Raw genomic sequence first — 55,516 nt, forward strand, 5'->3', positions numbered from 1 at the left:
TGGGCGACATCCCGGTCAAAACCGTTCTTTTCGACTGGTCGCTCAAGGCGCCGCCGGTGGCGATCAGCTTCGCAGCCATTCCGCCTGGCGCGCGGCAGTTGCCGGGTGCTATCGACGGCCTCGCCCGACCGAGCAACTGAAGCAGATCCGCCGGTCCGCTGGACGAAGCAGGTGACAATGCCCATCTATGTCCAGACAAACTTGCCTTTGAGGAGACGTGATATGGCGACTTCGACCGAACGCGCAGTCCTTGCCGGTGGCTGCTTCTGGGGTATGCAGGATTTGATACGGCGCTATCCCGGCGTCATTTCCACCCGTGTTGGCTACAGCGGCGGCGACGTGCCCAACGCCACCTACCGCAACCACGGCAGCCATGCCGAAGCCATCGAGATCAATTTCGATCCGGCCATCATAAGCTATCGCACGCTGCTGGAACGCTTTTTCCAGATCCACGATCCGACGACCCGCAACCGCCAGGGCAACGATGTCGGGACGAGTTATCGCTCGGCGATCTATTACACCAGCGACGAACAGAAGCGCATCGCCGAGGACACGATCGCCGATGTCGATGCCTCGGGCCTGTGGCCGGGCAAGGTCGTCACCGAAGTCGCACCCGTTGGCCCCTTCTGGGAAGCCGAGCCCGAGCATCAGGACTATCTGGAGAAATATCCCAACGGATACACCTGCCACTTCGTCAGGCCGGGGTGGAAGCTGCCGGTTCGGGAAAAAGCGGTGCCGTAGATACACTGATACGACAGGATTTGAGAAGCCGCGGAGCGCTCGCTCCGCGGCTTCTTTTCATTGCAATTCCTACTTGCCGCAATGGTTGTCATTAACTGTCGGCGCGGTGGTGCCCGGCGACGTTCCACTGGCATCGGGCTGTGCGCCCTGCGGATGGGCAGGGCAATTTTCATCCGCGTTTGAATTCGTGGTGCCCGGTGCTACCGTCGTACTGTTGGTCGTGCCGGGGTCTACCGTGTTCGGCGAAGCCGGCGTATTTGGGTCGACGGTGACCGACTTGCCGCTGCCGCCGGATCCGTCGGTGCCGCTTGTGCCATTGCTCTGCGCCATGGCCGATGTCGCCAGGCCAATGGTGAGCGCCGAAGCTGCGAGGATTTTCATGAACATGGTTTGTCTCCATTGTCTGTGAACTCGTCGCGTAGCGACTGGTGGGACAACCTCGCGGCCTGGTGAAGGTTCCCGATAAATTCTCGCGCCGGCAGAGCCAACTGCTCCCGCCCTGGCGCAATGCTTTTGGCGCAGTGCGATAAAAAAACGGCTTTTCCTTCAACTCGAATGATGCTTTAAGGCGCACATCCACAGGGGTGCTCCGTACGGTCGGGGCTGAGACGGGGGCGGCAAGCCCACAGACCCTAGAAGCTGATCTGGGTAATACCAGCGGAGCGAGGCGGGCGATGTTTTCAGGCGCACAGATTTCCCTATATCCCATGACCGACGATTTCGTCGGTGTCATCCTTGGCGCGCTCGGTGCGCTCGATCCCTGGCGCGACAAACTCAGGATCGAGACCGACGACATCTCGACCTTGCTGGTCGGGCCGCCCGAAGTGCTGTTTCCTGCCATGCGCGACCTCTTCGTGGCGGCGGCACGCAGCGGCAAACATTGCGTGTTGTCGGCCACCATCTCGCGCGGCTGCCCTGGCGAGCCGGACGATCCGATCTGCCGCTCCGATGCGTTTGGCGGGCCCGTCGGTCCACTCGGCCCGCGCAAGGACGCGGCCATCGCGGCGGTGCGCAATGCTGCTGCCACCGGCCAGCCTGCGGCGGCGCAGTTCTCGCTCTATGTGATGGGCACAGACGACCACATGGACGAGATCTACGGCTGCATAGACTTTCTCAAGCAGTCCGGCGTCTATGAGCGCTCCAAACATTTCTGCACGAAACTGCGCGGTGATGCCGGTGCGATCTTTTCGGCGCTGGACGAGGCTTTCTGCCGTTTCGGACCAGGCGCTGGCCACGTAACCCTCGACGTCACGGTCTCGGCCAACAGCCCGTCGGCCGTCTGAAGCCGCGCCGCTCTCGCGGCCGTCAAAGGTTATCTCCCGTGGTCTCATCATCAGTCGCTTCGCGCCCGATCGCGAGCTTTCTCGTCAAGGCAATGCCGGCCATGATCTCGGCCGGTTTGCTCCTGCTGGCGTGGGAGCTTTATGCCACCTATTCCGGCATCAGGGCCACGATACTGCCGGCGCCGTCACGCGTCTTCGAGCAAGCGATGCTCAATCGCGAGGCGCTGGTCGACAATGCCGTTCCGACCATCCGTGCCACGCTGCTTGGCTTTGCCTGTTCGCTCAGCGCCGCCTTCGTGCTGTCGATGCTGGTCGACTTCTTCCAGCCGCTGCGGCGTGCGTTGTTTCCCGTCTTCATCGTCAGCCAGACCTTGCCGCTGGTGGCGGTCGCGCCGCTGGTGGTGCTGTGGTTCGGCTTCGGGCTGGCGCCCAAGATCATGCTGGTGGCGCTGGTCACCTTCTTTCCGATGCTGGTCGCATTGGTCGAAGGCTATGAGGCGACCGAGGCCGAGATCGGGCAAATGCTGCGCGCCATGGGGGCAGGGCGCTGGCGCATCTTCCTGCTGGCGCGGCTGCCTTCGGCGCTGCCTTACTTCTTTGCCGGGTTGAGGATCTCCATCACCTATGCGGTGGTCGGCGCCATCTTCGCCGAGTATGCCGGTGCCGCGAAGGGTCTGGGCATCTACATGCTCAACGCCAAAAACAATTTCCGTCCTGATCTGGTTCTTGCCGCCGTCGGTGTCAGCGCGGCGCTGACCCTTGTCCTGTTCGGGTTGACCGTGTTGCTGCAGCGCCTTGCCATGCCCTGGGAGCGAGCCGACAGGGAAACTGCCGGGAAGGGGGCCTGGCGATGAGCCGGCTCGAACTGCGGCATGTGCACAAGGCGTTCGGTGGGCTCGACGTGCTGGCCGATATTTCGCTCAGCGTCGGCGCTGGTGAATTCGTCTCGATCCTTGGACCCTCGGGTGCCGGCAAGTCGACGCTGTTCCAGCTTCTGACCGGCGCCGAGCATGGCGAGGGCGAGATGTTGTTCGACGGCGCGCGGCTCGACGACCACGGCAGGCACTTCGCCTTCATGCCGCAGCGCGACGCGCTGATGCCATGGCGGCGCATCCTCGACAACACGACGCTCGGGCTCGAAGTGCAAGGTATGAGGAGACAGGCGGCGCGGGCGCGCGTTGCGCCGTTGTTTGCCGAATTCGGGCTTGCCGGCTTCGAGCGGCATTTTCCCGCGCAGCTGTCCGGCGGCATGCGCCAGCGCGCGGCCTTGCTGCGCACCGTGGTGCAGGAGCGCGACATGCTCCTGCTCGACGAGCCGTTCGGCGCGCTCGATGCGCTGACCCGCACCGCCATGCAGCGCTGGCTCGAACAGATGTGGCGGCATCATCGCTGGACGGCGCTCTTGATCACCCATGACGTGCGCGAAGCCGTGTTCCTGTCCGACCGCATCTATGTGCTGTCGGCGCGCCCGGCCCGCATCGTGCGTGAAATCAGGGTGCCGTTGCCGCGCCCGCGCAGCCTTGGCGGCGATGCCGCGCGCCAGGCAAGCGCGCTCGAGGCCGAAATCCTCGACATCATCCTCAACCCCAATCCATCCAAAGGACACGATCATGACTGACTTGACGCGCCGGCAGGCCTTGTTGCTGACCCTTGCCACCGGCCTTCCCTTGATTGCCGGAACGCGTCGGGCTCGAGCACAATCGGCGGCACAAAAGGTCACCGTCGCCCTCGACTGGACGGTCAACACCAACCACATCGGACTGTTCGTCGCCCGCGACAAAGGGTTTTATCGCGAGGCCGGACTCGAGGTCGACATCCTGCCCTACAGCGATACCGGTGCTGGCACGCTGGTCGCAAACCGCGTCGCCGATTTCGGCATCAACGGCACCATCAGCCTGTTCACCCAGAGAACCGCCGGGGCGGATCTGAAGGGCGTCTATGCGGTGGTGCAGTCCGAAACAGGCCGCGTGGTCTTCAATGCGGCGCGCAACGAGATCAAAAGCCCAAGAAGCCTCGACGGCTTGATCTATGGCGGCTTCGGCAGTGCCTGGGAAAACGCGCTGATATCGACCATCATCCGCCACGACGGCGGCAAGGGCAATTTCGAGACGGTGACGCTCGGCACCTCAGCCTATGAGGCGCTGGCCAATGGGTCGGTCGATTTCACGCTCGAAGTCTCGACCTGGGAGGGTGTCGAAGCCGAACTCAGGGGCGTCAAGCAGCGCAGCTTCGTCTATGCCGATTATGGCGTGCCTGACGAGCACACGACGCTGATCTCTTCGAGCGAAGCCTATCTCCAGGCCAATCCTAAGCCTGCGGCCGACTTCGTTCAGGCGACGCGACGCGGCTACCAGTTCGCTGTCGACCACCCCGACGATGCGGCAACCCTGCTGATCGCTGCAAACAAGGATGCCTTGACCAATCCGGCGCTGATCCACGCCTCGCTGAAGGCATTGATCGACGGCCATTATCTACGCAGCCAAAGCGGGGCCATCGGGACGATGGATCCGGCCAAGATGGAAGCGATTGGCGACTATCTCTTCGCCTCCGGCATTTTGCGCGATTCCGACGGCAAGCTGGTTGCTCGACGCCCGGATTTCGGGAGCTATTTCCGCAACGACTATCTGAGCTAGTCTGGCAAAACCAAATGACATGGGTCGCCAGTCTTTCTGGGCGACCGCGTGGAGCAGGTCGTCTGGAAGTGGCGCCCTGGCTCCCCGACAGCCAGTTTAAGACCGATCTGATCTTGTTGATTAACTGCCCGGCAATGGTTGCGTGCAAAGGTCGCCCTGAGGGATCATTGGGGTGTTTGCATTGCTGATATCAAAAAGCGAGGCGCTTTCGCACGTCAGTGACGGCACGATTCTGTCCGCAGCCCGAAAGCGTGAGATCCTGGTGGATTTGCGCGAAGGTTTCTTTCGGATCTGCGCGCTGGCCTTCGCGGGCATGTTCGTCTACCGCGGCGTGTATCACCTGATGCTCGACCCGACGCGCATCAATGTGGCGCTGGTGGCGATTTCCGAGATCCTGACCTTTACCTGGCTGCTTCTGTCGCGTCGGCCGAAGGTTCGCGACTGGAACCCGCTCACGGTGGTTGTCTCCGTGATCGCCAGCTTCGGTGTCGGTTTCATCGACCTGGAGCCGGGCGTGGCGATCATCCCGGTCCATGTTGCGGCGCCGCTGCAGGCCCTGGCGTTGGGGTTCGTGATCTGGGGAAAGATATCGCTGGGGCGTTCTTTCGCCATTCTGCCGGGCAATCGCGGCGTGATGACAGGCGGTGCCTACCGTCTGGTGCGGCATCCGATCTATGCCGGCTATCTTGCCGGCCATCTCCTGTTCCTGCTATCGGCCTTTTCCTTCTACAATCTAGCCGTCTACGCGGTGATCACCTTCTTCCAGGTGCACCGCATCCTGCGCGAAGAGGCGCTGCTGGCCGCCACGCCGGAGTACCGGGACTATATGAAGCGCGTCCACTACAGGCTGTTCTACGGCGTCGTTTGACAGCGCCCCGGCGCGCAGAATCGTTCGGTCTGCAATCACGCTGGCAACGTTGATCGTCAATAGACCTGCGCATTGTTTGTGCAAACTAATATTACAACTTTATTATTTCAGAAATTTTGAGATATATATACCACACTTTAATTTCAGTATTCTCTCTGTGAAGCTGAAACTCACTACCTCGCGTAATTGCTTCTGCAATCGGCTTCTCGCCATCTCCGGCCGATCGGAAAGCCCGCCACACTGGTGGGCTTTCTGCGGTCCACAGGCGTGCCGGAATTAAATTCTGGTTGCCATCACCTGGATGGCCGTTTCTGTGCTGGCGTGACTTCTTCCGCGCGATGCCCGCCACAATCGCGGAACGGTAGGCCTTTGGAGCGCTCGTCTTTTGAACATCGCAGCTGCGACGTGCAATCCTACGGCGCCGGCTCCTATCGCGGCGGCGGCCTTGGGCTCGTGCTGCTCATCGTCATCGTGCTTGTCGTACTCGGGTGCATCTAGCCGGGTTATCGCCAACTGATCGCAATCTCGTGAGCGCCCCAATGTCGGCGTGCACCGGATTGTGATGCAGGCAAGCCGGCTTGTGATCCTGCACTCTGCAAAACTTTCGTATGGTCATTGCGGTCCACACCCCCCCGTGGAAACAAGAGGAGAGGGTCCCACCCCTTGTCCTCCTCCAAGGCCCGCTCCGGTTCACCGTAGCGGGCTTTTGCTTGCTGGCGAGGCAAAACCGGCTCGCATCAAACCCTATGGGCGAGGCGTTCAGATGCTGGCGCCAGTCGACTACTCCATGTCAGGCACGTCACCGCTGACGAAGAGCGTGTTCGGCGGACCATATTCGCCCAGCGTCGGATCGGCCTCACGGCTCCAGGCGATGACGCCGGAATGCTTTGCCGTCAGAGCCCTGGCGGTGCGTATGGCGCGATCCTCGCTCTGCTGGTCGGCGGGTCCAAAGGCTGGGAACAACTCGCCATCCTCACCGCGATCGAACGCGACCACGACGATCAGCCTGGGATTTTTCTGGCCACTGGAATCGGACATCTTGCACCTTTGGCGCAGAACCTATCACATTGCTCGGGGTTGAAGGCCGCGAATCGATGAATGCCGACTTTGGGGAGTGGCATCGTGCAAGATCAGCGTTTCGATGAGCCGGTCAGGATTGCGCTCGGCCGATCGCGAAACTCGATCTTCAACGTGGAGCGGGTCGCTCAGGCTGCCGACATCCTGCTGAACCGCTGGCCGGTTGCGACCGGGCAAAAGCATATGGTTGCCCGCAAGGCCTGTCTGGCCGTGCTCGAGGGAAAGAAAGAAGTCTCGGCGGCAAGAGCGGCGTTCATCAACGCCGCTATCGAGGCGGACATCCTCGTCGAACCGCGTGAGGTGTCGATCCCGTAGCCTGCCCCTGCTGAAATTGAATCAGGATCTGGCTCCATCCCCTTGATGTATGCCTCTTTTTGGCGATCGCCGACCGGCTTTTCAGGGCTATTGACCTGCCTCTCGGCACGCCCTGCACGGTTATCCCGCACATTTCGCTGCCTGTTGGTCAGTCTTCGGCATCTGTTGACATAGCATCCGGGCCTCGGTATTGAACAGGATTATACAGGTTCATTGAACAGGTACCCTTATGAAGCGGCGCGCGGTTCAACTGTCTCCCGGTACGGGCAAGCCCGAGCAGATCGCCACCGTCCTCGAACATGAGATCCGTTCCGGGGTCCTCGGTTTCGGCGACCGCCTTCAAAGCGAGAACGAACTCGTCCAGCGCTTCTCCGTGAGCCGCAATACGGTCCGCAAAGGCCTCGAGGAACTGTCCAGCCGCGGGCTGATCACGACCAAGGTTGGTATCGGCTCGTTCGTCACCTTCGACGGCAAGCCGGTCGACGACTCGATCGGCTGGTCGCGCGCGCTGGCCGATGCCGGCGCCAATGCCGAGACGCGGACGCTGCGGCTGGAGGTCATCGAAGACCCCGATCTGGCTGCGCTGCTTGGCATCGAAAGCCCGTTCTTCATCGCCGTCGACCGGGTGCGCACCAACGCCAGCGACGGCCATGCGATCTCCATCGAGCGCAGCCGGTTGCCATTGTCCTCCGAGCTCGAGGACGTACCGTTGCGCGGATTGCGCGAGGGCTCGCTGCACCAGACGCTGCGCGTCGCCGGCCTCATTCCCGACCATGGCGAGGAATGGGTCGAGATCGAGATGCTCAATGCCGAGGATGCGGCCATCCTCGGCTGCCCGCAAGGCACGCCTTTCCTGCGTGGCCGCCGGCTGACGCGCGCCGCCGACGACCGGCCGATCGAGTACGTCACCAGCCTGCTCAATCCGGCGCATTTTGCGCTGCATATGAGGTTCTGAGCGATGTCGGATGCAACCAGCAAGGCTATTGACCGCGCCATGGGGGCGCTTGTCGGCGGAGCGCTGGGCGATGCGCTCGGCATGCCGACGCAGCTTCTGTCGCCGGTTCGCATTGCCGAACTCTACGGCCATGTCGAGGATTTCATCGAGCCTTTCCCGGATCATCCGGTGTCGAAGGGACTGGCCGCCGGCACCATCACCGACGATACCGAGCAGGCGTTGCTGCTCGGCCGCATCCTGGTCGAATCCGGCGACCGTTTCGACCACGCGCGCTGGGTCAATGCGCTGCTCGACTGGGAACGCGAGGTTAAGGCGCGTGGCAGCTATGACCTTTTGGGGCCATCGACCAAACGCGCAATCGATGCCATCAACAATGGTGTGCCGGCTGAGGAAGCGGGGCGCAGCGGCGACACCAATGGTGCGGCGATGCGTATCGCGCCGGTCGGCATCATGATGCCGCTCGAACCGTTGGAAGGGTTCGTCGGCAAGGTGGCTGAGACCTGCCGGGCCACGCACAACACCTCGATTGCCATCGCCTCCGCCGCTGCCGTTGCGGCAGCCGTCAGCCGCGGCGTCGCCGGCGGTGGCTGGCGCGACGCTTCCGCCAGCGCGGTCGCGGCGGCGAGGCGAGGGGCGACACTCGGACATTGGGTGACCGGCGGCGACATCGCCGCGCGCATCGTCTGGGCGCAAGACATCGTGCACGGCAAGGCGATCAGGGATGCGATCCGGCTGATCACCGATCTGGTTGGCACCGGCGTCGCCAGCCAGGAATCCGTTCCGGCGGCCTTCGCCGTGCTGGAAGTCGCGCGTGGCGACCCATGGCAAGCAGCCGTCATCAGCGCCAATCTCGGCGGCGACACCGATACGATCGGCGCCATCGCCGCCGGCATGGCCGGCGCCTGCAGCGGTTTTTCCCGATTGCCGCAACAGCATATCGCCCGGCTTGTCGGCCTCGACATGTCGGAGGTTCGCGCGCTCGCCGCCGATCTCGTGGCAGCAAGGATGGCGAAAATCGGTTCCGGCAAGGACGCGGCGGAATGAGCGGCCGTCTCGTCCATGTCGGCAGTGCCGTGGTCGACTATGTCTACCGCATCGACGCCCTGCCGGCGCCCGGCATGGAAAAGACGGCATCGAGCTTTGCCCAGGTCGCCGGCGGCGGCTTCAACATGATGGTCGCGGCCAGCCGCACCGGCATGCAGGTGGTGTTCGGCGGCCAACTCGGCAGCGGGCCCAATGGCGATTTCCTGCGCGCTGCTTTCATAGCCGAGGGTATCGAGACACTGACGCCGCGATCGCCCGTGATGGACAGCGGCAACTGCGTCGCCATGATTTCGAGCGACGCCGAACGCACCTTCGTGTCGTGGCCTGGTGCGGAGAGCGTTCTCAGCCTCGACATGATGGCGCCGGTCGCGGTGGCACCGGGTGACTGGGTGTTCACCTCCGGCTACACGCTGAGCTACCCCAAGAGTCGCGATGCGCTCACTGATTGGATCGAGGCGCTGCCGACAGGTATTCCCTTCGTCTTCGACCCGACGCCGGTCATCACGGACATTCCGCGTCCCATCCTGTCGCGGGTGCTTGCCCGCACCACATGGCTGAGCTGCAACACGACGGAAGCCGCCGAGATTGCCGGCCCAGGCGATGTCGAGGGCCTCGCGGCACGGCTGCTGGGCGACCACTGCCCGAAAGCAGCGGGCGTGGTCATCCGCTCCGGGGCAAAGGGTTGCCATATCAGGTTGGCCGACGGCACGGCGCAGACCGTTGCCGGCTTCAAGGTCACCGCCATCGACACCAATGGCGCCGGCGACACCCATATCGGTGCTTTCGTCAGCGCGCTGGCGCGCGGCATCCCGCCCTTCGAGGCAGCGCGCTATGCCAATGCGGCAGCGGCCATATCGGTCACCCGCCATGGCGGCTCGTCGGCGCCGACCGACCACCAAATCCAGACATTCCTGAGCCATGCCGCCGATCCGTCGGGAGCAGGCCGGACACAGAAGGCCAATGCATAACAGCTGTAAAGCCTGACAAGCCCGGGAACCGGGCAAACCCACAGAGAGGAACCAACCATGCGCATGCCTGACTTGACTGCTCTGCTGACGGCGACCGCCGTCTTTACCTCCGCACTCGCGTTCGCTGCCAAGGCTGACGAAGTGCATGTGCTCAACTGGAAGGGATACGGCGCCGACGAACCATGGGCGGTGGAGGCTTTCGAAAAAGCGACCGGCAACAAGGTCGTCAACGACTTCTTCAATTCCGAACAGGAAATGCTGACCAAGATCCGGACCAATCCCGGTCTCTACGACGTGGTCATGATCAATGCCGCCTTCAACGACCAGGCGATGGACGGCAAACTGATCCAGCCGATCGACGTCTCCAAATTGCCGAACTACGCCGACATCAGCAAGGACAAGGCGGGATCGCCGATGCTCGTCCATGACGGCAAGGTCTATGGCGTGCCGTGGGTGTGGGGCCTCACCGCGCTCGCCATCAACGACAAATCCTTCGACAAGCCGCCGACGAGCATCGCCGAGATGTGGGATGCCGCCCACAAGGGCCGCGTCGTCATTCGCGACGATGCCGTCGAAGCGGTGCAGTTCGGCGCCATCGCAACGGGCCAGAACATCAACGACATCAAGGATATGGATGCGGTCAAGGCGAAGCTCACCTCGCTGATGCCGCAGATCAAGACCTTCTGGAGTTCGGAGAACGACTGGAACCAGATGGTCGCCTCCAACCAGATCGACATCGGCACCTACTGGAGCGGCTCGGCCGATCGCGCCAAGACGCATTTCAAATTGCCGGTCTCTCTGGTCGTGCCGCAGGAGGGTGCCGTCGCCTGGCTCGACGCGTTTTCCATTCCGGTCGGCGCCAAGAACGTCGCCGGCGCCGAGGCTTTCATCAACTACATGATCGACCCGAAATTCTACGTCGAATGGGTCACCAAGGTCGGTGCTCCTGTCTCCGCCAACACCAAGGCGGTGGGAGCGCTGCCCGAGGATGCCTTCAACCGCAAGGTCATGGGCGACCCCGAGGTGGCCAAACGCATCCAGTTCCAGGCGCCGATCACCGATGCCCAGCGCGAAGCCTATCTGGCGCTGTGGCAGCAGCTGAAGGTCGACGTGAAATAAAGCCGACATCCCGGCCAGCCGGCGGTTCGCGCCGGCTGGTTCTTCCAACCCTGGGGAGGAGGATATCATGGCAGCTGCGACAGCGTCGCGAAGCGGGCTGAGATCGGCATTGCCGCTGCTGGCGCCAGCCTATCTCTGGCTGACGGTGGCGATCTTCCTGCCGTTGTCGGCCATGGTCTTCTTCTCGTTCATGACCGAGCTGCCGCTGTCGGGAAAGCCGTGGGCATTCACGCTTGGCAACTATGCCGCCTTCTTCTCGCAAAGCCTCTATCTGACACTGCTGCTGGCCTCGCTGCGCCTTGGCCTCGAAGTGACGCTGTGGTGCGTCGTCATCGGCTATCCCGCCGCTTACGTGCTCGCCAAGGTGCTGAAAGGGCGCAGCCGCGAGGCGATCTTCCTGCTCGTCATACTGCCGTTCTGGTCGAACGGGCTGGTGCGTATCTTTTCCTGGGCGATGGTTTTGCGCGAGGGCGGCATTCTCGACACTGCGCTCAACGCCGTGCTGCCGTTCAAGATCAACATCGACCTGATGTATTCCTATCCAGCCGTCATCATCGGGCTGGTGCATTCCTACGTGCCTTACATGGTACTGACCTGCTATCTCACGCTGCAGGCGATCGATGACTCCCTGATTGAGGCCGGGCGTTCGCTTGGCGCTTCGCGGCTACAGGTGCTGAAGCGGGTGATCATCCCGCTGTCGATGCCCGGATTGGTCGCGGGTGCGGCCCTGATCTTCGTCCCCGTCGTCGGCTCGTTCATGGAGCCGCGCATCCTCGGCGGTCGCACCGGCACCCTCTACGGCACGGTCATCGAGGACCAGTTCGTCGCCGTGTTCAACTGGCCGCTCGGTGCCGCGCTTTCCTTCATCCTGCTGGCCGTGGTGCTGGTCATCCTGGCGGTGGCGTCGCCGGTGCTGCGGAGGGCCGCGTGATGGCGACGACCCGCGTCCTCGAATGGCTTGGCCGCTTCTACATCGGTCTGCTGCTCGCCTTCCTCTATCTGCCGATCATCATCATGGCGCTGATGTCGTTCAACGTCTCGCCCTTCTACCAATTGCCGTTCGAATGGACGACCGAATGGTACGCTTCGCTGTGGCAGAACGACCAGCTGATCGCCGCCACCTGGAACAGCGTCGAGATCGCCGTCATCACCACCGTCATCTGTGTCGTGCTCGGCTCGGCGGCATCGCTGGCGCTCTATCGCTATGAGTTTCGCGGCAAGAAATTCCTGCAGGCGCTGTTGTTTCCGCCGATCGCCATTCCGTGGCTGATCACCGGCACGGCGATGCTGATCTTCTTTTTCGGCGTCGGCATCGGTCGCGGGCTGCATGCGATCCTGCTTGGCCATGTCGCACTGGCGCTGCCCTATGTCATCGTCGTCGTCTCGGCCCGGCTGCAGACCTTCGCGCCGGAGCTGGAAGAGGCGGCACGCTCGCTCGGCGCCAACCAGTGGCAGGTAACGAGGCGCGTCACGCTGCCTTGGATCATGCCAGGCGTCATTGCCGGAGGGCTGTTTGCGTTTGCAGTGTCGTTCGACCAGTTCGTGGTGTCCTATTTCCTGGCGACGCCTGGGCAGACGACGCTGCCGGTGGAAATCTACGCCGCGATCCGCAAAGGATTCACGCCCGAGATCAATGCGGTCTCGACGATCATCATTGTCGTGTCGATGGCGCTGATGCTGCTCACGGCGCGGTTCTTCAAATTCGGCGGAGAGAAATAATGGCCGGCGTGCAGGTATCTGATGTCTCGCGCAGTTTCGGCGCACACAAGGCGCTGGACAATGTCTCCATCGATTTCGCCGATGGCGGATTCTATGCGCTGCTGGGGCCGTCGGGCAGCGGCAAGACCACGCTGCTGCGCCAGATTGCCGGTTTCGATTTTCCCGATTCGGGCCGCATCACCATCGGCGGCGAGAGCGTCGAGCGGGTGCCGGTCGAAAAGCGGCGCATCGGCATGGTGTTCCAGAACTATGCGCTGTTTCCCAATATGAGCGTCGCCGACAATGTCGCCTTCGGCCTGTCGGTGCGCGGCGAGGCCAAGGCGGTGATTGCAACGGAGGTGCAGCGCGCGCTCGATCTGGTGCAGCTCGGCAAGCTTGGTGGCCGCCGGCCGCACCAACTCTCCGGCGGGCAGCGGCAGCGTGTGGCTCTCGCCCGCGCTATCGTCACCAAGCCGCGCGTGCTGCTGCTCGACGAGCCGCTCGGCGCGCTCGACAAGGCGCTGCGCGTCGATATGCAGATCGAGCTCAAGCGCATCCAGCGCGAGATCGGCATCACCACCATCTTCGTCACGCACGACCAGGAAGAAGCGCTGACGATGAGCGACCGCATCGGCATATTGCGCGACGGCAGGCTGGTGCAGGAGGGGCCGCCGGAGGAGATCTATGACAGGCCGAAGAGCGAGTTCGCCGCCACCTTCCTCGGCGACGCCAACATTTTTCGCGGCGACAGCACGGGCGATGGCATCAGGCTTGCGGACGGAACGGCGATTGTCGCTGGTGTGGGTGCCAAGCTTGCCGCCGGCGCCAGGGCGAGCTGCGCCGTGCGGCCCGAACGCATCCGCATCGCCAGGGATGCCGGAGCACCGGATGGCAACGCCAACATGCTCAAGGGACAGGTTTCCAAGCGCATCTTCGCCGGTAGCAACAGCACCTATTTCGTCGAGCGTGCTGGTCAGACGTTGAAAGTGATTGTGCAGAATACCGGCATGGAACGGCTGGCAGAAGGTCAGGATGTCGTGCTGCGCTGGTCGCCTGAAAGCACGGTGTTGATCGCGGCGAACTGATCCTCACCGGGTCTTGCCAGACCGTCCGCAATCAGGGACAGCATAGACGGGCACGACCCGGAGCATACCGATGACCCTGGAACTGACTGCACGCGACCGATCCATGCTCGACGGCGAGCATGGCCTGTCAGCGGCTGCTGCCATGAAAATCCTGGTCGCCTTTTCCAACGCGATCGGCGCGGGCAGCCTGCTCGACATTGCCGGCGCCCATATCGACGGCTGTCTCTACCACGGCAAGGCCGGTCTCGACTTCGTCGAGCGGCTGGTCGAAGGCGGTGGCCGCGTGCAGGTGCCGACGACGCTCAATGTCGGTTCGTTCGATCTCATCCATCCCGGCATGGTGAAAATGCCGGCGGCGGAAGAGGTGCCGGCGCGCCGGCTGATGAAAGCGCATCTGGAGCTCGGCTGCCAGGCGACTTTCACTTGCGCGCCTTACCAGACGCGGTTCCGGCCAAGCTTTGGCCAACAGATCGCCTGGGGGGAATCCAACGCCATCGTCTTTGCCAATTCGGTGATCGGCGCGCGCACCAACCGCTATGGCGATTTCATCGATCTGTGCTGCGCCATGACCGGACGTGCGCCGGCCTGGGGGCTGCATCTGAGCGAGAACCGGCGCGGCCGGATCTTGTTCGAACTGGCCTTTGCCGACCCCGAGCCGAGCGACAGCCTGTTCGTCGGCATCGGACTTGTCATCGGGCAGGCGAGCGGCGACCGCATTCCGGTGATTGCCGGCCTGCCGCAACCGCGCGACGAGGACCAGCTGAAGGCGTTGGGCGCGGCGGCGGCAACGACGGGTGCTGTGGCGCTGTTCCATGCGGTCGGCATCACGCCGGAAGCGATGACGCTCGACGAGGCGTTCCAGGGTCATGCGCCTGACGAGACGATCCGCATCAGCCGCGCCGACATCGATCATGCGCTGGCCAGGCTATCGACCGTGCCCGATGGCGCGCCGCTGGCGGCCGTGTCGCTCGGCACGCCGCATTTTTCGCATGAGGAATGGATGCGACTGTTGCCGTTGCTGCGCGAGGCAGCACCGGGTAGGCGCATTCCGATCTATGTCAACACCGGCCGCGCGACGCTGACGCGATTGCAGGAGGAGGGCGCGCTGGCCGGTATGGAGGCGTTCGGCCTGATCCCGGTCGCCGATACCTGCACCTATGTCACATCGATCCTGGAACGCCTCGATGGCGTGGTGATGACCAATTCCGGCAAATGGGCGCACTACGCACCCGGCAATATCGGTGTGTCCGTCGCCTTCGCCGAGATGCGGGATTGCATCCGCTCTGCTGCGGCCGGGCATGTTGTGCGGAGCGCGTCATGACGCGACCGGTGGAACGAACCGGCACTTTCCAGCTGGCCGGTGACGCTGAGGGTCAGGCGCTGGTGTTTTCGCAACCGCTCAGCTTCTGGGGCGGTATCGATGCCGAGACCGGCGAGATAACAGACCATTCGCACCCCGGCCTCGGCCGAAATGTCGCCGGCAGGATTTTGGTCATGCCGAGCGGGCGCGGCTCGTCGTCTTCATCCTCGGTCCTGGCCGAGGCGATCCGCAGGGGCACGGCGCCGGCCGGTATTCTTCTGGAGCGGCCGGACCCGATCCTGGCGGTCGGTGCCATCGTTGCCGAATTTCTTTATGACATCCGCATGCCGCTGGTGGTGTGCGATATTTCGAACCTTGTCTCCGGTGATCAAATTGATATCGGCATCGGCAAAGACCGCGGGCCGATCATCAGAGTTCACCCCGCCATCAATCCGGCAGAGCCACGCCGCCAATAGGCCGCCGCCAGCGTTTGATCGCGACCAAGCCCCAGCGTGTCGCGCCAACATTCGCGCACGATCTTGGCGGCAGCGGCTTCCGCGGCGAACCAGCCGAAGGCCGAACCGTCCTGCGGCCACGCCACCGAGCGGACAGCCTCGGCCAGCAGTCTGTCCTCGCCCGCCGCCACGCCATCCCGTGTCAGCCAATGCACCTCGATGCCCGTGCCATTGTTGATCACTTGTCTTTCACCATCATTGGCGATCTCGACGAAGGCGACGCCTTTTGTCCCGGCCGGTAGCGTCTCCAGCAGCCGCGCCAGCGCCGGCAAACCGGTTTCGTCGGCGCCCATGACGTACCATTCTGCCTGCCGCACCGGACGGCCGACCGGGCCCATGATGCCAACCTTCATGCTGGGCGCGGCCTGCATGGCCCAGGCGGAGCCGACGCTCTCGCCGGGATGGATCAGGAAGTCGACATCGATGATGCCCTTTTCCACGTCAAGCGCGCGGATGGTGTAGACGCGCGCCACCGGGCGCCGGTCGTCGGTGGGCCAGACCGGTAAGCCATTGCCGCCCAGCACCGGCCACAGCGGATCGGGGACGTCCCTGGTCGGAAACAGCATGCGGATATGCATGCCGCCGAACTTGGCGAAGCGCGAGAGATTCTCGCCGGCCAGACGAATGCGGCGCATATGCGGAGTGAGGTCGCGAACATCGGTCACCACCATCTCGCGGAACTGGGCGAGGCTGGTTTCGCCTGAGAGATCGCCGGTCCAGACGATCTCGGGGTTTTCCTCCTTGGCGTAGACCTGTACGGCTGTGGCGAGCAGGTCCTTGATACGGGCGAGCCCGTCGCGGTCGGCAGCATTGGCCCGCATCACCAGCCGCTCCATGTCGAACGAGGCGCCGCCGAAGGCAAAGCGGAAATCGATGCGCTGTCCCTGATGCGAAGCATCGGCCTCGAAGCTCCGCAGCCTGTCGGAGATGCTGTCCATGTAGTCCGGCAGACGCCGCAGGTTGAGCCGTGCCTCGCAGGCCAGTTCACGCACCGATGCTTCGTTCATTGTCAGCCTCCCATCCTGCCGGTGAGGGCCACCTTGAAGGTGCGGCCCTTGCCCTGTTCTGTTGCCGCCGAGGTCGACCATGCGCTTTGCGGATCGGTGTAGGCGGTGTTGAATATGTTATCGACGCCGAAATCGAGCTTGAGGTTGTCGTTGACGCGCCAGTTGGCGAAGACATTGACCAGATCGAAACCGTCATCGACGACCGGCACGGCGTTGGGACTGGTGCGGCTGGTGCGGGTGATCTTGCCGACGCTGAGATATTGCGCGCCGACGGTGAGCTGGTCCTCCAGCATGCGGAAGCCGATCGTGGCCGAGAAGCGGTCGAGCGGCGTGTTGTTCAACGCCTGGCCGGAATAGACGCCGCTGACGACCTTGGCGTCGATCAGCGCGCCGGAGAAGTTCACGAAACCCCAGCCATAATCATAAACCATCTCGGCCTCTACGCCCTTCAGGCGTGCGTCGCCGATGTTGATTGCCGTGCGCGGCAGCACGGTGAGGTCGACGTCGATGTAGTCCTCGACGTCAGTGTGGAAAACGTTGACCTTGGCGCGCAGCCGATCACCCGCCGTCAGCACATCGTCATATTTCACGTTGACGCCGGCCTCCCAGTTCTTCGCCGTCTCGGGCTGCAGCAGAAGATTGGGCCGATATGTATCACCGCCGCCATGCGCGCCGCCGCCACGGAAGACATCCTGCAGACCCGGCGCCCGGTAGCCTTCGGAATAGGTGCCATAGAGCTGGAAGCCATCGAATGGCGTGACGCCGACGGTGAGGCGCGGCGACCAACGATCGCCGGAGATCGAGGCTTCCTGCGGTGACGGGATGCGCGTCTCGCCATCGAGCTGGTAGCCGTCATAGCGCATCGCCGCGATGACCTGCAGCCAGTCCCCGTAATCGCCCTGCCACTGCAGGAAGCCGCCATAACCCTGCTGTTGGCCAGCGCCGAAATGCGCCGCTTCCGAGGAGGCCTCGAGATAGTAGTAGTCGAGTCCGTAGGTCAGCGTATGTGTTAGTCCCCAGACGTCGAAACGCGAGGAGTTCTTCACATTGAAACCTGTCGTGGCCACGTCGTAGAAGCGGAAATTGCCGATCGCCGAGGTCGGCCAGACCTGCGTCTGCTCGGCGCGGGTGCGGTTGTGATAGGCATTGGCGCTGAAGTCGATCAGCGCGTTGTCGTCGGGCTTCCAGGTGTAAGCGGCGGTGTAGGTCTGGTTGGTGGTGTCGGTGTCATAGCGGCTCAGGGTCGGCGAGGCCGAGCCGCTCGATCCGGTGATCTGGTCGTTGTAGCGCTGCAGGATGGCGCCGAGCTTCAGCTCATGGCCATCGGCCGGCCGCAACGTCGCCTTCAGATAGCCGCTGGTCACCCGCTCGCCGGTCTATGGCACGGTGTCGCCATTGCCATCGGTGTAGCTGTCGCGGTCGCGGTAGATGAGGTTGCCGATGATATCGGCATCGTCGCTGAAGCGGTAGGCACCGGTGGTGCTGGTGGTGAAGCCGTCGCCATTGTCCTCGTAGCCGAGCTTCTCGCTCAGCGCCCAGCGCTCATCCTTCTTGAGGAAATCGCCGGCATCCTTGGTCTCGAAGGAGACGACGCCGCCGATGCCGCCGGAACCATAGGCATTCGAGACCGGACCGCGAATGACGGTGGCTTCCTTGATCAGGTCGGGTTCGACATAGAACGAGCCAGAGCCATGACCGACGCGCCAGTAGTCCTGGCGGGCGCCGTCGAGGGTGACGACGACGCGGCCATATTGCTCCAGGCCGCGGATGTTGATGGCGGTTGCGGGATCGTCGCCATTCATCGAGGCAGCGACGCCCGGTGTGGTGCGGAAGATGTCGGCGGCTGTGTCGGGCTGGATGCGGTCGAGTTCGTCCTGATCGACGGCGCTGATGGCGGCCATCGATTCGATCACCGCCGTTTTGATCATCGTTGCCGAGATGGTGATCACGTCGAGCATCGTCGCCGGCTGGTTCTGCGCGACACTGGCCGGCGCCAGGCGGCCGGTCTTGGCGGCGGCCTTTTTCTCCCGGTCCTGTTCCTGCGCGCTGGCAAGAGGCACGGCGCAGAGGCCGAGCACGAAGGCGAGCGCCGTGCTCGCCATCAATGTCGTGTTTGTTGTCGTTGTCATGCAGCCCCCAAGCAAAAGCAAAACTGCTGGCGGTGGCTGAGCGGCCTTGGCTGGCATTATTGAAAATCCCTCGACCAGGCAGGTCAGGGCACGGGTCACATATTAAAACATGATGACATAAGTCAACTTTAAATTTATAGCCGACCATCCTCGAGAAGCATCTGGCACGGGAACAGCGGCATGGTCGGCAGTTTAGGCGAAGGCAAGACGATCCACTGGTCGCAACCGGGCAGGATCGCGGCGGTGCTGCTTCTGGCACTGTCGGTGCTGGTGCCTTCCTGCGGCTTCAAGGCGCTGGCCGCCGAGACCGTTGTCGATGCGCTGGGGCGAACCGTCGTGCCGGGCGCGGCGACCCGGATCGTGACGCTCGGTTCCGACGTCACCGAGATCGTCCACGCGCTGGGCGCCGGCGGGCGAATCGTCGCTATCGATCGCGGCAGCAAATATCCGCCTGAAGTCGCGCAAAAACCCAATGTCGGCTACCGCCGCCAGCTTTCGGTCGAGGGGCTGGCCAGCCTGCGTCCCGACCTGATCCTGGCCGCAGAAGACAGCGGGCCTCCTGAAGCGGTCGAGGTGCTGAAGTCGCTGGCAATCCCGATCGTCTTGGTCCCGCAGGACAACAGCCCGCAAGGCATCGAGCACAAGATCACGTTGATCGCCGCCAGCCTTGGGCTCGAGGACAAGGGCAAGGCGGTTTCCGCCGAGGTGCTCACCGCCTTTCAGGCTGCCGCGGATCTGGCGTCGCAAATTCCGCCGGAGCGGCGCAAGAAGGTGGTGTTCTTCCATGGCCTGGTACGTCTGAGCGCTGCCGGCGCGGGTACTTCTGCCGACGCCATCATCCGCTATGCCGGCGGCCTCAACCCTATGGACATCGTACAGGGCTACAAGGCGGCGTCGGAGGAAAAACTGATCGAGATGGCGCCTGACGTCATCCTGATGATGGGCGACGGCAAGGGCGGGCCGTCGGCCGAGCTGGTGTTCGGCAACCGCGCGCTGGCGGCAACGCCGGCGGCAGCCAACAAGGCGCTGGTCGTGCTCGACGGCGCCTACATGATCGGCTTCGGCCCGCGCACATCGGATGCGATCCGCGACCTGGCGAAAGCGCTCTATCCGGAAGGGGAATGACGTCGCGAAAATCGCAAGACGGTTCGGCTGGGCAGTACAATTTCGTCACCGAACCCCGTTGCGCTTCATAAATGCTGTCCGTCCGGATTTCTCCGGATCGGCTTCCGCCCGAACAAACTTGGCGGCTCGGCCTGAAACATTGGCACGATATTCTAAGCCGCGCGGTTGACCGTGAATGCGCCCTCCAGCTTATAATTATACTAAATTCATAGACTAACTGCGAACGCTCGGAGCGCTCGCATCTTGGCCTGTGAAAATGGTTGCACAAGGGAGCGCATCGATGCCGAAAACAGAGTCCAATCCGGTCGACCTCGGCACCAGGGCCGCCGACTTCCTGCTGCCCGACGCACAAGGTGTGCTGCACCGCCTTGCCGATTTCGACGCCAAGCCGGCCTTGCTCGTCGCTTTCATCTCCAACCGCTGCCCGTTCGTCGTGCTGATCCGCGAGCAGCTTGCCGCTTTCGCCAGGGATTATGCGGGCAAGGGGCTGCAGGTGGTGGCGATCAACGCCAATGACCACGAGGCGCATCCGGAGGAGAGGCTCGCCCATATCGGCGAGGAGGCCGAAAAATTCGGCTATTCCTTCCCCTATCTCAAGGATGCGTCGCAGCAGACGGCGAAAGCCTATGGCGCGGCTTGCACGCCCGACTTCTTCCTGTTCGGCACTGACCGGCGGCTCGCCTATCACGGCCAGTTCGACGATGCGCGGCCGGGCAACGGCAAGCCGGTGACGGGTGCCGATCTGCGCGCGGCGGTCGATACGGTGCTGGAGGGCGGCAGGCCCACTGCCAGCCAGGCGCCGTCGATCGGCTGCAACATCAAGTGGAGCGCGGGCAACGAGCCGGTGGTGTCTTCCAGCGCGGCCCGCGCGGCCTAGCGCCTGCTTCGACTTTATTCGCCAGGTCTCCATGCCCAGGCCGCAAAAATCCGCTTCCGACAGCTTGCTGCTCCAGGCCGACGTGCTGGTGCTGGGCGGCGGTCCGTCGGCAGCTTGGGCAGCAGTCGCCGCGGCCGAGGCCGGCGCCAAGGTGGTGCTGGCCGACAAGGGCTATCTCGGCACCAGCGGCGCCACCGCGCCGTCCAACACCGGCACCTGGTGCGTGCCGCCGGGCGACAACAGGCATGCCGTGGTCGAGCGACGCTGGCAGCGCACCGGCGAACTCGCCGACCCGCGCTGGATGCTGCGCTGCGTTGACACCGCCTACCGCAACCTGCTCAGGCTCTCCGAATGGGGCTATCCCTTCCCGAGCGAGGATGACGGCCGGCTCTACATCGCCAATCTGCGCGGCCCGGACTACATGCGCTTCATGCGCCGCCGCGTGCTTTTGGCCGGCGTCACCGTCCTCGACCATCATCCCGCGCTCGAACTTTTGTCGGACGGCGATGCCATCGTCGGCGCCGCCGGTGTCGCCAGGCAGATCGGCCAGGATTGGCGCGTCGACGCCAACGCGGTGGTGCTGGCGACCGGTGGCTGCGCTTTCCGCGAGCGCATCCTCGGCGCGACCGGGCTGACCGGCGACGGCTATCTGATGGCGGCGGAGGCCGGCGCCAGCCTGTCGGGCATGGAGTTCACCGGCAAATACACGCTGGCGCCCTACGGCTCCTCGTTGAACAAGGGGCTGCCGTTCCGCTGGGCGTCGTTCCATCGCGAAGATGGCTCACCGATCGTCGGGCCGACCGGCGAGCCGTTGCGCAACGGCATCGGCGACCGCGAGGAGGAAGTGGCGCGCGCGCTGATCGACGGCCCGGTCTACGCGCGGCTCGATCAGGCCGAACCAGCGCTGCAGGGCTGGCTGCTCCAGGGCCAGCCGAATTGCTTCGTGCCCTATGACCGCGCCGGCATCGACCCTTTCAGCGAGCTGTTCCGCATCACCCTGCGCGCCGAAGGCACGGTGCGCGGCACGGGCGGCATAGACATCGTCTCCGACGATTGCGCCACCGGCGTACCCGGCCTCTATGTCGCCGGCGACGCGGCCAGCCGCGAGATCATGACCGGTGCGGTGTCGGGCGGCGGCGCCGTCAATTCGTCCTGGGCGCTGGCCAGCGGCTGGTGGGCGGGCAAGGGCGCTTCGACCCATGCCAAGCGCCGGACCGGCAAGGCATTCCGCACTGAGGTGCAGTCGCTTGGCCAGGCTGGATTACGTCCTGCATCATCGCCGCGCGTCGACATCTCGGCAGGCGAAGTCATCGAGGCGGTGCGCAGTGAGGTGACGCCGCTCGACAAGAATTTCTTCCGCACCGGCGAAGGCCTGGAGAAAAGCGGCGAGCGGTTGGAGAGTGTCTGGCGCGACGTGCGCGACCATCTGCAAGGCGACGGGCTGGATAGGGTCCGTACCCGAGAGGCAGCTTCGATCGCCGCCGCCGGGCGCTGGTCCGTGGCCGCAGCGCTGCACCGCACCGAGAGCCGCGGTATGCATCGCCGCACCGATTTGCCGGGCAAGAGCCCGGCCTTCGCGCACCGGCTGGTCATCACCGGTGTGGATGCGTTCCGCATCGCAGGCGCGCCTGAGCGGCTGGCGGAGCTGGCGTCATGATCGAGATCGTCTCGGCCACGCGCTGCGTCGAATGCGACATCTGCGTCAAGGTGTGCCCGGCCAACGTCTTCGACGCGACCGAGAGCGGCGTGCCGGTGATCGCCCGCCAGGAGGACTGCCAGACCTGCTTCCTGTGCGAGATCTACTGCCCGACCGACGCGCTCTATGTGGCCGAGTTCGCCGAAGGGCCGACGGGCATCACGGAAGCTCAGGCCGACGCCCGACAGCTGTTTGGCTCCTATGCCCGCGCGCTCGGCTGGAAGCGCGGCAAGGCCGGCGGCTCGGAATTCGACCCGACGCACCGCATTCGCGTGGCGCAGTGAACCGATCGGAGACAGATATGGACCGTATCGTCGTCAGCGACATCAGCAAGACCTTCCAGCTCAAGCCGGGGCAGTTCGTCACCGTCGATGGCGAGGCGACCGACCGCGTCACCGTGCTCGATGGCGTTGACCTCTCGATCCGCAAGGGCGAGTTCATCACGCTGGTCGGCCCCAGCGGCTCGGGCAAGTCGGTGCTGCTCGACATCATTGGCGGGCTGACGCAGGCGACCGGCGGCGACGTCAAGCTCGATGGCCGGCGCATCACCAGGCCCGACCCGAAGACCGGCTATGTCTTCCAGCAATATGCGCTGTTTCCCTGGCGCACGGCGCTCGCCAACATCGAATATGCGCTGGAAGTGCGCGGCGTGGCCAAGGCTGAGCGCACGGCGACGGCCCACCATCTGTTGTCGCTGTTCGGCCTTGCGGGCTTCGAGGACCGTTTTCCCAACCAGCTGTCCGGCGGCATGCAGCAGCGTGTGGCGATCGCGCGTGCGCTGGCCAGCAACCCGGAAGTGTTGCTGATGGATGAGCCGTTCGCGGCGCTCGACCAGCAGACGCGCGAGCTTCTGCAAGGCGAGCTGCTGCGGATCTGGGGCAAGATCAACACGACTGTCATTTTCGTCACCCACTCGATCGACGAGGCGATCTTCCTCGCCGACCGGGTGGTGGTGATGACGGCGCGGCCGGGCGCGGTGAAGGAGATCATCGATATCGACCTGCCACGGCCGCGCGACGGCGACATCCGCGCCAGCGCCGAATTCAATCTATATCGCGCTCGCGTCTGGGACGTGCTGCGCGACGAGGTCAACAAGGCGCAGAAGGACTGGACTCTGTCGCCAGCCTTCAGTCACTGAGGAACTGGACCCATGGCCTATCTGACCGAGAAGTTTGGCTCCGCTGGAGCGCTCCACCTGTTTGCCGGCGCTGGCGAAACGGTAGCCGCCGCCAGGGTCCCCGCCATCAAGGCCAACGCCAAGATCCGGAGCAAGAAAGCGAGCCGCGGCACATTCCTCTATGGCTTGCCGCTGCTCGGCCTGTTCTTCCTGCTGTGGGAGATCGCGCCCCGGCTCGGCTGGCTGAACCGGATCTTCTTTCCGCCGCTGAGCGAGGTGCTGGTCGCCTGGTGGGCGCTGCTCGCCTCGGGCGTGCTGATCGAGCATATCGGCATAAGCCTGCAGCGCGCTGCGATCGGCTTCGCACTCGGCGTAGTGGTCGCCATCCCGCTCGGTCTCTTGATGGGGCGCTATTCGCTGTTCGAGAAGGTTTCCGACCTTTTGGTGCAGACGCTGCGCAACACCTCGCAATTCGCGCTTCTGCCGGTGTTCATCCTGCTGCTCGGCATCGGCGAGGAATCGAAGGTCGCGATCACCTTCTACTCCTCGGTTTTCTTTCTCCTCGTCAACACGATCAGCGGCGTCAAGTCGGTCGATCCGCTGCTCATCAAGGCGGCGCGCTCGATGGGCACGTCCGACTTCGACCTGTTCCGGAAAGTCATCCTGCCGGCCAGCATTCCCTCGATCGTCGCCGGCGCTCGGCTGGCGGTGAAATCCTCGCTGTTCGCGGTCATCGGCGCCGAGATGCTGGCGGCCAAATCCGGCCTCGGTTTCCTCATCCAGAATTCGCAGCTGATGATGGAAACGGCCGACATGTATGCCGGCATCCTGACGCTCACCGTCATCGGCCTGACCGTCAATTACCTGCTCGTCTGGTTCGAGCGCTGGGCAACAGCCTGGAAGGGCCAGTCCGAGACCTCGCTCATTTAAGCGGCCCCATTCATTCCAAACAGGAAGGATTTTCCCATGCCCAACATTCCATTCGACGCAATTCGCCGGCTGCTGCTGAAGGGCGCCATTGCCGTCGTCATCGGCCTCGGTGGCATGCCTGCCTTCGCACAGGACAAGCCTGACATCATCCGCATCGGCAGCACGGCGCCGGGGCACCTCAAATTCGTCCTCGCCCAGAAGGACGGCTGGTGGGACAAGGAATTCGCCAAGGACGGCATCAAGGTCGAACTGGTGACCTTCAACGGCGGCTCGGAAGCCACGACGGCATTGGCGACCGGCGCCATCGAGTTCACCTATACCGGCAACAATCCGGCGCTGCGCGTTGCTGCGTCCGGCGCCGACGTCAAGCTGATCGGCCTGTCGAGCTACGTGAAGGCCGGCGGTTCCTACATCGTCGTCAAAACCGACTCGCCGTTGAAGACGCTGCAGGATCTCAGGGGCAAGAAGGTCGCCTATCTCACCGGAACGGTACGGCATTCGAACTTCAGCAAGGCACTGAACAGCGTCGGCCTGACCACCAATGACGTCGAAGGTCTGAACCTGCCTTTCGAGGCATCCGGCCCGGCGCTGCTGCGCGGCGATATCGACGCCATTGTCGAGACGGATTCGACGGCGGCCAAGCTGGTCGACACCGGCGAGGCGCGGGTGCTGTTCGACACCAGCACCCATCCGGAATGGAACGTGCCGAACGTCATCTCGGTCAACGGCGCCTTCGCGGCGAAATATCCCGATCTGGTCAAGCGGCTGCTGAAGATCGACATCGAGATTTCGCGTTGGGCCGACGCTCATCCGGACGAGACGATCAAGACGTTTGTGGAGGCGACCAAGTCGTCGGAAAAATCCGTCCGCAAGACCTATGCCGACGGGGTGTTCCACCAGGATCCGAAACTCACCGACGACGCGATCGCCGCCTTGCAGGGCGAGGAGAAATTCATGGCCAGCGCCGGGCTCCTGAAGGGCTCGATCGACTACGGCAAATGGGTCGACAAGAGCTTTGTCGATGGCGCCGCGGCTGAAGTCGCTGCCGTCCAATAGACTGGAAGCATCGAGCGGGGCGGGCGCTTTACCGCGCTGCCCCGCTCGTCTGGTCCGTCAAATCTCAGGGATGTTCTCCTTGAAGATCACCTGCAGCCTTGGCTGGTGCAGTTCATAGGGCAATCCGCGGACCGCATGGGTCAAAGTGTTGAGCGCTTCGCGGGCCTCGACGCGCGGGTTCTGGTCGATGACCGCGTCGAGCGTGCCGTCGAGCAGAAGGTCCTTGGTGCCGTCCGTCACCTCGTGGCCGAGGAAGACCATGGACTGGGCGCGGCCGTGCTCCTTGAGCGCGCGGGCGATGCCGGTGTTGCCGGCGCCGACATTGTAGATCGCGGCAAGGTCGGGGTGCCGCTCCAGCAGGGCCGATGCCTCCGAATAGGCCTTCTCGCGGTCGTCGAGCATTTCGCGCATCTCGACGATCTGCAGGTTGGGTGATTCCTCGGTCAGGACGTGGCGGAACCCCATCTCGCGTTCTTCGTGGCCGCGATAGGACAGCGAGCCGGCGAACAGCGCCACCTTGCCCGGATGCCCCGATCCCATGAAGCGGTTGAGCAGATAGCCGGCCAGCCGCCCGGCGGCGCGGTTGTCGATGCCGATATAGGCGACCCTGGGCACATGCAGGATGTCGGAGGCGATGGTCACCACCTTGATATCGTTGGCCGACAGGGATCGGATCGCTTCGCGCACCGTCGGATGGTCGAGCGCTATAACGCCGACGCCTTGCGTCTGTCCGCGCAGGTCCTGCAGCAGGCGGGCGAGCCGGTCAGGATTGAAGCCCTCGATGGTGGCGATATGGACATCGAGGTCGGGCCGCGCCAGAGCCTGTGCCTCGATGTGCCGGTGCAGCATCTTGATGAAGGAATTGGTGCCGGCCGGCAGCGCGAAGTCGAGCCGGATGACCTCGCCGGGCGCAGGCCGTGGCGGCGCGCCGTTCGGGCCTTCGGCGATGTAGCCGAGGCGCTGCGCCATTTCGAGCACGATTTCGCGCGTGCGCGCCCGCACGCCGGGTCGGTTGTTGAGCACGCGGTCGACGGTGGCGGCCGAGACGCCGGCTTCCCGGGCTATGTCAGTCAGGGTGGAACGCACCGTCTTTCATCTCCTGCATGCGTCAGATCGGCTGGTGACGGCTTCCCCGCCATCGGCGATTCTGATGGGAAATGATGTATCCGCCCTTAGCCCATGCGCAAGCCGCCGCGCTAAATCAAATGGTCCGGCAGGGCTGCGCAGGGCCGGGAAGGGTCGTGTGCCCTCAAATTGAAGCACCCGGCATGATGCATGGATCCCGTTTTTGTGCATTTCCTTGCCCTATTGCGATGTTGTGAGGTGTTTTGATTATTTATGATGTTGACAGCCTTGCCATGCTGCCGTCAATATCCCTCATAAGGGCCGTGGAGGAAACGTGGCCCTGAGGGAGGAGTTTCAATGTCTGACTTGATCCGCATCTCGCGGCGCCGGCTGCTGGCATCCGGAGGAAAGGCGGCTGTGATCATGGCCGCCGCTGGTATCGCACCCCAATTCATTCGTCCCGGCCGCGCCTATGCGGCCGACGCGCTGGCGCCAGGCATGATCGGCGGCCCGACGGGCTTCGATGGAGCCGAGCGCTACCAGTATGGCGCCGACACGCCGGAAGGCCGCGCCATCGAGGCGGCCAAGGCGCTGAAGGGCGCCGGCAAGGCGCCCGCCAAGATCGTGCTCGGCCTGTCCGACGGCTCGATCGGCCAGCTCACGCAGCCGTTCCCGGCCGGTGCGCCGTCGATCAAGGAGCTGTGGGAAAAGGAAACCGGCATCGCGATCGAAATCGTCGGTTTGCCGAACGGCCAGGAATTCACCAAGACGATGCAGGACATCTCTACCAAGGGTGGGGCCTACGACATCTATTCGACCGAATGGAATCGCCTCGGCGACCTCGCCGAAACCGGCGGCATCGCCAAGCTCGATGACTTTGTCGCGCAGCACAAGCCCGAATGGGACGATCCCGTCAGCGGCTATGTCAACGGCGCCAAGGGCGTGTCGCTGCTCAACAAATACCGCGGCTCCAACTATGGCGTGTCGCTGGACGGCGACTTCCAGACCTGGGTCTACCGCACCGATTTGTTCGGCGACGAAGCCGAGAAGAAGGCCTTCAAGGACAAATACGGCTACGATCTGGCGCCGCCGAAGACCTGGAAGCAGCATGGCGACATCGCCGCCTTCTTCCAGCGACCGGACAAGGGCCTGTTCGGCTCGACCGACCTGCGCAACCAGGGTTGGGGCTATACCAATTGGTACCAGCGCTATGTCTCGATGGCTTCGCCCAACCAATTCCTGTTTGGCGATGACGGCAAGCCGATGATCAATTCCGAGCAAGGCATCGCCGCCACCAACGAATATGTCGCTTCGCTCGCACATCATTCGCCGGATGCGATCTCGTGGGGCTGGCCGGAGCAATACGGCAACTTCGCCAAGGGTGGTGCGGCGATGACCTGCGCCTTCTCCAACCTGCCGAAATTCCTCGACAATGCCGGCAACAAGGATTCGGCCGTCACCGGCAAGATCGGCTCGATGCTGCCGCCAGGCCGCGAGATCGACGGCAAGCTGATCAGCCGTTCCGTGCTGTGGTTCTCGCTGACCGGCATGGTTTCGTCGCAGTCGAAGAACCAGGAGGTTGCCTATCTCCTGCTGCAATGGCTGGGCTCGGCCCGTATCTACGCCTGGATGAGTGCCAATCCCGGCGGTTATCTGGACCCGTTCCGGCTTTCGGACTTCTCCGATCCGCTGGTGCGCCAGACCTATCATGCCTACCACATGGACGTCGTGCGCGAGACGGTGGCGCGCACCGTGCCGACCATCAACTATCCCGGCGCGACAGCCTTCCACAATGCGCTCGACGAGAACCTCATGGCGGCGCTGACCAAGGCCAAGACATCCGAGCAGGCGATGGCCGATACCGAGGCGGAGTGGAAGAAGATCGTGCGGCGCACCGGCGAGGACAAACTGCTCGAAGCCATCAAGACCAACAAGGAGGCCTGGCCGACAGTTCTCGACCCGATCGTCTGATCCATCTCCCTGGATCACATCGAAGGAGGGGAGGAGCTTGCTTTTCCCCTCCGCCCACAACGCCACCAGCAAAGCCGCCAGATGAAGCGTTCCGTTCCTTTCCTGATATTCCGCTATGCCGCGATCTTCGCGGCCATGGCGGTGACGCTGGTGCCGATCCTGTGGATGGTATCGATGGCGTTCAAGCCGATCGCCGAATGGTCGGCGACCGGCGCCGACCTGACCTGGTGGCCGAAGAACCCGACGCTCAGCAATTTTCGTTTCGTCTTCGGCGAGTCGACCAACAATTTGATCGTCGCGCTCGACCGTACCGCGCTGAAGCCGATCCTCGCATCGCTGCTGTCGGCGGTTTTCGGCACGGTGATCGCCATGTCGGCGGGCACTGCCGCGGCTTATGGGCTCTCGCGTTTCGGCTCCGGCCAGAACCTGCCGCTGGCGCTGATCCAACTCAGGATCTTTCCGCCGATGGCGGTCATGATCCCGGTGATGATCATGTGGGCTTTCCTCAACTTCACCGACAGCTGGTGGGGCCTGGCGCTGATCTACGGCATCGTCACCTTGCCGTTCGCCTTCTGGCTGATGAAGACCTTCTTCGACGACATGCCGCGCGAGATCGAGGAGGCGGCGCTTGTCGAGGGCTGTTCGCGGTTGCGCGTCTTCACCCGCATCACGCTGCCGATGATGCGCGCGCCGCTGGCCAGTGCCGCGCTCTTCGTCTTCATCCTCAACTGGTCGGACTATCTGATCGCGCTGCTTCTGACGACGCGCGAATGGGTGACCATCCCGGTCTACATGGCCTCGCTATCCTCCTCGATGACCGGGCAGCTCTATGGCGCCAAGGCGGCGCTTGGCCTGATCGCGGCCGTGCCGCCGGTCATCATGGGCATCGCCATCCAACGCCATCTGGTGCGCGGGTTGACGTTCGGGGCGCTCAAGCAATGAGCGCGGTGACTGTCATGACTTCCAAGGATGAGGTGAAAGCCGTCGGAGCAAAGCCGGTTTCGCGCGATGAGGGCGCAAGGCTGGGTTTCCGGCTGACATTGCCTGCGCAGATCCTGGTGCTGTTCATCTCGGCCTTCCCGCTGTTGATGCAGCTCTACATCAGCGTCACCGACTGGTCGCCCCTGTCGGGCACCGGCTGGTGGAACGCCTGGTCGATGTGGAACAGCTTTGCCAACTACACCGATCTCGCCGCCGACGCGCGCTTCTGGAGCGCGCTGAAGCGTACGGCCATCGTCATGATCGTCTGCGTGCCGGCGGAATTCCTGCTTGGGCTGGCGCTGGCGACACTGTTTGCCGACGATTTCCCGGGCAAGCGCGTCTTCTATTCGATCCTGCTGATGCCGATGATGGTGGTGCCTGCCGTGGCCGGCTACATGTTCTTCATGCTGTTCCAGTCGGGCGGCCCGGTGAACGACATCTTGTCGGCGCTCACCGGATCTCCCGTCACCATCGCCTGGCTGTCGGATCCGACTCTGGCGCTGATTGCGGTGATGGTCGCCGACATCTGGCAATGGACGCCGCTGATGTTCCTTATCCTGCTTGCCGGCCTGGTCGGCGTGCCGGAGGACCAGATCAAGGCGGCGACGCTGCTCGGCGCCAATCCGTGGCAGCGCTTCGTCACCATCGTGCTGCCGAAGATGAAGACGATCATCATCATCGCGTTGGCGATCCGGGTGATCGAGAACTTCAAGATCTTCGACACGCTCTACATCATGACCGGCGGCGGTCCAGGCGTCGCTACCGAAACCATCTCGGTCTACATCTACAAGCTCACCACGCAGGACCTGATCTGGGGCTATGTGGCGGCGATCGCGCTGGCCATTTTGGTCGTGCTGTCGATCGTCGCGGTGTTTGCCATGAAGCGCATGGCGCGTGCACGCGAGGTTCCGGCATGAGCGCCATCCACCTGCAAAACCTGGTCAAGAAATTCGGCGACTTCACCGCGCTGAAGACCATGGACCTGGCAATATCAGATGGCGAGTTCATGGCGCTGCTCGGCCCGTCGGGCTGCGGCAAGTCGACGACGATGAACATGATCGCCGGCATGGAAGAACCGACCGGCGGCAAGATCCTGTTTGGCGAGCGCGACATGGCCGGCGTGCCGATGGGCCGGCGTGGCGTCGGCTTCGTGTTCCAGAACTACGCCATCTTCACGCATATGACAGTGCGCCAGAACCTTGCCTATGGACCAAAAATGCGAGGGGCTGCCAAAGCCGAGATCGATCGCCGTGTCGGCGCCATCGCCGAGATGCTGCAGCTTTCGCCGCTGCTCGACCGCAAGGCCGACAGGCTGTCGGTCAACATATTGCAACGGGTGGCGATCGGCCGCTCGGCGATCATGGAGCCGGCGATCTTCCTGCTCGACGAGCCGCTCTCCAATGTCGACGCCGCTTTCCGGGCCGTCATGCGCACCGAACTGAAGCAGCTGCAGCGGCAGTTCCGCCAGACCATGGTGTATGTCACCCACGATCAGCTCGAGGCGATGACCATGGCCGACCGCATCGCGGTCATGGATCATGGGGTTTTGCAGCAGGTCGGCACGCCGCTCGAGGTCTACAACGATCCAGCCAATGTCTTCGTCGCCCGCTTTATCGGTGCGCCGGGCATGAACCTGCTCAAGGGCAGGCCGGCGGAGAGCGACCGCGGACTGGTCGTCGATCTCGGACCGTTGGGCGTCACGCCGCCGCTGCCGGGCGAACTCGCAGCGGCCATGCGTGGTGCACGCGGCGAGGTGCTTTACGGATTCCGGCCTGAACAGGCGACGTTGGTGCAGAATGGGCAGGGCCTCGCAATGCCGGTGACCTTTGTCGAACGGATCGGTGCGCGCACCATCGTTCATCTCGGCCAGGGCGAGGCGGCTGTGAAAACGGTGTTCGACAATGATGTCGGGCTGGCTATCGGCGACACCGCTGTCATCGCTCCTACTACGTCGTCGGTGCGCGTCTTCGACGCCGCTACCGGCCTTGCGATGAAGGCAGGTTGAGATGGCCGATATCGTCTTCCGTAATGTGACCAAACGCTACGGCAATACACTCGCCGTCGACGACGCCTCGTTCACCGTCAACGACAATGAGTTCTTCTGCTTCTTCGGTCCGCCGCTGTCGGGCAAGTCGACCATCCTGCGCCTGGTGCTCGGGTTGGAGACACCTGACACCGGCGAAATCCTGATCGGAGGCAGGCCGGTCAACGCGATGTCGCCGGCCGAGCGCAACGTGGCGATGGTGTTCCAGAACCTGGCGCTGTTTCCGCATATGAGCGCGCTCGAAAATGTCCGCTTTCCCCTGGTCGAACGCGGGGTCGCCGAGGCCGAGATCGAGCGGCGGGTCACCGACGTCGCGGCGAAGCTGCATATCGGCCCTATCCTGCACAAGCCGCCGGGACAGCTTTCGGGCGGGGAGCGGCAGCGCGTGGCGATCGCCCGGGCTCTGGTGCGCGATCCCAATGCCTATCTGATGGACGATCCGATCTCGGCGCTCGACGCCAGGCTGCGCGAAGAAACGCGCGTCGAGCTGAAGCGCATCCAGCGCGAACTCGGCAAGACGCTGATCTACGTCACGCACGACCAGGAAGAAGCGATGTCGGTCGCCGACCGCATCGCCATCCTGGAGGACGGCAAGATCAGGCAGATCGGTACGCCGGCAGAGATTTACGACCGCCCGGCCAGCACCTATGTGGCAAGGCTGCTTGGTTCGCCGATGATGAACATCCTCAGATCGGCGCGCGGCGATGGCGGTGTCGAAGCGGCTGAAGGCACGATCCGCATCGACGACAAGACAGCGCCCGCCGACGCCGTGGAGATCGGGCTGAGGCCGGAGGACATCAAGGTCAGACCGTGGGCGGATGGGGGCCCGGGCCGCCCGGCGCGAGTGTTCGAGGTCGAGCCGCTTGGCGGCTACACCGTGGTGACGCTCGCTGCCGGGCAGGCGCGACTGAAGGCGTTGCTGCGCGGCCAGCCCGACATCCGGCCGGATGCCATGGTGGCGATATCCTGCGAGCCGGCCAGAGTGCATTATTTCGAACAGAGCGGCGGGGCGTTGGCACGATGACGGCCGCCGCAAGGAAAGAGTTTCGGGAGGAAGAGATGGCAAGCAAAGGCTTCGAGCCGGACGTGAAGGTCCGCACGAAGGAATACAAGATCGGCTGTGTCGGCGCAGGCATGATCATGGCCGAGTGCCATCTCGCCGCCTACAAGGAAGCCGGGTTCCCGGTGGTGGCAATCGCCTCGCGCACCAGGGCCAGCGCCGATAAGGTGGCGACGCGCTGGGGCATTCCGACCGTCCACGACACACCGGAAAAACTGATCGAGGACGAAAATGTCGAGATCATCGACCTTGCTTTCCCGCCCGACCTGCAGCCGGCGCTGATCCGTCACGCGCTGAAGCAGAAGCACATCAAGGCGATCCTGGCGCAGAAGCCGTTGGCCTTGTCGGTCGACGAAGCGGTCAAGCTGCGTGACGAGGCGGCCAAGGCCGGCAAGATCCTCTCGGTCAATCAGAACATGCGCTACGACCAGTCGATGCGCGTCTTGAAGCAGATCATCGACAGCGGCGCGCTGGGCGACATCGTCTTCGCCCAGATCGACATGCACGCCATCCCGCACTGGCAGAGCTTTCTCGAGGATTATGACCGGCTGACGCTCGCCAATATGAGCGTGCATCATCTCGACGTGCTGCGCTTCCTGTTCGGCGATCCCGACGAGATCACCACGCTGACACGCAAAGACCCGCGCACGACATTCGACCACTCGGACGGCATCACGGTGTCGACGCTGCGCTTTCCGTCCGGTGTGCTCGCTGTGTCGCTGGAGGATGTCTGGTCCGGTCCGCGCCAGGATGGCTACAAGGACGACCAGCACATCAACTGGCGCGTCGACGGCAGCAAGGGGGTCGCGAAGGGCACCATCGGCTGGCCGACGGGCGCTGCCTCGACGCTGACTTACGCTTCGACCGAGACGACCGGCGGCGAATGGGTCAGCCCGAGCTGGGACACGATGTGGTTCCCGCATGCCTTTATCGGTGTGATGGAGCAGCTCCAGCACGCGGTGAAGACCGGCACGCCGCCGGCGCTGTCGGTCGCCGACAACGTCAAGACCATGGCGCTGGTCGAGGCGGGTTATCGCTCGATCGACGAGGGCCGCACGGTCAAGCTTTCCGAAATCGCTACATGATCACCGCAGCTGAAACACCAAACAACTGAATCGCTTACAGGGAGGAATTCATACCATGATGCAGGCAGGTATTTTCACGGGCTATTTCCCGTACGGCCTCGAAGAGACGGCGAAGAAGATCCGCGGGCTCGATTTCAACACGGTGCAACTCGACCTCCACTTCAAGGACGTCGACCTGTCGGCGGGGCAGATCACCAAGGATAAGGCCAAGAAGGTACGCGACGTCTTCCGCGATCATCACCTGCCGGTGTGCTGCATTTCCGGCTACACAAATATCATCCACCCGGACAAGGCCGAGCGCGACAAGCGCGTCGGCTACCTCAAAGAGATCATCCGCAACGCCCGCCATTTCGGCAGTCCGTATGTGATCTCGGAAACCGGCACCTACAACACCGAATCCGACTGGGTGCATCACCCCAAGAACAAGACCGAGGAAGGGTTCGAGGAATGCCGCAAGGTGGTCGCCGACCTTGCCCAGACGGCCTATGACCACGGCGCGGTCTTCCTGCTCGAAACCTATGTCAACAACGTCGTCGGCTCGGTCGAGGAGACGGTCAAGATGTTCGCGCAGGTCGATCACCCCGGCCTCGGTCTGCTGATGGACCCGACCAATTATTTCGAGACGCATAACATCGACAGGATGGACCAGATCCTGAACCAGGTGTTCGACACGCTGACCGACAAGATCAGAATAGCTCACGCCAAGGACGTCAAGCGTTCGGGCGGCGACAAGTCCGAGAAGCACGCCGATATCGGCGACGAGGACGCGCTGGAGAGCCATACATTCCGTGGCGTCGGTGAGATCGAGCTGCCGGCGCCGGGCCTCGGTTCGCTGAACTACGACCTCTATCTCCAGCGGCTGGCGGAAAAGCATCCGAACATCCCGGTGATCATCGAGCATCTCTCGGAAGACGACGTGCCGCGCGCCAAGAAATTCCTCGACGGGAAGTTCCGCGCCAATGGTCTGTGACGATCACTGCGCGCCGTCGATTTGCGGCGGCGCGGCCCAAAGCAAGGGAGGAGAAAAATGTTGAAATTCGCATTGAAACTGGCGGCTGCCGTAACGCTGCTCGCCGGCGTCTCGTTGAGCGCGCCGGCAATGGCGCAGGATGGCCAGAAGACGTTCTACTTGCTGTCGCATGGCGGTCCGTCGGATGCGTTCTGGCTGGACTGGAATGCCGGCGCCACCAAAGCCTGCGACCAGCTCAAGGTGACGTGCAAGATCTCATTCAGCGGCGGCGACATGGCGGCGCAGAAGGAGGCCTTCAATTCCGCGCTTGCGGCCAAGCCCGACGGCATCGCCACCACGTCGGCCCAGCCGGGCTTGTGGACGGAAGAGGTGAAGGCGGCCAAGGCAGCCGGCATCCCGATCGTGTTCTTCAACACAGACGACCCGGCGACCGGACGGCAGGCTTATGTCGGCGCCGATCTCAAGGAGGCGGGGGTCATCTGGGCCAAGTATCTTGTCGACCACAAGATGGTGAAGCAGGGCGACAAGGTGTTCCTGCCGGTGGAAGTGCCCGGCGCCAGCTATCAGCAGCTGGAGACCGAAGGCATCGCCAGCGTCTTCGATCCGTTGGGGATCAAATATGATGTGGTCGATTGCGGCACCGACCCGGCCGGCATCATTGCCAAGATGACCGACTACATGGTGGCCAACAATCCGCCGGCGATCATCGCGCTTGGCGATTCCGTCGCGGCCAGCGTCAAGCGGGTGTTCGACGGCGCCGGCGTGCCGGCCGGCAAGATCCCGGTCGTCGGCTGGGGCAATTCCAAGGAAACCGCGGAAGCCGTCAAATCCGGTTTCGTCAACGCGGCCGCCTGGCAGTTCCCGTCTGCGCAGGGCTTCATGCCGGTGGCGCTGCTCGGGCTCGCCGCTTCGGGTGAGCCGATCGGCTACGACATCCATACGTTCAGCCTCTACGACGCCTCGAGCGTCGAACCGATCCTGAAACTCTACGACACGAAGTGAAAACGGTGCCCGCGGCGTAAGCTGCGGGCGTCTCTTCAAAGCATGGTTGAAGCAGTCATGATGATCGCCGCAGAAGACGAAATGCCTGTCGGGAAACGCAGATCGAGCCTTATGCGCTCGCCGCAATTCTCCTCGCTCGTCATCCTCATTGTCCTGCTCGCGGTGTTCGCCATTGCCGATGCCAATTTCCTGTCGCCGCTCAACATCTCCAACATGATGGCGTTCCTGCCCGAGCTCGGCATCATCGCGCTCGGCATGACGCTGCTGTTGACGGCGGGCGAGTTCGACCTGTCGGTCGGCGCCGTGTTCGGGCTGGCGCCGGTCGTCGTCATGCTCCTGGTGCAGAACGGCGGCGTGGATATAGGTGTCGCCCTTCTGGCCGGGCTTCTGCTGTGCATCGCCATCGGCGCCATCAACGGGCTGATCGTCACCAAGATCGGCATTTCGTCCTTCCTGGTCACGCTGTCGATGCTGCTCGTGGTGCGTGGGGCAGCGCTCTACATCACGCAGGGCTTTCCGCTGAAATCCTGGGACCAGCCGGGTTTTTTCGTGACGCTGCTGGCCGGCAGCTTCAATGTCGGCTCGTTCCGGTTCTACACCTCGCTGTGGTGGTTCATCGGTCTCTCGCTGCTGGCAATCTACGTGCTGCGCTATGCCAAGCTCGGCAACTGGATCAGCGCCATCGGCTCGAACCGCAACGCGGCGGTGGCGCGTGGCGTGCCGGCGGACGCCGTCAAGGTGTGGCTGTTCATCCTGACTTCGGTTCTGGCGGGGCTGGCCGGCATGATCAGCGCCTTCCGCATTTCGGCCGCTTCACCGGTGGCCGGCACCGGCTACGAGCTCGAAGTGATCGCCATGGTGGTGGTCGGCGGCACGGCGCTGACCGGCGGACGCGGCACGATCCTCGGCACCATCGTCGGTGCGCTGATGCTGCGCGCGATCCGCAACGGCATTGTGCTGATCGGCGTGCCGGGCCTCGCCTACAACATCTTCGTCGGCCTGATCATCCTCGCCATGCTCATCCTGCACGCTTTGCTGCAGAAGAACGCCGCAAGGGGCTGACGATGGAAGTTCTCCGGCTGCAGAATCTGCAAAAATCCTTCGGCAGCGTCCGCGCACTGAAGAATGCGTCCTTTGCCCTCAAGGAAGGCGAGGTGGTGGCCCTGCTCGGCGACAACGGCGCCGGCAAATCGACGCTGATCAAGGCGATTTCCGGTGTGTTTCCGATCGACCGTGGCGACATCTATGTGCGCGGTGAAAAGGTTTCGATCCGTTCGACACGCGACGCGATGGACCTCGGCATCGAGACCATCCACCAGGATACGTCTCTTGCGCCGGATCTCAGCATCGCGCGCAATCTTTTCCTTGGGCGCGAGCCGGTCAAGCTGAAATGGCTGGGCGTGTTCGCGCCGCTCGATTTCGCCAAATTGCGAGACGCGGCGTCGGCGCTGTTGAAGCGCGTCGGCATCTCGAAAAAACTCGACGCCGATGCGCTGGTCTCTACGTTATCGGGCGGCGAGCGGCAGTCGATCGCGATTTCTCGCGCCATGCAGTTCGCTGCCAAGGTCATTATCCTCGACGAACCGACCAACAATCTCGGTGTCGAGGAAACCCATGGCGTGCTGCGCTTCGTCAAGGAGGTGCGTGACGCCGGTCATTCCGTGCTCTTGATCACCCACAACATCCATCACGTGTTCCAGGTCGCCGACCGCATCATCGTCATGCGCCGCGGCGAGATCGTCGCCGAGCAGACGGTTGCCGATACCGATCTCCTGACCGTGGAAAGCATCATCACCGGCGCCGACATGTCGGCGCTGCTGAAAGAGACGAGAGCGAAGTGAAGAAGTTGGCCGTCACATGGTAGAACTTTACGGCAAGACGCTTTCGCGCCGGCAGGTGTCGGAACGTTCGGGCATGCTGTCGCAATTTGCCGGCGTGCGGCTGATGACGCTTGGCGACGGGGTGGAACGCGGCATCCGCATGCTGGAGTTCCGCACCGGCTCGGGCCTGCGCTTCACGGCACTGGTCGACCGGGCGCTCGACATCGCTGACTGCGACTTCAAGGGACAGGCGATCGGCTGGCATTCGCCGAGCGGTTTTCGCCATCCCGGCCTGCACGATTATGAGGGGGAAGGGGGGCTCGCCTGGGTGCGCTCCTTTTCAGGGCTGCTTGTCACCTGCGGCCTCGACCACATATTGGGCCGGGAAGAAGTGCCGGCCGATAGCTACAACTACCCGGGCAGGAAGACCGTGATCCATTCGCTGCATGGCCGCGTCGGCACCATTCCGGCGCGGCTGACCGGTTATGGCGAGACCTGGGACGGCGACCGCTGCGTGCTGTGGGCCGAAGGCACCGTGCAGCAATCGGCAGTGTTCGGCGAGGATCTGCATCTGATCCGGCGTATCGAGGCCGATGTCGGCGGCAACGAGATCCGGCTGTCGGATCGCGTGGTCAACCACGGTTTCAATCGCACGCCGCACATGTATTTCTACCACGTCAATGTCAGCCATCCCTTGCTCGACGAGGGTTCGCGCTATCTGGCGCCGATCCGCGACGTCGTCTGGGCTGGCCATGCCGGCGAGCGCTACCAGGCGCAGAAGGTGGGTTACCGCACGATGCCGGCGCCGCAATCGGGTTTCAGCGAGCAGGTCTGGCAGCACGAGATGGCGGCGGGCGCCAATGGCGAGGTGCCGGTGGCAGTGGTCAACGATCAGCTCGGGCTCGGCTTCGAAGTGGTGACGCGCAAGGACCAGCTGCCTTGCGCCTATCAATGGCAGAATTTTCAGGCGGGGCAGTATGCGCTGGGCATAGAGCCCTCGACACACCATGTCTTGGGCAATCTCGCGGCGCGCGAGCGGGGCGAGATGATCTGGCTGGAGCATAGTGAAAGCCGTTCTTACGACGCGGTGTTCCGGGTGCTCGACGGCGCCGGCGCGATCGCCGAGGCCGAAACGAAGATCGCGTCGATCGCAAGGCAGCCGCAACAGGATTATCCTGCGCCGTCGGGAAATTTTCCGGGATTGGCGGACAGGGCATGAGGCGAAACGAACGCTCCGGCTGGCGGGCCGGAAATCGGAGGTCGATGTGACGGAGAAAAAGCGCGACTACAGCCTGGTCGGGGAAAGCACGCGCATCGCGATCGAGACCGGGCTGGCCTCGGCCGAGTGGTATCACACCGATGTGCCGCGCAAGGCGATGAAAGAGCTGATGCAGCGCTCGGACGGCCCGGCGATCCGCGACACGATCATCTGGATCGTTGCCATATTGGGTTCCGCCGCCGGGATCGCCTGGTTCTGGGGCACGTGGTGGGTGGTGCCGTTCCTGCTCGTCTATGGCGTGCTCTACGGCTCGTCCAGCGACTCGCGCTGGCACGAGTGCGGCCACGGCACCGCCTTCCGCACACGCTGGATGAACGATGCCGTCTACCAGATCGCCAGCTTCATGCTGATGCGCAATCCGGTGACCTGGCGCTGGAGCCATGCCCGCCACCACACCGACACGATCATCGTCGGCCGCGACGCCGAGATCGCGGTGATGCGTCCGCCGGACCTGCTGCGCGCCGCACTCGCCTTCACCGGTGTTCTCGATTTCCGCTATTCGCTGCCGACGCTGGTGCGCAATGCGTTCGGCAGCATCTCGCCGGACGAGAAAAGCTTTATTCCCGAGATGGAGCTTCACAAGGTGGTCACAGCCGCGCGCTGGCATGTCGCCATCTATGTCGCGGCGATCGGGCTGGCGCTTTATCTGTGGTCGTTCCTGCCGCTGGTGCTGATCGGCCTGCCGCGCCTCTACGGCAGCTGGCACATGGTGCTGACCGGCCTGCTGCAGCATATCGGCCTGGCCGACAATGTCACCGACCACCGGCTGAATACGCGCACCGTCTACATGAACCCGATCAGCCGCTTCATCTATTGGAACATGAACTATCATGTCGAACATCACATGTTCCCGATGGTGCCCTATCACGCGCTGCCGAGGCTGCACGAATTGATCAAGCACGATCTGCCCGAGCCGAACCCTTCGATGTGGCATGCCTATCGCGAGGTCTGGCCGGTGCTGCTGAAGCAGCTTCAGTACGAGGATTATTTCCTCAAACGTGAATTGCCGCCGACGGCGCGGCCGTATCGGGACGAATTCCATGCACTGACCGTTCCGGCTGCGGCGGAATAGGGGAGAAGCAGATGGCCGACTGGGTTGAAGCGTGTGGCGTCGACGATGTCGAGGAAGAGGATGTCATCCGCTTCGATCATGGCGGCCGTACCTTCGCCATCTATCGCAGTCCCGATGACGAGTACTTCGCAACCGACGGGTACTGCACGCATGAGAAGGCGCATCTGGCCGATGGGCTGGTGATGGACGACATCATCGAATGCCCCAAGCACAATGGCCGCTTCAACTACAAGACGGGCGTGGCTCGAGGCGCACCGGTATGCGTCAATCTCGCCACCTATCCAGTGAAGGTCGAGGCTGGCAAAGTGATGATCCAGATCGGCTGACCTGCCGCCGAATGCAACTGAGGGAACCCTTTTGATGAGCCGAAAAAGACCGACGGTGGCGGATTTGCGCGCCATGAAGGGCAAGCGACAGCTGACCATGCTGCGTGTGCTGACGATGGACGAGGCCGAGGCCGCGGAGCGCGCAGGGGTCGACATCGTCTCGGTGCCGCCCGAATTGGTGCTCAACCCTGAGTACCGCGACGCGGCGCCCAGCCTGTTCACCATGCCGGGCGACAATTTCTACGAGATCGGCACGGCGGACGATTTCGTGCGCTGGGCCTTCCGGCTCTACAAGGCCGGCGCCGACGCGGTCTATTGCAGCGCCGGCTATGCCACGATCAAGCGGATGGCCGATGACAATATCCCGGTGATCGGCCATGTCGGGCTGATCCCGTCACGGGCGACCTGGACTGGCGGCTTCAAGGCGGTCGGCAAGACCGCCGACACCGCCATGGATATCTTCGCGGCGGTGAAGCAGCTGGAGGCCGCCGGCGCCATCGGCGCCGAAATCGAGGTGGTGCCGGTCGAGGTGGCCAAGGCGATCTCGGAGCGGACGTCGCTGATCATGCTGTCGATGGGAGCGGGTACCGGTTGCGATGCGCAATATCTGTTCGCCGACGACATTCTCGGCCAGAACCGTGGCCACATGCCCCGTCATTCCAAGGTCTATCGCAATTTCGCCGCCGAATATGATCGTTTGCAGGCCGAGCGTATCGCCGCGTTTTCGGAATATGTTGCCGACGTGAACAGTCTCGCCTATCCCGAAGACAGGCATGTGGTGCATATGGATCCGGCTGAACTCAGCCTGTTCATGAAGAGGGTCGACGGGGCGTGAAATCTCAAGGCAATGATGCGACGGACGAGGCCGCGCCGGTTCATATTCTCACGCTTTCCTGCGAGGATCGGCCGGGGATCGTCGCCGCCGTCACGGCGGAGCTTGCCGCGAACGGCGCCAACATCGCCGAAAGCAGCCAGTTCTGGGACCGGCAGACCAATCGCTTTTTCATGCGGATCGCCTTCATCAGCCCGTTAGGCTCGACCGGGGACAGTCTGGAGCGGGCCCTGGAATCAAGCGTCGATCGCTTCGGCATGAAGACCGCGCTGGTCGATCAGGGACGCCGCCCGAAGATCATCGTCATGGTCTCCAAGTTCGACCACGCGCTTCTCCATCTGCTGTACCAGATCAGGGTCGGCTGGCTGAACGCGGAGGTTGCAGCCGTCGTCTCCAACCACGAGGATGCCCGCCGCTTCGCCGAGCTGGAGGGCATTCCCTACCACCATTGGCCGACCACCAAGGAGAACAAGGCCGAACAGGAACAGAAGCTGCTGGACCTGGTGCAGCGGACAGGGGCCGAACTGGTCATCCTGGCGCGCTACATGCAGGTCTTTTCAAAAGGTCTGTCGGACCGGCTGTTCGGACGGGCGATCAACATCCACCATTCGTTCCTGCCGAGCTTCAAGGGCGCCAAGCCGTACCACCAGGCTTTCGACCGCGGCGTCAAGCTGATCGGTGCGACGGCGCATTACGTCACCTCCGACCTCGACGAGGGCCCGATCATCGATCAGGAGACCGAACGCGTCACCCATGCGATGAGCGCCGAGGATTTCGTCGCCGTCGGGCGCGACATAGAAAGCCGGGTACTGGCGCGCGCCGTCAAGCTGCATCTCGAAGCCCGCGTTATGCTTAACGGCCACAAGACCGTCGTCTTCTGAGAAGCCGCGTCAGGCCGGCCAATTTCCGCCGGCGAGCGCGGCGTAGAGCGCTTCGGCGTCGATACCGAGCGGCCGGTCCTCTTTCAGCATGGGGACGAGAGCGCGTATCACCGCGTGAAGTGCGGCCGTGCGCGGCGCCAGTGTGAAGCCGTCACGCAGGTCGACGGCCTGTGCCGCGGCCATCAATTCGAAGGCGATCAGCCACCGCCACAGCGCGATCATCCCTGCGCATTTCGCAACCGCCAGAGGTGTCTGCGTGGCGTGATCCTCGACGCCCTCCGACACGGCCAGAAAGTCGAGCATCACCGGATTGGCCTTATGGCGGATGGCGGCCAGGATCGAGGTCACTGTCTTCTGTAGCGGTACGAAGCCGGCGGAGGCGCCGCCGACCGGCGACAGATATTTCGGCAGGCCATTGCGGCCCGAACCGGTGAGCTGGATGAAGCGCGCGGCACTGGCCGCGGCACATTGGGCGATCGCCAGGCCGAGCGTCTCAAAGGCGAGCGCCAGTGCGGCGGTGTGGAAATTGCCGGTCGACAGCACCAGTTCATCATCGCCCAGCACCAGCGGGTTGTCGGCGGCGGCGTTGAGCTCGATCTCGACAGCCTGTCTCGCCTGGCCGATCGCCTCGATCAGTGCGCCATGGACCGACGACATGCAGCGGATCGACAGCGGGTCCTGCAAGGTGGTCGGTGCCGGCGCGTCGTCTCGGACGAGCAGATTGTGCAGCACCTTGGCTGCTTCCTGCTGGCCGGCCGCCGGGCGCGCCATATGCAGGCGCGGGTCGAGGATGGTGCGGTTGGCACCAAAACCTTCCATGGTCAGAGCCCCGGCATGCTGTTGCTGGGCCAGGGCAGTGAGGGCATCCGTCACCGCAAGTGCGCCGCTGCCGGCGGAAACCGCCGATGCGTTGATCAGCGATAGCCCGTCCTTGGGCGCCAGGCTGATCGGGGCGAGGCGCGCCATCATCAGCGCCTTGGCCGCCGGTATGCGACGGCCCTGATAGTCGGCTTCGCCTTCGCCGGTGAGCATGCGGGCGAGTGCCGTCATCAGCACCAGGTCGCCGGCGCCGATCGAGCCGAGCGACGGCATGACGGGATGGACGCCGGCATTGAGCGCGTCGACCAAAGCAACGAAGACGGAAGGCGAAAGGCCGGATCCGCCAACCGACAGCATCGCTGCACGCGCGGCCATGCTTGCCCGCACCGCATCGACCGGCAATCCTTCGCCGACGGCGCCGCTGCGTCCCTCCAGCAACTGGCGCTGGAAGGCTCCGGCATCGCCCTCTACAGCAGTGCCGAGATTGGCGCCGAGCCCGGTGTTCAGGCCATAGATCTGCTGGCCGGACGCTGCAGCCTGGTCGAGCACTCTTCGTGCCTTCTCAAGCCTGCCGATGACATCGGGTCCGATCTCCACCTTGCGCCCATCGCGGGCGACTGCAGCGACATCGCCGACGCCGACGCCGGTTCCGGTGAGGACGAGCGCGCTCATGCGAAGCGCAGCCTCTGACCGATGCCTTGCGCCTGCGCCTTGGCCAGCATCGCCTTGCCCAACGCGATATCAGACAGCGACAGGCCACGATGCCAGAACAGGATCGTTTCGTCGTCGCTTTCGCGCCCAACTTTCAGGCCGGCGGCGATCTGGCCGAGCTCGGCATGCAGCGTCTTCTCGCTCAGCCGCCCGGTCTCGACATGGGCGCGTAGCGAACCGAACTTGCCGCCCTTGCACTGGCCCCAATCGTCGACGACCATTTTCTGCATGATGTCGGTCAACGACAGTTCCACCGCGCTCATCGTGCCATAGGGCACGACCAGCGCGCCGGGCTTGATCCATTCGGTCTTCAGCAACGGCTGCGGCTCCGGCAGCCGCGAGGCCTCGACGACGATGTCGGCGCCCTCGATGCAGCTTTTCCAGTCGGCCACGGCTGTGACCGTCTTGCCGAGATCGGCGGAGAGTTCGGCGGCAAAACCGTCGCGGCTTTCCGGGCGGCGCGAATGGACGCGAATCTCGTCGAAGTCGAAGAGATGGTCGAGCAGGCGCACATTCCAGTAGGCGGTGCCGCGCGCGCCGATATGGGCCAGCACCTTGGAATTCCTGCGCGCCAGATGCCTGGCGCCGATGGCGGTGACGGCGCCGGTTCGCATGTCGGTGATGACGGTGGCGTCGAGGATGGCGCGCGGCGCGCCGGTGCGCGGGTCGAACAGGTTGAGGATGCCGAATTCGGAAGGCAGGCCATGCAGGTAATTGTCGACATAGTCGCCGACGATCTTGACGCCGGCCGTGTCGAGCGGCGCGACGTAGCCGCGCAACACGTTGAAATGGCCGTGGAAGGACGGGTCCGGCTCGAGATGGACGCGCGGTTCGATCACCGTCTGGCCCTTGCCTTGCGCCACCAGGCCAGCCTCGACGGCGGCGATGATTTCGCCATCGGTCATGGCAAGGGCATCGATATCGAGGGCATTGAGGTAGTCGATGTAGATGGGCTTCATGTTACGCGTATACTCTCCTCGACGGCCCCATCCATTCCATAGCAGGCCATGGCGGCACACGAAAGTTTGTTGCGACGTCTCTGGACGTCGCCGGGGAGATGCTGTTCAAACCGGTTCCGTCATGACTGCCATTCCCGAGATCGCAACCTTGTCCGAAACGGCCACCCATGCGCGGCGCGTGGCGTTGATCGTCGCCATCGCCTTCTTCATGCAGTTGCTGGATTCGACGATCATCTCGACATCGCTGCCGCAGATGGGCGCCTCCTTCGGCGTGTCGCCGGTGGCGATGAGCATCGGCATCACCGTTTACATGCTGACCATGGCGGTGTTCGTGCCGCTGTCGGGCTGGCTCGCCGACCGGTTCGGGGCGCGCAACATCTTCCTGCTGGCGATCGTCCTGTTCACCCTGGCTTCGCTCGCCTGCGGCCTCTCGCAAACCCTGACCCAGTTCGTCGCCGCACGTGTCGTGCAAGGGCTCGGCAGCGCGCTGATGACGCCGGTTGGGCGCATTCTCGTCCTGCGCAATGCGCCGAAATCCGAACTGCTCAACGCCACGGCGCTGATCACCTGGCCAGCACTGTTTGCGCCGGTGGTCGGGCCGGTGCTCGGCGGCTTCATCACCACCTATCTGTCCTGGCACTGGAATTTCTTCATCAACATCCCGCTCGGCGTGATCGGGCTGGCGCTGGTCGCCCGTTTCATCCCAGGCGACCGCGAGGCCGACCCCAAGCCGCTCGACTGGCCCGGTTTTTTCCTGACATCGGCGGGACTTGCCTTGCTGCTCTACGGTCTCGAGCGTATCGCGCATCCCGAGGACGGCGTGCTGCCGACAGCGCTGCTGATCGTAGCCGGCATCGTCCTCGGCTGGCTGGCGGTGCGCCATCTCAGGCGCGCGCCGCATCCGCTGCTCGATCTCTCCTCGTTCAAGGTGCTGACCTTCGCCATCTCGACGCTTGCCGCCGGCACCATTTTCCGGGTGGCGATCAACGCCACGCCGTTCCTGCTGCCGCTGCTGTTCCAGGTTGGCTTCGGCCTTTCGCCTGTCGATGCCGGCTTGATGATCCTGGCCTATTTCCTTGGCAATCTCGGCATGAAGACGGTGACCACGCCGACGCTGCGCCGTTTCGGTTTCCGCTCGGTGATGGTCGTCAACGGCATCATCGCCTCGGCCTCGATCATGGCTTGCGGAGCGATCTCGCCGCAGACGCCGCAAACGCTGGTGGTGGCGCTGATGCTGATTGCCGGCCTGTCGCGCTCGATGCAGTTCACCGCCCTTAACACGCTGGCCTTCGCCGACATCGATGCGTCGCAACGAAGCTCGGCGGCGACGCTGTCCTCGATGCTGCAGCAGGTGGCGATGCTGTTTGGCGTCGCGGTGGCGGCGGCGATCCTTAATCTGTCGCAGATCGTCAGGGATCGCCCCGCTCTCGATCTTGTGGATTTTCGAGTAGCCTTTCTGGTGATCGGCGCCATCGGGCTGGTGGCGGCGTTGCGTTTTCTCGTGCTCCCGCCAGGTGCGGGCGCGGAGGTTTCCGGGCACTCGCCGGGAAATTCAGATCGATTTTTCCGCCTGATGCGGAGATAAATTCCGTCCTGTCCCTTCGCCTTGGTGCAGCGCTTTCGCGTGCGGCCGCAATGGCGCAACCAATTGCCAAAAGCGCAGAGTTTTCCGCGCATTGCGCCAGCTTCGGCAATCGATGCGTCCACTCGATAAATATCGCAGCCGGCCTGGGTTCCGGGCGCGGATTCATTTGACGAACCGGCGTTGGGCCGATTAGCGTTCTTTCCCAGGGATGGCAGCGCTGCCATCGGGGCAAACGCAGACATGAACACCATCGGCTGGCCAAATTTCAGGAGCCTGAACCAGGAAGGCATTGTCTTTGCCATCGCCGTGGTGCTGTTCGTTGCAGCGGCTATAGGCCTGCCAGGTTTCATCGACCCCAACAATCTCGTCGCCATCGTCCGCTCCGTGTCGGTGCTGGGCATCCTTGCGCTCGGCATGGCCGTGGTCATCATCGGCCGCGGCATCGACCTCTCTGCCGTCGCGATCATGGCGATGTCGGTCGCCTGGTACCTGCAACTGCTGAATTCGGGGACGCCGGACGGGCTTGCCTTCGCCTATGTGCTGGCCGGTGTGCTGGCCATCGGCCTGCTCAATGGTTTTCTCGTCGCCTATGCCGACGTGCCGGCGATCTTCGTGACGCTGGCGACAGGCTCCTTCGTCTTCGGCTATGTACGCTCGCAACTGATCACGCAGGATGCCGTGCCGGTGCCGCAGGGCCATTGGGTCGAGTTGCTCGGTGGCCTGCGCTTCCTCGACATTCCCATCGAGGTTTTCGTCTTCGCAGGGCTGGCCTTCCTGTTCTTCCTGTTCCTGCGCTACACCAAATGGGGCCGCTATATCTATTTCGCCGGCGATAATCCGGTGGCCGCCCGCAACATCGGCATGCCGGTGCGGCCGATGCTGGTGCTGCGCTATGTGCTTTCCGCCTTCGTTGCACTGGTCGCCGGCCTGCTGACGGCGGCCAGCCTGCATTCGATCAATACCCGCGTCGTCAATTCGACGCTGCTCTACGATATCGTGCTGGTGGCGGTTATCGGCGGCATCGGCCTGTCCGGCGGGCGCGGCGGGGTGCGCAACGTGCTGGTCGGTGCGGCACTGATCGGCATCCTGCTCAACGCCATGACCATCATCGACATTCCGCTGCTCTACCAGAACCTGATCAAGGCAGCGATCCTGCTCGGCGCCATCATCGTCGACGGCATCATCAATCCACGTGACGAGCAGACCGCCCAGCAGGGCGACATTTAGACCTGAACTGCGGCGGACGGTTGGGGCCGGCCGCTGATAACAACGACCAAAGCAAAAGGATCCGACATGAAACTGATCAAGACACTCATGGCCGCCGCCACGGCGCTCGCTGTCACCGCCTTCGTGGCGCCAACCTTCGCCGCCGACGATCCGGGCCCGGCTGCGTACGCGCAGGCGCTCAAGGGCAAGCGCGTCATGCTGGTGCCTCTGGCAATGGGCTTCGACCTGGCGCAGGGCTGGGCGCACTATCTGAAGACCGAAGTCGAGGCCTGGGGCGGCGTGTTCGAGACGCGCGACCCGAACTGGGTCGTCGATGCCGGCGCGCAGGCGATCACGGACGCCATCTCCTCGGACACCAGGCCGGATGTGCTGATCATCCACGCGCCGGACCTCAACTCCTATTCCAAGCTGATGAAGAAGGCACAGGCCGCCGGCACCTATGTCATCCTGGTCGACAATCCCGCCAACTTCCCGGCCGACGCCTTTATCGGCAGTGACTGGGACCGGCTTGGCCAGCTCGAGGCCGAAGCGGCGATCAAGGGCTGCGGCCCGAACTCGTCGAAGAAGATCGGCCTGGTGCAGGGTGACCAGGCGAACTCCTCCAGCCTCTATCAGTATGCCGGCATCATGAAGGTGCTGGACAAGAATCCCGACTTCAAGGTGGTGGCCAAGCCCGATTCCAACTGGGATGCGACGACCTCGCGCAACGTGACGACGACGATGCTGCAGCAGAACCCGGATATCTGCTCGATCATCGATTTCTGGGATGGCGACGCCACCGGCGCGTCCGCCGCGATCCGCGATGCCAAACTCGACGGCAAGGTGTTCCTGGTCACCACCGGCGGCGGCGAGAAGGCGGCCGATTGCGACAAGCTGGTCGACGGCACCTATGGCGCTGTGGTGATGACCGATCTTGCTCGCCAGTCGGGCGACATGAACGCCATCATCAAGTTCCTGCTGCAGAGCGGCCAGCCGGCCGGCACCTCGCACACCTACATCTACACGCTGGAGAAGGCGACGACCAAGGCCGACCTCAAGCCCGACAGCTGCTGGGACCTGAAGGCGCTGCAGGCACAAGCGGCGGCGGCAAAGTAAACCGCACCTTTTCGACTGAAGTACAAGCGAGGTGACCGGAAGGATCCGGTCACCTCGTCCCCTCATGGAATAGCAGCAGCCGATGTCCTTTCGCGAACGCCTCCAGTCCTGGCGCTACAATCTCGTGCCCGACCATGTCGTCGGCGAGATACTGACCAAACGCTGGACCGACAACGCCATTCCGTTCCTGGCGCTGGTGGCGACATTGGCGACCTTCGGCTCGGTCATTCCCGGCTTCTTCAAGCTGACCGCTTTGCAGGAATCGACCCGCCAGCTCGGCGAGTTCTCGATGGTCGTCACCGGCATGACGGTGGTGATGCTGGGTGGCGGCATCGATCTGTCGGTCGGCTCGATCTTCGCGCTGTCGTGCTTTTCCGCCGTCTATGTCTTCTTCATCCTCGAACAGTCGATCTGGCTGGCGCTGGCCGCATCGCTCGCCACCGGCCTCATCTTCGGCGCCATCAACGGCTACCTTGTCGGCTATCTCAGGCTGCGCGCCTTTCTCACCACGCTGGTGACCTTCATCTTCGGCCGGGCGCTGTTCGACATCCTGGTCACCACCTATGCCGCCGATGTGCAGCTCTCGACCGCGACATCGGATGTGCTCGACTTCATCGGCGACAGCACCTTCTGGGGGCTGTCCGTCTCGGTGTGGCTGGCGATCATCCTGGCCATCGTCACCCATATCGCGCTGACGCGTTCGCGGCCGGGCTGGCACGTGCTGGCGGTCGGCGGCTCCAGGCGCTCGGCGCACAATGCCGGCATCCGCGTGCGCCGCACCGTGTTCATGACCTATGTCTTCTCCGGCTTCTGCGCCTCGATCGGCGGCTTCCTCATTGCTTGCCGGTTGAGCGGGGCAGGGCCGGGAACCGGCCTCAACCTCGAGATCATGGCGCTGACGGCGGCGGTGGTCGGCGGCGTCAGCCTCGGCGGCGGGCGCGGCTCGGTGATCAAGGGGCTGATGGGCGCAATCATCGTGCTGACCATGACCAACGGTCTGATCCGCTTGGGCTACGGCACCGGCACCAACCAGATGGTGCTCGGCATCATGTTGGCGGTGGCGGTGACCATCGACATCCGCTGGCTGAAGAACCGGCACAAGGTGCTGAATGAGGTCTATGTCGCGCCGGTCTATCTCAAGATGGGCGAGACACAGTCGGCCGCACCCGGCTCGGGCACGCCATACGAACTCGACAACAGGCTGTCGGCCGCAGAGCATATCGGGCTTGGCGAGCTGGAGGGGCCGGAAGACGTCATCCTCGACCGCGACGACAACCTCTATTGCGGCACGCGCCATGGCGAGATCGTCCGCTTCTTCGCGCCGGACTATGTCAGGTCGGAGGTGTTTGCCCACATCGGCGGTTTCCCGCTGGGGCTGGCCTTCGACAAATCAGGCAATCTGATCAGCTGCGTCGGCGCGATGGGGCTCTACTCCGTCTCGCCGGATCGTGAGGTCAAAAGACTGTCGGCCGAAACGTCGCGCTCGTGGACCTCGATCGTCGACGATGCACGGCTGCGTGACCCCAACGACTGCGATATCGCACCGGACGGCCGCATCTATTTCACAGATTCAACTAAGCGATATGACGCCCACGATTGGGCGCTGGATTCGATCGAGAACCGTGCCACCGGCCGGCTGCTGGTCTACGACCCGAAGGACGGTTCGACGAAGACGCTGCTCGACGGTTACCGCTACACCAACGGTGTGTGCATGGCGCATGACGGCAAGTCGCTGTTCTTCGCCGAAAGCTGGGCCTGCCGCGTGCACCGCTACTGGCTGGAGGGGCCGAAGGCCGGCACCGCCGAATGCGTCATCCGCGACATGCCGGGCTATCCCGACAACATCAACCGCGCCTCCGACGGCAATTACTGGATGGCGTGGCTCGGCATGCGCACGCCGAGCTTCGACCTGTCGCTGCGCCATCCCGACATGCGCAAGCGCATGACGCGCCGGCTGCCGCAGGACGAATGGCTGTTCCCCAACATCAACACCGGCGGTGTGGTGAAATTCAATGACAGGGGCGGCATCGTCGAGGCGATGGGCGATCTCACCGGCGGCGCGCACCCGATGGTCACCTCGATGCGCGAGCACAAGGGGTATCTGTTCGTAGGCGGCATCCTCAACAACCGCATCGGCCGCTACAAGATTTCAGGCGCCGACCCGAACTGGACCAGCCCCGCTTCCTATTGGGGAGCAAAGCCATGATCCTCGACCCGGTGCTCGACCTGTTCCGCGGCAAGGCGGTGACCATCCCGCCGCTCGACGGCGCTTTTCGCCCCAATACGCGGCTGGATGATGCGCCGGCTTTTGCCGAGCTGACGGAACCGGATAATCTGCTGGTTACCGGTGACAGGCTGGTGGTCTCCAGCGGCAACGCCATCCATTCGATTGCTGCTGGAGCGCAACCTGTCGTGGTCGAGACCTTTCCGTCTGCCGTCACCGCGCTGGCGCTGTCGCCATCCGGCGAACTGACCGTCGGGCTGGAAAGCGGCAAGTTGCTGATTGGCGGCAGCGACGTTTCACTGCCGGCCGGGATCAGCTGCATCACCGCACTAGCCTATGCGGATGACGGCACGCTGTGGCTGGCCAACGGCTCGGCCGAGCATGCGCCATCGCAATGGGCCGCCGATCTGATGAAGAAGGGCGTGTCCGGTTCGCTCTGGAAGCGAGGCGCCGCAGGCGGTGATTTCCGCAAACTCGCCGGCGACATTGCCTTTCCCTACGGGCTGCATCCTGTCGGCAAGGATGTGCTTGTCAGTGAAAGCTGGCGCCATCAGTTGGTGCGTTTCGGCGGCGCGACGGGCAGCCGTTCGACGGTTCTGACGCATCTGCCAGGCTATCCCGCGCGGCTGTCGCCGTCCGCCGATGGTGGGGCCTGGCTGACCTTGTTTGCGCCGCGCAACCGGCTGATCGAATTCGTGCTGCAGGAAACGCATTACCGGCAGGACATGCTGAGCCAAGTGCCGCCGGCTTACTGGATCGCGCCGGCACTGGCGTCCAGCCGCAGCTTCCTCGAGCCGCTGCAATGCGGCGGCATCCGCACCATGGGCATCCACAAGCCATGGTCGCCAAGCCGCTCCTACGGGCTGGTGGTCAGGCTCGACCAGAAGATGCAGCCGCAATTCAGCCTGCACAGCCGCGCCAATGGAACGCGTCATGGCATCTGCAGCGTTGCGGAAAAGGACGGCCGGCTGTTTGTCGCCTCCAGAGGCGGCGACTGCGTGCTGGCGATCGACCTCGCTTCGGGAGGTTTCTGATGGAACCGATCGTTCGGCTGGAAAACGTCACCAAGAATTATCGCGGCGTGCCCGCGGTGAAGAACGTCAGCTTCGAACTGCGCAAGGGCGAGATCCATGCGCTGCTCGGCGAGAACGGCGCGGGAAAATCGACGCTGACCAAGATCATCGCCGGTGTGGTCGATGCCACCTCGGGCAAGATGTTCCACAAGGGCCAGGAAATCGCCTACGCCTCGCCGCACGCAGCGCTTGAAGCCGGCATCGCGATGGTGTTCCAGGAGACCAGCCTGGTGCCGTCGATGACGGTGGCGCAGAACCTTTATCTCGGCACCGAAAAGTTCCTCAACCGGCTGCGCGGCACCTACATTTCAGCGCAGCAGTTCCTGCAGTCGCTGAATTTTCCGGTCGACCCCAACGCCATGGTGGCAACGTTGGGCGCCGCCAAGCGGCAGATGGTCGAGATCGCGCGCGCCGTCCACCACAATGCCGAGATCATCATCTTCGACGAGCCGACGGCGACGCTGACGCCGGAGGAGAAGCGGCACTTCTTCGCGCTGATCCGCCGGCTGAAGGCGGGCGGCGTCTCGATCGTCTTCATCAGCCATGCGCTGGAAGAGGCGCTCGATATCGCCGACCGCATCACCATCCTGCGCGACGGCGAGCTGGTCATTACCGACGACACATCCGCCTTCGACCGCGACAGGATCGTTTCCGCCATGGTCGGGCGCACGCTATCGGGACAGATCTACCGCCAGCGCGACGAAGCGAAGCTGCGCAAGGCGGGCAAGAAAGTGCTGTCGGTGCAGGACATTTCGATGAGCAATGTCGTGCGCAACACCTCTTTTTCGATCTTCGAAGGCCAGATCACCGGCGTGTTTGGGCTGATCGGCTCCGGCCGCACCGAGACATTCAAGATCGTCTCAGGCATCTACAAGCGGGATTTCCTGCGCGGCGGCGCGATTGAACTCGATGACAGACCGGTGCGCTATCTCGTGCCGAGCGAAGCGGTGGCCGACGGCATCGTCTATGTCACCGAGGACCGCAAGAGCGAAGGCATCTTCGAGACGATGGGCATTGCCGAAAACCTGTTCGGCGGACTGCTGGCGGCGGGCCGCGAAAAGGCCTGGGTGATCAACACGCAGGAGATGCGCGCGCTCTCGGCCGAATGGACGAAGACGCTGAACATCAAGGCAATCAACGACAATGCGCGCGTCGTCGAGCTGTCAGGCGGCAACCAGCAGAAGGTGGTGATCGGCAAGGGGCTGGTGCAGAAGCCGCGCATCGTCATCTTCGACGAGCCGACACGTGGCGTCGATGTCGGCGCGATCGCCGAGATCCACCAGATCATCAACCGGCTGGCCGATGAGGGGCTGGCCGTCGTCGTCATCTCGTCCTACCTGCCGGAGATCATGAACCTGTCCGACCGCATCCTGGTCTGCCGCCAGGGCCGCATCGTCGAGGAGTTTTCGCCGGCGGAGGCCACGGAGGAGAAGATCATGTACGCGGCCGTGCATTAGATTCAGGTGAGGCCGGCCTGCAAATGGCGGTTTCCTGCGCTTCCGGTGCTCACGTACGAAAAGTACGCTCCGCTCCGGTTCTCGGAACTCACCATTTTCGACTCGGCCTGACCTGAATCTAGACGCCGGCGCTGGAAAAGTGAATCGGACGAGTGGATTGGCCGCAATTGCTCAAGACCTGATTCAATTCACGCAACGATCCAACGAAGGAAAAACCCCATGGCCACCACAAAACTCCTCAGCGATGCCGAGGTCGAAAAGATTCCCGCCGTGAAAGCCGTGTTCGACGACATCCGCGCGACGCGCAAATCCGATTTCGTCAACAATTTCTGGCGCGGGCTGGCCAATGATCCTTCGGCGCTGAAGCGGATCTGGGAACAGTTGAAGGTGGTGATGGTCGCCGACAGCGCCATCGATCCGCTGACCAAGGAGATGATCTACATCGCGGTGTCGACCGCCAATGGCTGCTCCTACTGCGTCCACTCGCACACGGCGGCAGCCCGCGCCAAGGGCATGACCGATGCGCAGCATGGCGAACTGGTGTCGATCATCGGGCTCGCCGGCCAGACCAACCATCTGGTGACGGCGATGCAGATTCCAGTCGATCCGCAGTTCGAGGTGAAGTGAGGCGTCACACCGGCCGGTAAACCTTCTCCGCCGTGTTCCAGAAGATATCCGCCTCGGCCACCGCACCATGCTTGGCCACCGCGTCGCGGTGCGCCTTGATCAGCTCAGCGTGGCTGGTCCACAGTTTCTCGATCGGGAAGTTCGAACCGAACATCAGATGGTCGGCGCCCAGGATATCGATCGCGTTGTCTACGACATAGGCGATCAGCAGGGGATCGTTGCGGTGGACGAAGGTGCCGAGGCCCGACAGCTTGGCGTAAAGATTGGGCGCCGCCGACAGCGTTTGCAGGCCTGCCTTCCAGGCCTCGGTGGTTTCCGGTTCCATGCCGGTCAGCATGCCTGCATGGGTGAGGATGAAATTCGTTTCGGGGTTCTCGCCGACCAGCGTCAGGCCGTCCTTCATCTGGGCGGGGAAGAGCTGCAGGTCGAAGGACAGGCCATAATCCTTGAGCCGCGCCACATTGGCGCGCACTTTCGGGTCGATCACCTGATCGGCGGAGGCGGCGAAGCGGAAGGCCGGGGTCTCGTGCCAGTGCAACTGCATGCGCACGCCGCGCAGCAGCTTGTATTTCATCAAGCGATCGATCTGAGGCCTGATATCGTCGACGGTCATGTCGGTGTAGCCGACGATGGCATGCGGCCAGCCGGTTTCGTCGGACGTCTTCTGCAGGAAAGCGACTTCCTTCTCGAAATCCTCCTTGGCCCAGTTGGTCTGGACGTAGACGGCCTTCTCGACGCCTGAATCCCTCTGGTCTTCGAGAAATTCCTCGATCGGATAGTCGCGCCGGATCGGTTCGTAGGGGCCGAAGATGCGCGGCACCATCGGTCCGACCAGCCATGGCTGGTCCTGTTGGCGCCAGATGTGAAAATGTGCGTCGATGGTTTTCTGCATCATGAAACCCTCTTCCAGATTGTCGCCGCCGCCGGAGCAGGGCGGGCGAGCGACAGGATGAAATCGGTGAGACCGGCAAGCGACGAGCCGTCGACGAGATCGTCGAGGTCAGGCAGGATGGCGCGAAGTGCCGCCGTTGCCGGCCGGAAGCGCGGGTCGCCGGCCAAAGGTGTGGCCAGCGACAGCCGGAAGGCGCGGGCGCTCAGCCGCCGCATGGCTGTCTCCAACTCGGCATGATCGCCGCGTTCCAGCGCGTCGGACAGGATGACGATAGCGGCACCGCGTGCAAAGGCTGAAAAGCGCGGCACCGAGAGGAAAGCGAGCAGCGTCGGCCCCATCCGGGTGCCGCCGTCCCAATCGTCGACCTGGGCAGCGGCGCGGGCCAATGCCTGGTCGCGGTCGCGGATGCGCAATGCCGTGGTGATGCGGGTCAGCCGCGTGCCGAAGGTGAAGATTTCGGCGCGGTCGGCACCTTGCACGGCGGCATGCGCCAGCTTGAGATAGTCTGCGGTGTGCAGCTTCATCGAGCCGGAAACGTCGATCAGCAGCAGCAGCTTGCGCGGCACGGTCTGGCGGCGGCGCAGCAGCGGCGAGGGCACGTCGCCATCGGCGCTGACGATTTCCCGCAGCGACCGGCGCAGATCGAGCTTGCCGCGCGAATGCGTGCGCACGGTGCGGAACGAGCGGCGGGCGGGCAAGGCTGAAGCGAGCCTGCGGCGGAAAGCGGCAAGGTTGTCGTCGTCGCGCTTGAAATCGCGGGTACTCAGTTGTTCGGCGCCGGAAGAGAGTTCGCCACCTTCCTGATGGCTGATGACCTCGATCTCTTCCTGGCTCGCACCGCCATCATCCTTGATGCGGGTTTCCTCGTCGGCGTCGCCTTCGACCACGGCGGACCTGTTGCCATAGAAATGGCTCTGGAAA

At 63.5% G+C, this 55,516-nt stretch carries 57 protein-coding genes and 1 riboswitch (2 of these 58 running past the window's edge); of the genes, 47 read left to right on the plus strand and 10 right to left on the minus strand.

Going from position 1 to position 55,516, the window contains the following annotated elements; all coding sequences use genetic code 11:
- Together AC0NIL_RS15390 and msrA are read left to right on the plus strand one after the other, a co-directional pair.
- On the plus strand, nt 1-140 hold the 3' portion of the coding sequence (locus AC0NIL_RS15390; RefSeq protein WP_013530792.1) for a glycosyltransferase family 39 protein. 1,408 nt of this gene lie to the left of the window's left edge; the window shows 140 of its 1,548 coding nt (coding positions 1,409-1,548); its start codon lies off the left edge, out of view; its stop codon occupies nt 138-140.
- 82 nt (nt 141-222) lie between these two features.
- Entirely contained in the window at nt 223-741 is a 519-nt protein-coding gene (msrA, locus tag AC0NIL_RS15395) for a peptide-methionine (S)-S-oxide reductase MsrA (RefSeq protein WP_013530793.1), read from the plus strand.
- Between the two features lie 69 nt (nt 742-810).
- Here the strand turns inward: msrA and AC0NIL_RS15400 are convergent, their stop codons facing one another.
- The gene (locus AC0NIL_RS15400) at nt 811-1,128 is read right to left on the minus strand and encodes a hypothetical protein (protein WP_064993900.1); all 318 of its coding nucleotides are present in this window, start codon (nt 1,126-1,128) and stop codon (nt 811-813) included.
- A 183-nt stretch (nt 1,129-1,311) separates the two neighbouring features.
- Nucleotides 1,312-1,425: riboswitch (TPP riboswitch) on the plus strand.
- Between AC0NIL_RS15400 and AC0NIL_RS15405 the strand changes: the two genes are divergently transcribed.
- The 6 genes from AC0NIL_RS15405 (at nt 1,416) to AC0NIL_RS15430 (ending at nt 6,023) form a co-directional block, all read left to right on the plus strand.
- Nucleotides 1,416-2,024, plus strand: coding sequence for a YkoF family thiamine/hydroxymethylpyrimidine-binding protein (locus AC0NIL_RS15405; protein ID WP_164919913.1), 609 nt, complete (start codon nt 1,416-1,418; stop codon nt 2,022-2,024). It overlaps the preceding riboswitch by 10 nt.
- Nucleotides 2,025-2,116: 92 nt before the next feature.
- A complete protein-coding gene (locus AC0NIL_RS15410; protein WP_275953157.1) occupies nt 2,117-2,878 on the plus strand; it encodes an ABC transporter permease in 762 nt (253 codons plus the stop codon).
- On the plus strand, nt 2,875-3,642 hold the full coding sequence (locus AC0NIL_RS15415) for an ABC transporter ATP-binding protein (protein ID WP_063168554.1): 768 nt from the start codon (nt 2,875-2,877) through the stop codon (nt 3,640-3,642). Before AC0NIL_RS15410 ends, AC0NIL_RS15415 begins: the two co-directional genes overlap by 4 nt.
- A complete protein-coding gene (locus AC0NIL_RS15420) occupies nt 3,635-4,657 on the plus strand; it encodes an ABC transporter substrate-binding protein (protein ID WP_224675515.1) in 1,023 nt (340 codons plus the stop codon). The genes AC0NIL_RS15415 and AC0NIL_RS15420 overlap by 8 nt, the downstream gene beginning before the upstream one ends.
- A 262-nt stretch (nt 4,658-4,919) precedes the next feature.
- Complete coding sequence (locus tag AC0NIL_RS15425) at nt 4,920-5,525, plus strand: methyltransferase family protein (protein WP_473572102.1); 606 nt, start codon at nt 4,920-4,922, stop codon at nt 5,523-5,525.
- Between the two features lie 405 nt (nt 5,526-5,930).
- On the plus strand, nt 5,931-6,023 hold the full coding sequence (locus AC0NIL_RS15430) for a DUF3309 family protein (protein ID WP_275952663.1): 93 nt from the start codon (nt 5,931-5,933) through the stop codon (nt 6,021-6,023).
- Nucleotides 6,024-6,305: 282 nt separating this feature from the next.
- Here the strand turns inward: AC0NIL_RS15430 and AC0NIL_RS15435 are convergent, their stop codons facing one another.
- Entirely contained in the window at nt 6,306-6,563 is a 258-nt protein-coding gene (locus AC0NIL_RS15435) for a hypothetical protein (RefSeq protein WP_013530800.1), read from the minus strand.
- Between the two features lie 84 nt (nt 6,564-6,647).
- Here AC0NIL_RS15435 and AC0NIL_RS15440 point away from each other — a divergent pair, with 84 nt between their 5' ends.
- The 10 genes from AC0NIL_RS15440 (at nt 6,648) to AC0NIL_RS15485 (ending at nt 15,562) form a co-directional block, all read left to right on the plus strand.
- The gene (locus AC0NIL_RS15440; RefSeq protein WP_013530801.1) at nt 6,648-6,917 is read left to right on the plus strand and encodes a DUF982 domain-containing protein; all 270 of its coding nucleotides are present in this window, start codon (nt 6,648-6,650) and stop codon (nt 6,915-6,917) included.
- Nucleotides 6,918-7,146: 229 nt separating this feature from the next.
- Nucleotides 7,147-7,872 carry a GntR family transcriptional regulator gene (locus AC0NIL_RS15445; protein WP_013530802.1) on the plus strand — a complete coding sequence of 242 codons (726 nt, stop codon included), beginning with the start codon at nt 7,147-7,149 and terminating at the stop codon, nt 7,870-7,872.
- A gap of 3 nt (nt 7,873-7,875) precedes the next feature.
- Nucleotides 7,876-8,916 carry an ADP-ribosylglycohydrolase family protein gene (locus tag AC0NIL_RS15450; protein WP_013530803.1) on the plus strand — a complete coding sequence of 347 codons (1,041 nt, stop codon included), beginning with the start codon at nt 7,876-7,878 and terminating at the stop codon, nt 8,914-8,916.
- The gene (locus AC0NIL_RS15455) at nt 8,913-9,884 is read left to right on the plus strand and encodes a PfkB family carbohydrate kinase (RefSeq protein WP_473572100.1); all 972 of its coding nucleotides are present in this window, start codon (nt 8,913-8,915) and stop codon (nt 9,882-9,884) included. The genes AC0NIL_RS15450 and AC0NIL_RS15455 overlap by 4 nt, the downstream gene beginning before the upstream one ends.
- Nucleotides 9,885-9,941: 57 nt before the next feature.
- Nucleotides 9,942-11,003 (plus strand): ABC transporter substrate-binding protein, encoded by a 1,062-nt coding sequence (locus AC0NIL_RS15460; RefSeq protein WP_473572099.1) that lies wholly within the window; start codon nt 9,942-9,944, stop codon nt 11,001-11,003.
- 67 nt (nt 11,004-11,070) lie between these two features.
- Nucleotides 11,071-11,934: an ABC transporter permease gene (locus tag AC0NIL_RS15465; RefSeq protein WP_473572097.1), complete on the plus strand. Its 864-nt coding sequence runs from the start codon at nt 11,071-11,073 to the stop codon at nt 11,932-11,934.
- Entirely contained in the window at nt 11,934-12,722 is a 789-nt protein-coding gene (locus tag AC0NIL_RS15470; protein WP_013530807.1) for an ABC transporter permease, read from the plus strand. The genes AC0NIL_RS15465 and AC0NIL_RS15470 overlap by 1 nt, the downstream gene beginning before the upstream one ends.
- Nucleotides 12,722-13,786, plus strand: a complete 1,065-nt coding sequence (locus AC0NIL_RS15475; protein ID WP_473572096.1) for an ABC transporter ATP-binding protein — start codon at nt 12,722-12,724, stop codon at nt 13,784-13,786. The genes AC0NIL_RS15470 and AC0NIL_RS15475 overlap by 1 nt, the downstream gene beginning before the upstream one ends.
- Before the next feature lie 70 nt (nt 13,787-13,856).
- A complete protein-coding gene (locus AC0NIL_RS15480; RefSeq protein WP_473572094.1) occupies nt 13,857-15,107 on the plus strand; it encodes an aconitase X in 1,251 nt (416 codons plus the stop codon).
- Complete coding sequence (locus AC0NIL_RS15485) at nt 15,104-15,562, plus strand: aconitase X swivel domain-containing protein (RefSeq protein ID WP_013530810.1); 459 nt, start codon at nt 15,104-15,106, stop codon at nt 15,560-15,562. Before AC0NIL_RS15480 ends, AC0NIL_RS15485 begins: the two co-directional genes overlap by 4 nt.
- Here AC0NIL_RS15485 and AC0NIL_RS15490 read toward each other — a convergent pair.
- The 3 genes from AC0NIL_RS15490 to AC0NIL_RS15500 are packed head-to-tail and all read right to left on the minus strand — an operon-like array spanning nt 15,523 to nt 18,737.
- On the minus strand, nt 15,523-16,608 hold the full coding sequence (locus AC0NIL_RS15490) for an SIP domain-containing protein (protein WP_473572092.1): 1,086 nt from the start codon (nt 16,606-16,608) through the stop codon (nt 15,523-15,525). The genes AC0NIL_RS15485 and AC0NIL_RS15490 overlap by 40 nt on opposite strands.
- A 2-nt stretch (nt 16,609-16,610) precedes the next feature.
- Nucleotides 16,611-17,972 carry a TonB-dependent receptor domain-containing protein gene (locus AC0NIL_RS15495; RefSeq protein ID WP_473572090.1) on the minus strand — a complete coding sequence of 454 codons (1,362 nt, stop codon included), beginning with the start codon at nt 17,970-17,972 and terminating at the stop codon, nt 16,611-16,613.
- A gap of 12 nt (nt 17,973-17,984) precedes the next feature.
- Entirely contained in the window at nt 17,985-18,737 is a 753-nt protein-coding gene (locus tag AC0NIL_RS15500) for a TonB-dependent receptor plug domain-containing protein (protein ID WP_473572088.1), read from the minus strand.
- A 180-nt stretch (nt 18,738-18,917) separates the two neighbouring features.
- Here AC0NIL_RS15500 and AC0NIL_RS15505 point away from each other — a divergent pair, with 180 nt between their 5' ends.
- The 7 genes from AC0NIL_RS15505 (at nt 18,918) to AC0NIL_RS15535 (ending at nt 25,538) form a co-directional block, all read left to right on the plus strand.
- On the plus strand, nt 18,918-19,862 hold the full coding sequence (locus tag AC0NIL_RS15505) for a heme/hemin ABC transporter substrate-binding protein (RefSeq protein ID WP_024501573.1): 945 nt from the start codon (nt 18,918-18,920) through the stop codon (nt 19,860-19,862).
- A gap of 280 nt (nt 19,863-20,142) precedes the next feature.
- Nucleotides 20,143-20,739 carry a thioredoxin family protein gene (locus AC0NIL_RS15510; RefSeq protein WP_473572087.1) on the plus strand — a complete coding sequence of 199 codons (597 nt, stop codon included), beginning with the start codon at nt 20,143-20,145 and terminating at the stop codon, nt 20,737-20,739.
- A gap of 31 nt (nt 20,740-20,770) precedes the next feature.
- The gene (locus AC0NIL_RS15515; RefSeq protein WP_473572085.1) at nt 20,771-22,396 is read left to right on the plus strand and encodes an FAD-binding protein; all 1,626 of its coding nucleotides are present in this window, start codon (nt 20,771-20,773) and stop codon (nt 22,394-22,396) included.
- On the plus strand, nt 22,393-22,719 hold the full coding sequence (locus AC0NIL_RS15520; RefSeq protein ID WP_013530816.1) for a 4Fe-4S dicluster domain-containing protein: 327 nt from the start codon (nt 22,393-22,395) through the stop codon (nt 22,717-22,719). Before AC0NIL_RS15515 ends, AC0NIL_RS15520 begins: the two co-directional genes overlap by 4 nt.
- A 17-nt stretch (nt 22,720-22,736) precedes the next feature.
- The gene (locus AC0NIL_RS15525) at nt 22,737-23,573 is read left to right on the plus strand and encodes an ABC transporter ATP-binding protein (protein ID WP_275952673.1); all 837 of its coding nucleotides are present in this window, start codon (nt 22,737-22,739) and stop codon (nt 23,571-23,573) included.
- 12 nt (nt 23,574-23,585) lie between these two features.
- A complete protein-coding gene (locus AC0NIL_RS15530; protein ID WP_024501569.1) occupies nt 23,586-24,482 on the plus strand; it encodes an ABC transporter permease in 897 nt (298 codons plus the stop codon).
- A gap of 36 nt (nt 24,483-24,518) precedes the next feature.
- Nucleotides 24,519-25,538 carry an aliphatic sulfonate ABC transporter substrate-binding protein gene (locus AC0NIL_RS15535; protein WP_127384738.1) on the plus strand — a complete coding sequence of 340 codons (1,020 nt, stop codon included), beginning with the start codon at nt 24,519-24,521 and terminating at the stop codon, nt 25,536-25,538.
- Between the two features lie 57 nt (nt 25,539-25,595).
- Here the strand turns inward: AC0NIL_RS15535 and AC0NIL_RS15540 are convergent, their stop codons facing one another.
- A complete protein-coding gene (locus tag AC0NIL_RS15540) occupies nt 25,596-26,624 on the minus strand; it encodes a LacI family DNA-binding transcriptional regulator (RefSeq protein ID WP_013530819.1) in 1,029 nt (342 codons plus the stop codon).
- 336 nt (nt 26,625-26,960) lie between these two features.
- Here AC0NIL_RS15540 and AC0NIL_RS15545 point away from each other — a divergent pair, with 336 nt between their 5' ends.
- The 15 genes from AC0NIL_RS15545 to purU all read left to right on the plus strand — a co-directional run bounded on the left by AC0NIL_RS15545 (nt 26,961) and on the right by purU (nt 41,926).
- Complete coding sequence (locus tag AC0NIL_RS15545) at nt 26,961-28,574, plus strand: extracellular solute-binding protein (RefSeq protein ID WP_063168542.1); 1,614 nt, start codon at nt 26,961-26,963, stop codon at nt 28,572-28,574.
- An 81-nt stretch (nt 28,575-28,655) separates the two neighbouring features.
- Nucleotides 28,656-29,516: a carbohydrate ABC transporter permease gene (locus AC0NIL_RS15550; RefSeq protein ID WP_024501565.1), complete on the plus strand. Its 861-nt coding sequence runs from the start codon at nt 28,656-28,658 to the stop codon at nt 29,514-29,516.
- On the plus strand, nt 29,513-30,472 hold the full coding sequence (locus AC0NIL_RS15555) for a carbohydrate ABC transporter permease (RefSeq protein WP_013530822.1): 960 nt from the start codon (nt 29,513-29,515) through the stop codon (nt 30,470-30,472). Before AC0NIL_RS15550 ends, AC0NIL_RS15555 begins: the two co-directional genes overlap by 4 nt.
- Nucleotides 30,469-31,560: an ABC transporter ATP-binding protein gene (locus tag AC0NIL_RS15560; protein ID WP_063168540.1), complete on the plus strand. Its 1,092-nt coding sequence runs from the start codon at nt 30,469-30,471 to the stop codon at nt 31,558-31,560. The genes AC0NIL_RS15555 and AC0NIL_RS15560 overlap by 4 nt, the downstream gene beginning before the upstream one ends.
- Nucleotide 31,561: 1 nt before the next feature.
- Nucleotides 31,562-32,623 carry an ABC transporter ATP-binding protein gene (locus AC0NIL_RS15565; RefSeq protein WP_275952674.1) on the plus strand — a complete coding sequence of 354 codons (1,062 nt, stop codon included), beginning with the start codon at nt 31,562-31,564 and terminating at the stop codon, nt 32,621-32,623.
- 35 nt (nt 32,624-32,658) lie between these two features.
- Nucleotides 32,659-33,744 (plus strand): Gfo/Idh/MocA family protein, encoded by a 1,086-nt coding sequence (locus AC0NIL_RS15570; RefSeq protein WP_275952675.1) that lies wholly within the window; start codon nt 32,659-32,661, stop codon nt 33,742-33,744.
- 55 nt (nt 33,745-33,799) lie between these two features.
- Nucleotides 33,800-34,714, plus strand: a complete 915-nt coding sequence (locus tag AC0NIL_RS15575) for a sugar phosphate isomerase/epimerase family protein (RefSeq protein WP_013530826.1) — start codon at nt 33,800-33,802, stop codon at nt 34,712-34,714.
- Between the two features lie 57 nt (nt 34,715-34,771).
- A complete protein-coding gene (locus AC0NIL_RS15580) occupies nt 34,772-35,716 on the plus strand; it encodes a sugar ABC transporter substrate-binding protein (RefSeq protein ID WP_024501562.1) in 945 nt (314 codons plus the stop codon).
- Nucleotides 35,717-35,758: 42 nt separating this feature from the next.
- Nucleotides 35,759-36,778: an ABC transporter permease gene (locus AC0NIL_RS15585; RefSeq protein WP_198032074.1), complete on the plus strand. Its 1,020-nt coding sequence runs from the start codon at nt 35,759-35,761 to the stop codon at nt 36,776-36,778.
- Entirely contained in the window at nt 36,775-37,557 is a 783-nt protein-coding gene (locus AC0NIL_RS15590; protein ID WP_024501560.1) for an ATP-binding cassette domain-containing protein, read from the plus strand. The genes AC0NIL_RS15585 and AC0NIL_RS15590 overlap by 4 nt, the downstream gene beginning before the upstream one ends.
- Before the next feature lie 16 nt (nt 37,558-37,573).
- Nucleotides 37,574-38,755 carry an aldose 1-epimerase family protein gene (locus tag AC0NIL_RS15595; protein WP_275952676.1) on the plus strand — a complete coding sequence of 394 codons (1,182 nt, stop codon included), beginning with the start codon at nt 37,574-37,576 and terminating at the stop codon, nt 38,753-38,755.
- Between the two features lie 46 nt (nt 38,756-38,801).
- A complete protein-coding gene (locus AC0NIL_RS15600) occupies nt 38,802-39,887 on the plus strand; it encodes a fatty acid desaturase family protein (RefSeq protein WP_224675537.1) in 1,086 nt (361 codons plus the stop codon).
- 11 nt (nt 39,888-39,898) lie between these two features.
- Nucleotides 39,899-40,213 carry a MocE family 2Fe-2S type ferredoxin gene (locus tag AC0NIL_RS15605; RefSeq protein ID WP_013530832.1) on the plus strand — a complete coding sequence of 105 codons (315 nt, stop codon included), beginning with the start codon at nt 39,899-39,901 and terminating at the stop codon, nt 40,211-40,213.
- 34 nt (nt 40,214-40,247) lie between these two features.
- Complete coding sequence (locus AC0NIL_RS15610; protein WP_127366970.1) at nt 40,248-41,048, plus strand: 3-methyl-2-oxobutanoate hydroxymethyltransferase; 801 nt, start codon at nt 40,248-40,250, stop codon at nt 41,046-41,048.
- Nucleotides 41,045-41,926, plus strand: coding sequence for a formyltetrahydrofolate deformylase (purU, locus tag AC0NIL_RS15615; protein WP_050596166.1), 882 nt, complete (start codon nt 41,045-41,047; stop codon nt 41,924-41,926). Before AC0NIL_RS15610 ends, purU begins: the two co-directional genes overlap by 4 nt.
- A 9-nt stretch (nt 41,927-41,935) precedes the next feature.
- Here purU and AC0NIL_RS15620 read toward each other — a convergent pair whose 3' ends face one another.
- Together AC0NIL_RS15620 and AC0NIL_RS15625 are read right to left on the minus strand one after the other, a co-directional pair.
- Entirely contained in the window at nt 41,936-43,417 is a 1,482-nt protein-coding gene (locus AC0NIL_RS15620) for an HAL/PAL/TAL family ammonia-lyase (RefSeq protein ID WP_275952677.1), read from the minus strand.
- On the minus strand, nt 43,414-44,415 hold the full coding sequence (locus tag AC0NIL_RS15625; protein ID WP_027160708.1) for an ornithine cyclodeaminase family protein: 1,002 nt from the start codon (nt 44,413-44,415) through the stop codon (nt 43,414-43,416). The genes AC0NIL_RS15620 and AC0NIL_RS15625 overlap by 4 nt, the downstream gene beginning before the upstream one ends.
- 121 nt (nt 44,416-44,536) lie before the next feature.
- On the opposite strand from AC0NIL_RS15625, the gene AC0NIL_RS15630 reads away from it, so the two are divergent.
- From AC0NIL_RS15630 to AC0NIL_RS15660, 7 genes are all read left to right on the plus strand, one after another.
- Nucleotides 44,537-46,000, plus strand: coding sequence for a DHA2 family efflux MFS transporter permease subunit (locus tag AC0NIL_RS15630; RefSeq protein WP_275952679.1), 1,464 nt, complete (start codon nt 44,537-44,539; stop codon nt 45,998-46,000).
- 240 nt (nt 46,001-46,240) lie between these two features.
- The gene (locus AC0NIL_RS15635; RefSeq protein ID WP_013530837.1) at nt 46,241-47,227 is read left to right on the plus strand and encodes an ABC transporter permease; all 987 of its coding nucleotides are present in this window, start codon (nt 46,241-46,243) and stop codon (nt 47,225-47,227) included.
- 66 nt (nt 47,228-47,293) lie between these two features.
- On the plus strand, nt 47,294-48,322 hold the full coding sequence (locus tag AC0NIL_RS15640) for a sugar ABC transporter substrate-binding protein (RefSeq protein WP_013530838.1): 1,029 nt from the start codon (nt 47,294-47,296) through the stop codon (nt 48,320-48,322).
- 82 nt (nt 48,323-48,404) lie between these two features.
- Nucleotides 48,405-50,528: an ABC transporter permease gene (locus AC0NIL_RS15645; protein ID WP_127367323.1), complete on the plus strand. Its 2,124-nt coding sequence runs from the start codon at nt 48,405-48,407 to the stop codon at nt 50,526-50,528.
- Nucleotides 50,525-51,580, plus strand: coding sequence for an NHL repeat-containing protein (locus tag AC0NIL_RS15650; RefSeq protein ID WP_473572080.1), 1,056 nt, complete (start codon nt 50,525-50,527; stop codon nt 51,578-51,580). The genes AC0NIL_RS15645 and AC0NIL_RS15650 overlap by 4 nt, the downstream gene beginning before the upstream one ends.
- Nucleotides 51,580-53,076, plus strand: coding sequence for a sugar ABC transporter ATP-binding protein (locus AC0NIL_RS15655; RefSeq protein WP_013530841.1), 1,497 nt, complete (start codon nt 51,580-51,582; stop codon nt 53,074-53,076). Before AC0NIL_RS15650 ends, AC0NIL_RS15655 begins: the two co-directional genes overlap by 1 nt.
- A 219-nt stretch (nt 53,077-53,295) precedes the next feature.
- Nucleotides 53,296-53,703, plus strand: coding sequence for a carboxymuconolactone decarboxylase family protein (locus AC0NIL_RS15660; protein ID WP_275952680.1), 408 nt, complete (start codon nt 53,296-53,298; stop codon nt 53,701-53,703).
- Nucleotides 53,704-53,707: 4 nt separating this feature from the next.
- Here AC0NIL_RS15660 and AC0NIL_RS15665 read toward each other — a convergent pair whose 3' ends face one another.
- Nucleotides 53,708-54,595: an amidohydrolase family protein gene (locus AC0NIL_RS15665; protein WP_064994052.1), complete on the minus strand. Its 888-nt coding sequence runs from the start codon at nt 54,593-54,595 to the stop codon at nt 53,708-53,710.
- Nucleotides 54,595-55,516: the 3' portion of a vWA domain-containing protein gene (locus AC0NIL_RS15670; protein WP_127366528.1), read on the minus strand. Its footprint extends 215 nt past the window's final position; 922 of the gene's 1,137 nt are visible here — the last part of the coding sequence; its start codon lies beyond the right edge, outside the window — the gene reads right to left on this strand; its stop codon occupies nt 54,595-54,597. The genes AC0NIL_RS15665 and AC0NIL_RS15670 overlap by 1 nt, the downstream gene beginning before the upstream one ends.

The organism is Mesorhizobium sp. WSM1343 (genome assembly GCF_055901535.1).

What these genes read in the sequence shown, in the direction of transcription:
- AC0NIL_RS15420 (WP_224675515.1), top strand. Translation starts at nt 3,635, where the DNA reads ATGACTGACTTGACGCGCCGGCAGGCCTTGTTGCTGACCCTTGCCACC.
- AC0NIL_RS15665 (WP_064994052.1), bottom strand. Translation starts at nt 54,595, where the DNA reads ATGCAGAAAACCATCGACGCACATTTTCACATCTGGCGCCAACAGGAC.
- AC0NIL_RS15415 (WP_063168554.1), top strand. Translation starts at nt 2,875, where the DNA reads ATGAGCCGGCTCGAACTGCGGCATGTGCACAAGGCGTTCGGTGGGCTC.
- AC0NIL_RS15650 (WP_473572080.1), top strand. Translation starts at nt 50,525, where the DNA reads ATGATCCTCGACCCGGTGCTCGACCTGTTCCGCGGCAAGGCGGTGACC.
- AC0NIL_RS15530 (WP_024501569.1), top strand. Translation starts at nt 23,586, where the DNA reads ATGGCCTATCTGACCGAGAAGTTTGGCTCCGCTGGAGCGCTCCACCTG.
- AC0NIL_RS15485 (WP_013530810.1), top strand. Translation starts at nt 15,104, where the DNA reads ATGACGCGACCGGTGGAACGAACCGGCACTTTCCAGCTGGCCGGTGAC.
- AC0NIL_RS15635 (WP_013530837.1), top strand. Translation starts at nt 46,241, where the DNA reads ATGAACACCATCGGCTGGCCAAATTTCAGGAGCCTGAACCAGGAAGGC.
- AC0NIL_RS15400 (WP_064993900.1), bottom strand. Translation starts at nt 1,128, where the DNA reads ATGTTCATGAAAATCCTCGCAGCTTCGGCGCTCACCATTGGCCTGGCG.
- AC0NIL_RS15565 (WP_275952674.1), top strand. Translation starts at nt 31,562, where the DNA reads ATGGCCGATATCGTCTTCCGTAATGTGACCAAACGCTACGGCAATACA.
- AC0NIL_RS15405 (WP_164919913.1), top strand. Translation starts at nt 1,416, where the DNA reads ATGTTTTCAGGCGCACAGATTTCCCTATATCCCATGACCGACGATTTC.
- AC0NIL_RS15555 (WP_013530822.1), top strand. Translation starts at nt 29,513, where the DNA reads ATGAGCGCGGTGACTGTCATGACTTCCAAGGATGAGGTGAAAGCCGTC.
- AC0NIL_RS15620 (WP_275952677.1), bottom strand. Translation starts at nt 43,417, where the DNA reads ATGAGCGCGCTCGTCCTCACCGGAACCGGCGTCGGCGTCGGCGATGTC.
- AC0NIL_RS15610 (WP_127366970.1), top strand. Translation starts at nt 40,248, where the DNA reads ATGAGCCGAAAAAGACCGACGGTGGCGGATTTGCGCGCCATGAAGGGC.
- AC0NIL_RS15525 (WP_275952673.1), top strand. Translation starts at nt 22,737, where the DNA reads ATGGACCGTATCGTCGTCAGCGACATCAGCAAGACCTTCCAGCTCAAG.
- AC0NIL_RS15450 (WP_013530803.1), top strand. Translation starts at nt 7,876, where the DNA reads ATGTCGGATGCAACCAGCAAGGCTATTGACCGCGCCATGGGGGCGCTT.
- AC0NIL_RS15515 (WP_473572085.1), top strand. Translation starts at nt 20,771, where the DNA reads ATGCCCAGGCCGCAAAAATCCGCTTCCGACAGCTTGCTGCTCCAGGCC.
- AC0NIL_RS15490 (WP_473572092.1), bottom strand. Translation starts at nt 16,608, where the DNA reads ATGAACGAAGCATCGGTGCGTGAACTGGCCTGCGAGGCACGGCTCAAC.
- AC0NIL_RS15505 (WP_024501573.1), top strand. Translation starts at nt 18,918, where the DNA reads ATGGTCGGCAGTTTAGGCGAAGGCAAGACGATCCACTGGTCGCAACCG.
- AC0NIL_RS15595 (WP_275952676.1), top strand. Translation starts at nt 37,574, where the DNA reads ATGGTAGAACTTTACGGCAAGACGCTTTCGCGCCGGCAGGTGTCGGAA.
- AC0NIL_RS15580 (WP_024501562.1), top strand. Translation starts at nt 34,772, where the DNA reads ATGTTGAAATTCGCATTGAAACTGGCGGCTGCCGTAACGCTGCTCGCC.
- AC0NIL_RS15645 (WP_127367323.1), top strand. Translation starts at nt 48,405, where the DNA reads ATGTCCTTTCGCGAACGCCTCCAGTCCTGGCGCTACAATCTCGTGCCC.
- AC0NIL_RS15660 (WP_275952680.1), top strand. Translation starts at nt 53,296, where the DNA reads ATGGCCACCACAAAACTCCTCAGCGATGCCGAGGTCGAAAAGATTCCC.
- AC0NIL_RS15435 (WP_013530800.1), bottom strand. Translation starts at nt 6,563, where the DNA reads ATGTCCGATTCCAGTGGCCAGAAAAATCCCAGGCTGATCGTCGTGGTC.
- AC0NIL_RS15550 (WP_024501565.1), top strand. Translation starts at nt 28,656, where the DNA reads ATGAAGCGTTCCGTTCCTTTCCTGATATTCCGCTATGCCGCGATCTTC.
- AC0NIL_RS15480 (WP_473572094.1), top strand. Translation starts at nt 13,857, where the DNA reads ATGACCCTGGAACTGACTGCACGCGACCGATCCATGCTCGACGGCGAG.
- AC0NIL_RS15560 (WP_063168540.1), top strand. Translation starts at nt 30,469, where the DNA reads ATGAGCGCCATCCACCTGCAAAACCTGGTCAAGAAATTCGGCGACTTC.
- msrA (WP_013530793.1), top strand. Translation starts at nt 223, where the DNA reads ATGGCGACTTCGACCGAACGCGCAGTCCTTGCCGGTGGCTGCTTCTGG.
- AC0NIL_RS15545 (WP_063168542.1), top strand. Translation starts at nt 26,961, where the DNA reads ATGTCTGACTTGATCCGCATCTCGCGGCGCCGGCTGCTGGCATCCGGA.
- AC0NIL_RS15605 (WP_013530832.1), top strand. Translation starts at nt 39,899, where the DNA reads ATGGCCGACTGGGTTGAAGCGTGTGGCGTCGACGATGTCGAGGAAGAG.
- AC0NIL_RS15465 (WP_473572097.1), top strand. Translation starts at nt 11,071, where the DNA reads ATGGCAGCTGCGACAGCGTCGCGAAGCGGGCTGAGATCGGCATTGCCG.
- AC0NIL_RS15640 (WP_013530838.1), top strand. Translation starts at nt 47,294, where the DNA reads ATGAAACTGATCAAGACACTCATGGCCGCCGCCACGGCGCTCGCTGTC.
- AC0NIL_RS15470 (WP_013530807.1), top strand. Translation starts at nt 11,934, where the DNA reads ATGGCGACGACCCGCGTCCTCGAATGGCTTGGCCGCTTCTACATCGGT.
- AC0NIL_RS15630 (WP_275952679.1), top strand. Translation starts at nt 44,537, where the DNA reads ATGACTGCCATTCCCGAGATCGCAACCTTGTCCGAAACGGCCACCCAT.
- AC0NIL_RS15410 (WP_275953157.1), top strand. Translation starts at nt 2,117, where the DNA reads ATGCCGGCCATGATCTCGGCCGGTTTGCTCCTGCTGGCGTGGGAGCTT.
- AC0NIL_RS15445 (WP_013530802.1), top strand. Translation starts at nt 7,147, where the DNA reads ATGAAGCGGCGCGCGGTTCAACTGTCTCCCGGTACGGGCAAGCCCGAG.
- AC0NIL_RS15575 (WP_013530826.1), top strand. Translation starts at nt 33,800, where the DNA reads ATGATGCAGGCAGGTATTTTCACGGGCTATTTCCCGTACGGCCTCGAA.
- AC0NIL_RS15510 (WP_473572087.1), top strand. Translation starts at nt 20,143, where the DNA reads ATGCCGAAAACAGAGTCCAATCCGGTCGACCTCGGCACCAGGGCCGCC.
- AC0NIL_RS15455 (WP_473572100.1), top strand. Translation starts at nt 8,913, where the DNA reads ATGAGCGGCCGTCTCGTCCATGTCGGCAGTGCCGTGGTCGACTATGTC.
- AC0NIL_RS15625 (WP_027160708.1), bottom strand. Translation starts at nt 44,415, where the DNA reads ATGAAGCCCATCTACATCGACTACCTCAATGCCCTCGATATCGATGCC.
- AC0NIL_RS15500 (WP_473572088.1), bottom strand. Translation starts at nt 18,737, where the DNA reads ATGACAACGACAACAAACACGACATTGATGGCGAGCACGGCGCTCGCC.
- AC0NIL_RS15585 (WP_198032074.1), top strand. Translation starts at nt 35,759, where the DNA reads ATGGTTGAAGCAGTCATGATGATCGCCGCAGAAGACGAAATGCCTGTC.
- AC0NIL_RS15655 (WP_013530841.1), top strand. Translation starts at nt 51,580, where the DNA reads ATGGAACCGATCGTTCGGCTGGAAAACGTCACCAAGAATTATCGCGGC.
- AC0NIL_RS15570 (WP_275952675.1), top strand. Translation starts at nt 32,659, where the DNA reads ATGGCAAGCAAAGGCTTCGAGCCGGACGTGAAGGTCCGCACGAAGGAA.
- AC0NIL_RS15460 (WP_473572099.1), top strand. Translation starts at nt 9,942, where the DNA reads ATGCGCATGCCTGACTTGACTGCTCTGCTGACGGCGACCGCCGTCTTT.
- AC0NIL_RS15475 (WP_473572096.1), top strand. Translation starts at nt 12,722, where the DNA reads ATGGCCGGCGTGCAGGTATCTGATGTCTCGCGCAGTTTCGGCGCACAC.
- AC0NIL_RS15520 (WP_013530816.1), top strand. Translation starts at nt 22,393, where the DNA reads ATGATCGAGATCGTCTCGGCCACGCGCTGCGTCGAATGCGACATCTGC.
- AC0NIL_RS15535 (WP_127384738.1), top strand. Translation starts at nt 24,519, where the DNA reads ATGCCCAACATTCCATTCGACGCAATTCGCCGGCTGCTGCTGAAGGGC.